The organism is Chitinophaga jiangningensis (assembly GCF_900142605.1).
Lineage (GTDB): Bacteria > Bacteroidota > Bacteroidia > Chitinophagales > Chitinophagaceae > Chitinophaga > Chitinophaga jiangningensis.
In genome coordinates this window covers 1-57,671 of sequence record NZ_FRBL01000015.1, presented here as the reverse complement: position 1 = coordinate 57,671, position 57,671 = coordinate 1, and the positions used below count along the sequence as shown (strand labels likewise).

Below are 57,671 nucleotides of genomic sequence, written 5' to 3'. Positions count from 1 at the left end.
AACTACCTGTAAAGGTGTCGAAAAAATGAACAATTACAACGGTGGAAAACCATTAAAATATCAATCAATGGCAATCGAAAGAAAGATCCTGCTGCACTCAAAGGGCAAAGATTATCCTGTGGAAACTTCTCTTATCCATGACGATCTAAAAAACTATATCTGGCGCCATGCGCGCGTATACGTTGACCGGGACGAGCACGGCTGGGTAATGGAGCAGAAACTGGATATTTTCGGGATTTGCATCAGCAAGGACATGCATTGCCTGCCAGCCGGAAGTATTTTAAAATTAGAAAGTTACCTCCCGATACTGGCCGTCAACCAATCCACCCATTACCTGGTGGAAACAGCGGAAGGCCATACTGTAGCGGTGGGCGATTCCAGCTCCAGCTCTGTAGGCCTTTACAGGGTCACCAAAGGCGTTAATACAGCTATTGTGGAGGGTGGCGTTGCCGAAATATTTTATATCACTATCTGGCCTAAATATATCGACCGGCTGTGTAAGATGTTCCCGGAAATGAGGCGCTTCAAGCGCTGGATGGACTTCAACACTACCAGCAGGGTACACGACCGCAACATCAGCATGAACCACATCCGGGAAACGGCCAAGCGGCGCATGCTGGATTGCCAGGATCTGCGCCCGTTCGGCATTAAATATATTCACCGCAACGCCATTAACTTCATGTGCAATTTCATGAATGAGCTGGTGGAAGGCAGCGGCGAAGAGATATCGCAACTGGAAAGAGACTATGCACAGGAAATTGCGGAAGCAATCAATTCGAACCTCGGCGTATTTGATATAGAAAGCTATCTGGCAGCACGCTTCAACAAAAACTTCCAGGACCTCAACGACCACTTCCAGGCAGTTATGCACTGCACCATTCATCATTATCTGAAAATGGAGCGGATGGACTGGGCTTATATGCAATTACTCACCACTATTGAGGAGGAAGAAACCATTGCCAGCATGTGCGGGTACCTTCCCTGTATCAACCCGGACGGCTCTGTGAGCACAGCAGACACTAGTTTTGAGCGTTTCAAAAAAGATTTCAGGGAATATTACCGCCTCTCGGTAATGGATGTACGCACTGAACATAATTAATAATTCACGTTACCTTTCGTTGGCGGTCAGTTTCAGGAGCTCTTCCATGAAGCGGACCGCCGACTTTTTTGGATGGGTATTCTTTTGGGTAATGATATAGGACCTTCGCTCCCACTCCTTTCCTTTTACCGGTATAGCCACTATATTCTTCCAGCCCGCTACCGCACGCTCATTTAACAGGGTGGCCCAATGGCCTTTTTCTACCAGCGACAATAATGAATGCACGTCGTTCATTTCAATGCCTACACTTAACCCGATATTATGCTTATAGAGAATTTCATCTAAAAAATCGCGGGAACTGTACCCACGGGTAGCCAGGATCATATCTACTCCTTTCAGTGCTTCTATGGGCAGGCTTTTAGCCGAGGCGAGCCGGTGGTTTTTACTAACGGCCATCACTATACGGGATTTAAGCAGGGGTACCATGTTGAGCGCATCATCCTGGCCGGAAGTATGGAAAGTTAAAACGATGTCCAGGTCGGCTGCCAGCAGCTTTGGCATCAGTTCATCCGGTGATGCATACACGATACGCAATCTTATGCCCGGGTATTTTTTAGGGAAGCTGGTGAGCAGCGGCAGCAGCAGAGAAGTAAACGCATAGGTGACGCCGATGCGGAGTTCACCTGTGAGCAGGCCTTGCAGGTCTTCTATTGCCTGCCGCGTTTTATCCACTTCTGCCAATACAAACCGGGCATGTTCCAGCATCACCTGTCCGCTTTCCGTGAGCCGTACTTTGCGGCCTATTCTGTCGAACAGGTGTGTATTCAACTCCGCTTCCAGTTGCATGATTTGCTGGGACAGCGTGGACTGGGTGATAAATAACTCCTCTGCGGCAGCCGTAAAATTACCCTTTTCAGCCGCATGTACGAAGTATTTCAACTGGCGTAGCTCCATCGATTAATCGGTTTTACTAATGGAAATGATTAAAACAATCTATTTAACTTATTAAGGTAAATATAGGAATTTTGTGCACGAATTGAATGGCAGCAGTCGCCTACTGCTAAGTGATAATCTGGAAAAACCTTTATATGGATGTATTTCGCTCTTTAAGATCCCGCAACTTCCGGTTGTTCTTTTCGGGGCAATCGGTGTCAATGATAGGCACGTGGATGCAGAAAACAGCCGTTTGCTGGCTGGTATACCGCCTGACCGGCTCCGCGCTGCTGCTGGGTGTTGTAAGTTTTGCAGGCCTGATCCCTTCTCTTATTTTAGCCCCTTATGCCGGAAGTTATATTGATCGTCACAATCGTTACAAAGTGCTGGTGCGCACGCAGGTGATCTCCATGTTACAGGCCCTCGCTTTGGCCCTGCTGGTATATTTCAAATATTATAATATCACGGGAATCATTCTGCTCACGCTGCTGCTGGGCATCATCAATGCTTTTGATGTTACCTGTCGCCAAAGCCTGATGGTAGACATGGTGACCCAACGGGAGGACCTCCCCAATGCTATTGCGCTCAACTCCACCATGATGAACTTTGCGCGCATCGCCGGGCCTGCCCTGGCAGGGATCATCCTCAGCAACTGGGGAGAGAACGTATGTTTTGCGCTGAACTTTTTCAGCTACATTCCCATTATGATCTCCCTGTTTATGATGAAACTGGATGTGCCGGTGCTGAGCAAATCAGAGGTAAGTATATGGACAGAACTGCGTGCCGGATTCCATTACATCTCCCATGACAAAGACCTCAGCAGCCTCTTACTCATGCTAACCGCCAGCAGCCTGCTGGTAATGCCTTTTAATACCCTGATGCCCATGTTTGCCAAAGATATTTTCAATGGAGATGCCAAAACATTCAGCTGGTTTGAAAGCGCTGCAGGCGTGGGTTCTATAATATCCGCCATATACATGGCGCGACTCAAACCCGGTAAAGACATGATTAAGATACTCATCACTGCCAGCTGTATTTTTTCCCTGAGCTTACTACTGCTTTCTTACGCCGGCTGGCTGCCTATGGCGCTGGTGTTTATGACCTGCTCCGGTATTGGCATGATGGCGCAGACATCAGCCATCAATACCTATATACAAACCCATGCTCAGCCGCAGATGCGTGCAAGGGCTATCAGCTACTACATCATGGCCTACCAGGGCATGATACCAGTAGGTAGTTTACTCGCGGGTGCACTGGCTAATATGGCAGGACCTAAGTTCACCGTGCTGCTGCAAGGCATTGCCGGCGCGGTGGCGGTGGCAGTATTCGTATCCTACCGGCGTAAACATTCCCGGGAATGGGATAACAGCGATACCGGCGGTGTACAACCAGCCTGAGCTAAGTTTTTGCCGGCCGCAAAAGAATGCTTAAATTCCTGTGGTAATTAAAAGCCGCAGGTTATGAGTTTTCAGCAAAAAACAGTTTTTATTACCGGCGCCAGCAGAGGCATTGGTAAAGCCATTGCACTAAAGCTGGCCGCCGATGGGGCCAATATCGTTATCGCCGCTAAAAGCGTGGAAGAAGATCCAAGATTGGGCGGCACCATCCACAGCGCGGCCGCAGAAGTAGAAGCCGCCGGTGGCAAGGCGCTCGCCGTGCAGGTGGATATTCGCGATGAAGGCCAGATTGCCGCAGCCGTCGCAAAGGCAGTGGAACACTTTGGCGGGATTGATATCCTCATCAACAACGCTTCCGCCATTCAGCTGACCAACACTGAACAAACCAATGCCAAAAAGTTTGACCTTATGCACGACATCAATGTGCGAGGCACCTTCCTGATGGCGCAACATTGCATACCACATCTGAAAAAAGGAAACAATCCACATATTCTGACACTCTCCCCTCCCATCAACCTGGCGCCGCAATGGCTGGGCCCACACGTTGCCTATACCATCAGCAAATACAACATGAGCATGCTGGCACTGGGATGGGCAGCGGAACTGGAACAATACCGTATTGCCTCCAACGCATTATGGCCGGCCACTACCATCGCTACCGCTGCGGTGAAAAACCTGCTGGGCGGCGAGGCACTCGTGAATATGAGCCGTACGCCTGATATTGTGGCAGATGCGGTGCATTATATCCTGTCGCAACCCTCATCAAGCTATACCGGTTTTACACTGATTGATGAAGAAGTGCTGCAATCCGCCGGGGTGCAGGATTTTGATAAGTATGCCGTGAACCCGGGCGGGAAGTTGCGGAAGGATTTGTTTTTGGAGTAGGGTTATCCTGTTTCATAACGAAGTAGAGACGCCTCGCAGGCGTCTATCAAAACACAATCTTCGCAAAAATCTATATAACGCCAAGGGGCCTACGAAGTTTATTATGTTAGAGATTGTTGTGAAGATTTACCCGGATAGACGCCTGCGAGGCGTCTCTACTTCGTTGATTATCAATGTATCAAAAAGGAATACTGCCTAGTAACGTAACTTCCCTTCCACCACCGTTACCGCCTGACCTGCAATTTCCACCCTGTCGCCTTTCAGCGCTACGCGCAGTTCTCCTCCTCTTGGCGAAACCTGTAATGCATTGAAACTGGTTTTACCCAACTTTTTAGCATAGAAAGGTACCAGTGCACTATGGGCTGATCCGGTCACGGAATCTTCCGGTACACCGCTCACCGGCGAAAAAAACCTGGATACGAAGTCGTATGGCTTGCCTGCATCCGCTTTTGCGGTGATAATAATTTTATAGTTATTAATGAGATGGAAATCGGGCTGGTAATTCTTCACGGCTGCTTCATCCGGCAACTCCACCAGGTAACGCCCACCATCTGTACGATGTAGTGCGGTGAGTTCCGGGAAAATCCTTGTAAACACTGTAGTATCCGTATCAGGTATGACATTAAACGCCGGAAAATCGAGTGTAATCCAGCCATCAGCACTGTTGGAGGCAGTGAGTATACCCGCTACCGTATGAAAGCGTATAGGCGTCTCCGTTGGCACAGCCCCGGTTTCCCAAAGGATGTGCGCGCTCGCCAGCGTAGCGTGGCCACAGAGCTGTGATTCAGTACCAGCCGGAGAAAACCAGCGCAATTGATAATCCTTATCCTGCTTCAGCAGGAAAGCTGCCATGGGTAACTGTAATTCTTTACCGATGTTGGAGAGTATGTCATCAGCCGGCATCTCATCCAGGAGGCAAACGCCTGCAGGATTGCCTTTGAATGGGGTGGCAGTAAAGGCATCTGCCTGGAAATATCTGAACTGCATATATGGGTATGGTTTAACTGCTGCAAAGGTGAGGTAAAATGCAACAGTAAAACAGATGCAGTTTTTATAATTTGCAGGATATCAGATTATCCCGGGATCAAAAAGGGCTTGCAGCCCTTTTTGATCCCGGGGAGCCGCGCCGGCGCGGCGCAGTATTGGGGGCTCCTCCGTTTCAGTACCGGTACATGGAAGGTTTCTTACTTACCTCCCTGGCTGCCCAGCCAAAGCAGGCTTTTCAAAATTAAGTCCGATTCATTGCGGTTATCGAAGGTAAATGACAACTCCTTTTTGTTATGGTTTTCATAATCGATGTCGTTATGCCCCATATTCATATATACCATTTTATATTTCTTGTTTGTCCACACTACCGGATAATAGCCGCTATGCCATATTTCACTGGGTTTAGGACCGGTTCCAAGCGGGAAGCTGGCACTATCGATCGATAATAATACTGTGATGTCCGGATTTTTACGGAGGTCGTTACTCCAGCGGTACCATTCATTGGGGGCAGATGTAAATACCGCCGGCAGGCCATTGGTAACGGGATGCTCCGGGTGTTCCGCACGGAGGTAGGCAATGGAAGGCCGCCAGGTATTACTTACAAACTGGCCTGACCCGAGGAAGGTGTTGTGATACCAATCCCAGTTAGCCGGTATGGCAGATGGTGTGAGCGCAAACGCGGCAAAGTGGAAACCCATCCACGCGCCTCCCTTTTCCATATACTGCTGGAAAGCCGCGCGCTGCGCCGGTTTTTCCGGGCGGGTATCGAGGAATAATACTACCTGATAGTTTTTGAGGGTATCCTTATTGAGCAGGTCCCAGTTATTGGTAGTGCGGAAAGTAAAGTTGTTTTTGGCTGCCTGGTCAGCAAACCATTTGTTAGCTTCGGCTACAAAACTGATATGTGCCTGGTCGCTGATACCTGTATAAAATGCGATGACGTGGAAGCGTTGCTGTGCCTGAACAAGAGAAGATAGCAACAGCATACATGCGAGAATCAATTTTTTCATAGACCCTAAAGATAGCTGCAATTTGCATGGTTCCTAAGGATTTACGTGGCTGACGTAGTGATGAAGTAGTACAAAAACCAGGGAGAATGCCACCGGCCCTCCATTTACAGAAGTAGAATTATCCAACTGCGGCAAGCATGGCAATGGAACCTCGTCAATTTCCGGTCGATGGAAATTCCCTGGTTAGAACTTTGGTCTTGTTTAGCTACAAACTAATAGCGTCATGGGCAAATGCTTTACATTATTGCCATGACGCTATCAGCGCGATGAATGCCAAACCTTTCTCATGCCAGCGGGCTTCAGTTTAATGCCCACCCTTGCGTTTAGGGTTATGGCTTTTCTCTGTTATACCGTGTTTCATCTGGTCAACAGGTTTTTCTTCGTGCATATCCTTTGCAGGATTATTTTTGCCTGCCATCCTTTTGGTTTCCCTTTCGGATGACCTTTCCCGATGTTGATCCTGATGTTTACCGGTATTGTTACCTCGATGCATCATGACACTAAAATTTTTAGTGATTAAAAGTCTTCGTCATCTAATTTATTCACCTGATAAAAAAGCAAATTCCTGCCCACCTGCCGGCAAAACATTGTTAAATTACTGTAATATCGCAAGGCGGGCCACCCTGCGCTAACCTGCCGGCTGTAGCTGCTTTTAGCGGAAATGGCTGTAGCTGCCAGCCCCTGTTTTCAGTGTAGTTCTTCCGCTACAAGCTGAGTGCCCCTATCCACATTTGGTGATCCGGCTTCCTTAATCGCTATATGCCCGGATACCGGAAGGATGCAGAAAAGCGCCCTGGGCGCTGCCATACGGCTCAAAAAGGCATTATTATTGGCACTGCTCTTTAAAACAATATCCTATGGGCAAAATACCCGACATGAAGCAGGGCATCATCCCTGAGCAGACGGAAGGAGGCCAGTCCAACACCAGCAGCAGCATCCGTGCCTCTTCGGACCAGGAAGCAAGGGCTATGTACAATGTAGCCAGGGAGCGACTCCTGGATGTCAACAACTGGCATAACATCAGCGGCGACCTCACCGCTACCTTTGAACTCATCAGCCCCAACGGCGAGAAAGTATACCGCCACGCCAAGGAAGGGGATCATATCCGGATCAATATTCCCGGACCGGGAACCAGCACCGGCGCAGGTTACGATTGGGTACGCGTGGAAAAAATTGAAGAACAAACGGACCATAACGGGGTACTGAGTTACCTCGGGATGCGGGTAAGGCCATTTAAACCACCAAAAGATATAGACCCGGACGTTGCACATTTTTTTCAACGGGATGCCACCTCGTCTTTTATACTCACCCAATATGGTGCTGTGCTGGAGGCCAGCGTACTGGGAAGAAATGAAAAACCGAATACCGATACATCCTCCTTCTGGGACCGGGTCCGCAATTTTTTTGTGGGCTTAGGCGCCATGGCAGGCTTGTCGAAAGCCCAGTGGAAAGCGTTGGTAAAAGGGATCATCCGCGTTCCGGGACATTCACAAATGGTGTAGATAATAATTACCTTTACAGCAATTATTACTACCTCTTATGGAATTCCTTCACCAGTTGCCGTGCCCGCAGTTGCAGCCATATGTGTCCAACTACCTGCTTATCAGAAGTGGTGAAGGACGGGTGAACACCGTGCTGCCAGGGCCGGGTATTACCCTGTCGTTCCGCATTACCGGCAATATTCAGCATACCCGTCACGACCAGGTGCAAACCCTGGGTAATTATGGCATTTCCGGCATCCGCAAGGAAGCCCAGCACATGAACTACCACCCGGATACCACCTGGTTTCTCATTACCTTCAAACCCGGGCGCGCTGCCGCATTTATTCAGGCACCGTTGCATGAAGTAAACAGTCAGGTAGTATCACTGGATAACTTTTTCCCGGATGCCATGCTAAGGGATTTATCCGACCGGCTGCAGGCGGCGCCTACCCCAGCCGCGATGGTGGCCATTACTGACCAGTGGCTGCTTCGCTTACAGCCGTCCGCCTTGGACCCGCTGGTGCAGGCTGCCATTGAAAAAATACAGCAACGCCGCGGACAACTCCGCATGACGGAGTTAGCATCTGCCTTATATACCAGTAAAGACCCGCTGGAAAAGCGCTTCCGCGCTATCGTGGGGGCTACCCCAAAGCAATATGCCACGATAGTGAAACTAAATCATATCATTCACCAGCAGCCCACCCAATCCCTTACCAGCCTGGCTTACGATGCCGGCTACTTTGACCAGTCTCATTTCATCAAGGACTTCCGCCGGTTTACCGGCACCACTCCCCACGATTTTTTCTCCCGTAAGCAGGAATGGTAAAAAATGCTTTTTTACAATTTCAGGCCCGCGCATGCCGGTAATTTTACCCTATAAAATAATTGAACCATGAACGAATATGTGTTTATTACCCGTGTAAACCCTGCCCCACTCACGCAGGAGGATATTGCTACCGTACGCAAAGGCTGGGACGAGCTGGTTGAAAAATGGAAGGCCGCTAATCATTACCAGTCCGGTACCCCGGTTGTAAAGCCCGGATTTGTAGTGACAGCTAATCAGGCCGGCGCCGGCACCATCGAAGAAGATGGTCAGCGGGTGGTCAGCTTTATGTACATCAACGCCAAGGACGATGAGCAGGCAATGGAACTGGCTGCCATGGTACCTGTGCTGCCTTTTGGCGGATCTGTGGAAATCCGCCACCGCTAAACAACAGAACAGAGAACTTTTGTATCTTAGTCGCAAACTCTTTATCGCTATGCTGCAAAAGATGATCTTTCTGCTCGTAACTGTGTGCCTCGCCACCGGCGTATACGCGCAGCCTCCCAAAGGTCCGGCCAAACCCAACAGTACCTATGGCGCCGGCACTACTGCTGCCGGCGCAGTGGATGCCTCCCGGATCCCTGCTATGCTGAAAAACGATACCGGTAAACTAGCGTTGAAAATCAAAGCGAAAGTGCTGGATGTTTGCCCTAAAAAAGGCTGCTGGATGAAACTCCAGGTAAACGACAGCACCACTGCTTTTGTGAAAATGAAAGACTACGCCTTTTTTGTACCGCTGGATATAAAAGGTAAAACCATAGTGCTGGACGGATTGGCGTACCAGACCATAACTTCGGTGTCGGAACTGCGCCACTATGCGCAGGATGCGAAGAAACCGCAGGCAGAAATTGATGCCATCACCACACCACAGCAGGAATACCGCTATACAGCCAGCGGCATCCTGGTACTGGAATAATTTTTAGCGCCTGACCATTTGCCGAAGGCTAACGGTCAGGCGCTAATTTTAAAAGATGCCGTTGGCATCTCCTACAATAACACGACAGAACAAATGCCCTCCCGGCATTGTTGAATATTAAAAACCGGACATGAAAAGTATAGGCACCGCGCGGATAGTTTTGATAACCCTTTTCACCCTCACCACCACTACCAATTTTTCCCAGGACAGAAGGGATTATATACGCATCATGACTGACACCATGAAGGCCCGACTCCTGCTTAACCATGAGCAGTATGGTAAAGTATATGACATCAATAAAACATTTTCCGAAAAGATGGCTGCACTGCGGAAAGACAACGTGATGCCCCGCATGGAGAAAGGAAAACAGATGAAACAACTGGGCGCCACACGCGACAGCTCACTGAAAAAAGTATTGAGCACAGATCAGTTTGACCGCTATGAAGCACATAAATCAGAACGCCGCCAGCAGGCAAAAGAACGCTATGAGCGCAAGCAGGAAGAAAATTTATGACGCCAACGTAAAAGGGTAAACGAACCTGGCATACAATTCGCATATACCACGATCTCCTGAAACAAAAAGAAAAATTCATCAGGAATTTTTACATTGCAACATGCACATATTATCTCTGCCATGAAATATCAACCAGGGCTACACCTGTTGACCACCCTGTATACCAACAATATTGAACTACTGCAGCAAAGTGACAACTGGAAAACTTTTATCACCCATCAGATTCAATACCATCAGCTTACAGAGGTAGGTAACGCCGTACATGACTTTCCCAACGGAGGTTTCACCGCGGTTCATTGTCTTACAGAATCACATATCTCCATTCATACCTGGCCGGAATACGGCCTGTGTACCTGTGATGTGTTCCTTTCCAACTTCCGGAAAAACAATGATGCCATCACTACCGCCATCATGAGCGCCATTCATGATTTTTTCCAGACCACCAAACATGAATCTCAACAGATAAGAAGATAAAATGCCACATTTTACTTGTCCTGCCTGTAAGGTGGGCATCGACCTGCAACACCCGGACACCCGCCTCTATGGCTGTCCTAAATGCGGAGCCCTGCTGGATTTTTCTTCAGGCTTCCCCAATAAGGTAGATAAACTGGACAAAGCCAGGATTTCGCAGCTGATACCACTCGGAACAGTAGGTGTACTGCGGGGGCTGGAATACACCGTTATTGCATATACCAAGCGCATAGTGGACCATTCCAGCGCTTACTGGGCGGAGTATGTACTGATGAACAATGCCGACCGCAGTATCAGGTTCCTCTCGGCATCTGACGGTCATTGGCTCCTGGTTGAAAACATACCGATGGAGGATTTTCCTGAGGTAACTACATCCAGTTTTGAGACAAAGACGGAAGTAAAATACGAGGCGAAAACCTTCGAATTGTTCAGCAGATTTAGCGGGCATTATACATGCATTATCGGAGAAATTCCGTGGGAGCTGAATTACAAGCAGAGCACCCGATGCCTGGAGTTTATCAATCCCCCGCAGATGATTTCTTTTGAAATGGATCAACGCCAGGGACGCCACGAAATCAATGCTTTCCGTGGTATTTATATCTATCCAAAGGAAGTAAAAAAAGCATTCCTCAAAGATAAGGCGTTGCCCCCAAGAATTGGCATAGCACCTGCCCAGCCATTTCTTCGTGGCTTACGTCCGAACCAGTTTGGAATCGCTGCTTTTGTTTTCTGCCTGGTTGCCTTGTTCAGTTTCCTGTATAATAACAGCCACCGGCAGAATAAGCTGATCATGCAGGATAGCTTTTACATCAACGATTCTACTGTCAACAAACCATTGCTGAGTCCTTCCTTCAGGTTTGATGATAAGGTCACCAATATAGAAGTGCAAGTTAATACGGACCTGACCAACAACTGGTGTGCGCTAGACCTTACGCTGGTAAACGAAGTAACGGGCGAAGAAAGAACGATTCCTTTGGAAACGGCCTATTACCGTGGAGTGGAAGATGGAGAAAGCTGGTCGGAAGGCGATTATAAACAAACCGCTTTTGTGTGCAGCGTTACCCCTGGTCAGTATCATTTTGTGGCTACAACAGCCACGGAGAAGGCCGGACCTACCGTTCGTGCAGACGTGACCGTATTCTGGGATGTGCCTACCGTATGGAATGAAGTTATCCTGTGCCTGCTGTTTGGCGGTGCGGCACTGGTGTTCATGAAATGGCAGCAGATCCGGGAGGACGAGCGTTGGGAAAACAGTGATATCACCTATAGAAAATAATAAAATGGACAAAATAAAATCACTTTTCTCCTGGTTTCCATTTACGTGGAGAGATGATAAAATCACCATTTGCATATTGGCAGGGCTGTTGACCATCCTGCTGGTTAGCAATACTTACGGTTACCGGGTGTGTAACTGTACCAGCACAGATACCTGGAAGCCTGGCAACGATCGCACTGCCAGGTCGCACAGCGGCGTTCACTATTTCTATCACAAATAAATCACTATGGAAGCATTACAATTCAAGTACATTCTCGCATCTGCCGTGTATTCATTATTAGGGGTGGTTATCCTCATAATTGCCTTCTGGCTGGTGGACCGGCTTACACCGGAAAACACCTGGAAGGAACTGGTGCAGAATAAAAATATTGCGCTGGCCATTGTGGTAGGTGCTTTTATAATCGCCATTGGACTGATCATCAGTTCAGCCATTCATAGTTAAACGTAGTACGTTGGAAATTCTGTTATTATTATCGGTGTTTGTAATTGCTACCTGCGGCCTCATTTATGAGCTGGTAGCAGGTACGCTGGCAAGTTACCTGTTGGGAGATTCTGTAACACAGTTTTCGACCATCATTGGCGCCTACCTGTTTTCGATGGGTATTGGCGCCTATTTTTCCCGTTTCTTCAAAAAGGATTTACTCAGCTGGTTTATCCAGCTGGAAATCCTCGTGGGGCTTATCGGCGGCATTAGTTCAGCGGCGCTTTTCCTGCTGTTTGAACATGCAGCGTCGTTCCGGCTGGTGCTGTATTTACTGGTGGGGCTTACCGGTACGCTGGTAGGGTTGGAACTGCCGTTGCTGATGAACATCCTCAAGGACAGGTACGAATTCAAAGACCTTGTATCCCGGGTATTTACCTTTGACTACATTGGGGCGCTGGCGGCTTCCATCGTGTTCCCGTTGCTGTTAGTGCCATACCTCGGTTTGATCCGCACTTCCTGCTTTTTCGGGATCCTGAATGTGGCAGTGGCCATCGTTGTTTTAGTTAAGTTTAAGAGAGAGATAAAATGGGCCCGTTATCTGAAATCCAAAGCGGTGGCCTGTATCATCGTGTTGGTGGGCCTCTTCATCTGGGCAGACAAGATTATGACCTTTGCAGAGAGCCAGGCATTCAGAGACCCTGTGATCTACTCCCACTCTTCCTCCTATCAACGCATTGTGCTTACGCACAGCCGGCTGGACCTCCGGCTGTACCTAAATGGCAACCTACAGTTCAGTTCCGCGGATGAATACCGCTATCATGAGGCGCTGATTCACCCGGCCATGCTCTACAGCCCCAAACGCAGTCAGGTCCTGATTTTGGGCGGTGGCGACGGTATGGCAGCGCGGGAACTGCTGAAGTACCCGGAGGTAGAGCAGGTAACACTGGTGGACCTGGACCCCGCCATGACCAAGCTTTTCAGGCAAAACAGCATGCTGGCATCGTTAAATGACAGTTCCCTGTTATCACCACGGGTTCACGTGATTAACGCCGATGCTTTTCAGTGGCTCAAAGAAAACGAAAAGCATTTTGATGTGGTGATCGTTGACTTCCCGGACCCAGGCAATTACGCCGTGGGAAAGCTCTATACCACCGCGTTTTACCGGAAGTTGCGCCATGCACTTACCGACAGCAGCGTGGTGGTGATACAGTCCACCTCTCCCTATGTGGCACCAAAGGCCTTCTGGTGCGTGAATGCCACGCTACAGGAGTGTAACTACCAGACGATTCCCTATCATACCTATGTACCTTCTTTCGGGGAGTGGGGATATGTGATGGCATCGCCGGGGCCGCTGGCAAAACACCACGACAGCTTGCCGGCAGGCCTGCGTTACTTTGCCACAGGCACTTTCAGCCAGATGTGTGATTTTACTGCCGATATGCAACAGCGTAAGGTGCTGGCCAATCATTTAAACAACCAGATACTGGTGCAATATTTTGAAGATGAGTGGGGAAAATACCAGGAGTAATACTATCAGCAGAAAAGAGTTTCTCCGTTACATGGCCATCATTGCCGGCGGTACCATTACCGTTTCACAATATGTAGCCTGTATGGAAAAGAAAGATAAGTACGCCCATATCAGCAGCCGCATCAGCGGGGCTTCTGCCAAGGCGGGTCATATGATGCGGGATCAGCAATTTGGTACGCCTGACATCACCGAATATACTGATGCGGTGATCGTGGGTGGCGGTGCTGCCGGACTCACAGCTGCCAGGCACCTGCACCACAGCGGCTTTACTAACTTCCGGCTGCTGGAACTGGAACCACATACCGGCGGTAATGCCAGCTCAGGTAGTAATCAATACAGCGCTTACCCTTTAGGAGCTCATTATTTACCTATTCCGAATACGGACAACCAGCCCCTGCTGGACCTGCTGGCGGAGGCCGGGATACTAACCGGCTATGATCCAAACGGCCTTCCCATCTACAATGAAACAGATCTTTGTTATGATCCGGAAGAAAGATTGTATATCCGTAACCGTTGGCAGGAAGGACTGGTACCACAGCTGGGTATCAGCCATCAAACGCAGGATGAGATCAGGCGTTTCCTGGAGTTGATGGAACAGCTGCGCAAAGCCAAAGGCAGCGATAACCGCTATGCATTCGATATTCCCGTGGCTAACAGCTCCAACGATGCACTGTACCGGGAGCTGGATCAGCTCACCATGGAGGAATGGCTGACGCAGCAGCACTACCATTCCGAAGAGCTGCGCTGGTACCTGGATTATTGTTGCCGCGATGACTACGGGGCCGGCATCAGTACTATCAGCGCCTGGGCAGGGATACACTATTTTGCATCCCGGAAAGGAAAGGCGGCTAATGCCGACTCCTCACAACTCCTCACCTGGCCACAGGGCAACGGCCGACTGGTGCAGCACCTGCAGCAGTTTAGCCGTGATAAAACGCAGACCGGTTGCGTGGTGTACAAGATCACCCCGGAAACAAAACAGGTGCTGGTGGATTACTATGACATCAATACACATCAGATAAAACGGCTGGTGGCAAAAGCCTGTATCATGGCTACGCCGCAGTTTATTACACAGCGACTCATCCCGGGCGGCCAATACGATCATGCCTTCGTGTATTCGCCTTGGTTAGTGGCTAATATTACGCTGGACCAGATTCCTGAATCATCCGGCTACCAGCTTTGCTGGGACAATGTCATTTACCAGGGGAAATCGCTCGGTTATGTAAACGCGCAGCAGCAGCGACTAACGCAGCAGTTGCCGGCAAAGCAGGTGATTACGTATTACCTGCCACTGGACCACCTGGACCCGGTGGCGTCCCGGAAATATGCCATTGCCTTATCACCACAACATTGGGTGAAGCTCATTGCGGACGACCTTGAAGCGGTGCATCCTGGCATCACTGAGCTGATGCACGATATCGACATCACCGTGTGGGGGCATGGTATGATCCGCCCGCATAAAGGATTTATTACGGGAGATGTCAGAGCTGCGGCACAAAAATCTCCCTTTGCCAATGTATTTTATGCCCATTCTGATTTAAGTGGCATATCTATATTTGAAGAAGCTTTTTACCATGGAAATAAAGCAGCCGGTGCCCTCACCGATTATTGCGGCTGACACTACAAAGCAGCCCTGGATTTATAGTCGCACCCTGGATGGATTTTTCATTCTCCTCCCTCCTTTTGCCGCGTTGCTGGTGATATGGCTGTTTCCAACAGCATTTCAGCCGCAGCAGGGCGTGAGTGTGGCGTGGTGGGTGATACTGGTATTGTTTATTGATGTGTCGCATGTTTACGCCACCGTGTACCGGACCTATTTTGACGGAGGTACGTTTCGCAGGCAAAGCCGTTTATTCATATGGGTGCCCGTTCTGGCCTGGGTGGCCGGGGTGGTGGCTTATGCAGCGGGGCCGCTGGTGTTCTGGCGTCTGCTGGCTTATATGGCGGTGTATCACTTCGTTAGGCAGCAGTATGGATTCCTGCGTATTTACAGCCGCAAGGAAAATACCGGTAAGCTCTCCCGGCGCATGGATACGGTCACCATTTACGCAGCTACCGTGTACCCTTTACTGTACTGGCACCTGAAAGGGCCGATGGCTTTCAACTGGTTCATTGCGGATGACTTTTTCTACGTACCTGCCAGCGGTAAAATCCTCGATATACTGTGGGGAGCTTACCTCGCGATTATGACCATCTACCTGGCAAAAGAAATTGGGTATAGTATAAAACAACAGGCGGTAAACCTGCCTAAACAGTTGCACGTATTGGGCACGGTGCTGTCCTGGTATTTTGGCATCATATATTTTAAGGGAGACCTTACGTTCACGTTGCTGAATGTGATTAGTCACGGTATACCGTACATGGCTCTGGTGTGGGCCCATGGCCGGAAGCAATATCATGTGGCGGCGGGAGGAAACAGATTTCTGCAAACTGTTTTCAGTAATAAGGGCATCCTGCTTTTCCTGGGGGTGATTGCTTTGTTTGCCTTTGTGGAAGAAGGCCTGTGGGATGGCTTTGTGTGGCGAGAGCATACCCGCTTTTTCTCCTTGTTCCAGGGATTACCGGAGGTAGAAAGTAGTGTAACGCTGATGCTGCTGGTGCCGCTGCTGGCGGTGCCGCAGGTGACGCATTATGTGCTGGATGGGTTTATCTGGAAGATGAAGGAGGATAAATACAACTGGCGGGAACAAACGATGGATTAGCGCAGGCGCAAGCACCTGCGCTTTTGTGAAAATTATTGAGAAACGTCAAACTTCATATTATACGGTATCCACTCCGGGTATACTTTCATTTCCTTTTCCAGCTTGTTTCCCAGCGGAAAACCCCAGGCTTTGAAAAACGGCACCAGGTTACGTCCTGTGACTTCTGAGAAGGTTTGCACAAACCGATCCCGTTTTGCATCCTCATTTTTTGCGAAGCTGGCATTAGGGTCTGTTGCCAGGTTTTGCTGGTAGCGACGAATAAACGCTTTAAATGCCTCCCATCCAAAGGCTTCCTGTATTTGCCAGAACATAGTGAGAGCCAGGAAAGGGTCCTGTTTCCATTTACTGTAATCCGGTCCGACTGCAAAGTATTGCCGGATGCGCGCTTTGCGCTTCTCAGCGGTCATCTCGCCGTGTGCGCCGTGGCGGTCGCCGATAAGGCGATCGAAGCAATAGAGCGCAAAGAAGTTGCAGCTGACCTCACCGGTGCCGGCGATGATCCAGTCAGGATTTTGCAGGTTATGTCCTATTTCATGGAAGTAGCCCCAGTTGGAACCGCCGCTGGAAGGCTCGAGGAGGCGGTCGGGGTTAGCGATGGTATTCAATGTACCTTCATCGCAATGTGCCATGATGGGATAGCCGTTGTGCATAAAGCCACCGCTGATCTGCACATCTACTGCCAGGCGCATGGGGCGGTATACCGGCTGCGGATATTGGCCCAGGTCCATTTCAGCGCCGATGATAGCATCCCAGAGGTCCATCACTTTTTTAGGATTGCTGAGTTTTTGCAGGATAGAATCAGGCACAGAAAGGATGATGCGATCGGTAGCGATTTCCCCCCAGGGGGCACCGCTGGATTTGAGTTGGGCCTGCCACTGTTCATCCGTGGTAACCCCGCGGATATAGAGCGGGGAACTAACGGCGCCGCTGATACGAATATCGGCGGACCAGTCCTTTACCGTTGGGCGGCACTTAATATAGATCAGGCCTCCAAAGGGACTGCTGACGCGTACGAGGGTTTTATCCAATGCGGCGTATTTCACGATATCCGGCATGCGTACCCAGTTGGAGCGGCCGGCGGACCATTGTCCGAGGTTATCCGTATGGCAGCCGATTTGAACAAACAGTTCGCCCATATCAGCGAGGTATTGCGGCAGCTGAATTTCGATTACCTGGCCTGCCGGGGCATACAAGCCCGTACTGTATTGCGTATAGGTATCAGGGTAGCCGTTCAAACGGCGCAAAATGCGCCAGGTACTATCAGCAGGCCGCCGGTGGTGGATTGGCACTACCTTTTCTATCGTGGGTGTACCAGGTTTCACTTCACCGGGGAAATACCGGGAAGAAGGGTGTGCCTGGATGGATTTGTAATCCGTGCTTTCGAGCGTGGTACGGCTCCAGCTGAGCACTGCTTTCCGCAGGGCTGTATCCTGTTTGCCGAGCGGTTGGTCTTTGCGGATTTCTACCTGCGAAGGATCGCTGCGGGTGGTATCCGATGGCGGCACAGTTGCCAGTAATGCTACGGGTAACAGCATTGCTACAGTAAGCGCATAGTAATTTTTCATGTTCCTGTTATATGGACCTTAATTTACTACAGGGTATGCAGTGATTTAATAAAATTTAATACTAGATAACCTTTGTCTGGCCGGGAGGTTAACAAACCCACACCACCACTTAAACAAAAGGTCCTTTTTTTAACCGAAACAATTTTTAGTTTTATGCCCAATTATGGGGAGGGATGAACTATTGAATGCAAATGACCAGGACCTTTTAGCGGAGATCAGCAGAAGGAACGGCCTTGCTTTTGACGTTTTATATAACCGGTACTGGAAGGAGGTGTTTAATATCGCCTATAAGCGGGTACATAATATGGATATGGCCCAGGATATTGCCCAGGATGTATTTGTACAGTTATGGAGCCGGGAAAAGGACACCCCTATTGAAAATCTCCCCGGCTATTTACGTATAGCCACACGCAATGGTGTTTTCAGGCAGATGGAGAAGGAAAGCAGGTATGGGGATTTGCCGGAGGACAGCGATGATTTGCGTAGTTACGGCCTTGCCGATGGCCATGTGCTTTACAAGGAATTCTATGCCGCCTTTGAGGCACTCACCAATACTTTACCTGCCCAGCAAAAACAAATTTTTAATCTGCGCTTCCAGGAAGGGCGCAGCAGTCAGGAAATTGCCGAGCAGCTGAATATTTCTGTTAAGACGGTCAGGAACCAGATGGGGCGGGCGTTGTCGACACTGCGGGAGTCCCTGATTGTGTTGCAGATTGCGATTATGCTTACCATGAAGTAGCCCTGTTTTGTTTCATTCGAAGGAAGTGGAGACCTGCGGTCCCCACTTCCTTCGAATGGTTTTCCCGCCTTCGGCACGAGAAACCATTCAAACATATATAATTTAAAAATATTTAAAACTTTTATGGGCGCTTTTGATTTTCTCTGCTCATATATATAGAAACAGTCGAAGATGGACCATCAGCAAAGGGAACTTTTAAACATAATGCTAAAACGTTTTAGGACAGGCACCGCCACCAGCGAGGAAATTGCCTTCCTGGAATCGTATTTTGACCTGTTCGACTCAGAAGATGACCTCATCACTGCGGAGAATGAAATGGAGTATGAAGGATTGAAAGCAGTGCTGAAGCAGAAAATAGATACCGAAATTGCTGTACAGTCTACACCGGTGAAACGTATGCCGGTGCGCCGCTGGGCAGTAGCCGCCGCAGCCGCCGCCTTAATAGGCAGTGGCGCCCTTTACCTGGTGAAGCAACAGGCCACCCCGGCAAAACCTGCCACCATGGCGTATGCTACAGGAGCCCCCACCCTTCGCCTGGCTGATGGTACCACCATTGCGCTGGACAGCACCGTGGATGGCCAGATTGCCAGTCAGCAAGGGGTGATCATTTCCAAAGAAGAAGACGGAACACTCTTATATAAAACAGCCCCTGCCAACGCAGGTAACAACCAAAACCAGGAGAACATCCTCTCCACCCCCGCCGGCATGAAATATAAAATCATCCTTCCGGACGGGTCCACCGTTTGGCTCAATGCAGCCAGCAGCCTTACCTATCCGGCAGTATTTACCGCCGGCAACAGAACCGTAAAGCTGGAAGGGGAAGCCTTTTTTGATATCGCCGCCGATCCTGCTAAACCATTTTTCGTACAGGCAGGCAATCAATCCGTACAGGTGCTGGGCACCCGCTTTAACGTAAACGCCTACCCGGAAGACGGAGAACACAAAACCACCCTCCTCCAGGGAGCCGTAAAAGTGAGCCTGGCAGGTAACGCAATCGTTATCCAGCCCGGCCAGCAAGCCATCTGCAGCAACAACGCATCCATACGTAAAGTAAATGCCGACACAGAAAAAGAAACGGCATGGATCAACAACCTGTTCTCATTCAAGAATGATGATCTGCCTGCTGTCATGCGCGACATCGCACGCTGGTATAATGTAAAGATCAAATACAACGGCAATATACCTGATGAAAGATTTTTCGGGGAAATATCCCGCAGCAGTAAACTGGAAGATGTTTTGAAAATACTGGAAATCAATGGCCTTGCATTCGATATAAAAGAAGATGTTATTACCGTTGGCTATAAGCATTAATGTATGCCACTCATTTGTAACAGTAACCGATTTAAAATTTTTAAGCTTATGTGTATCATTTTGTAAAAATCAAGTTCCAACTATCTGAATCAACCAAGCATGCGATAACGACCGAATGCCACCAGCAGTAAGACCTGCCAACCGGAGATTATCTGCACATTTTATCGACTAAATCCGACCAACATGAAATTCAAATTTCATTGTCCTCCTTCGTTGCCCGCAACGAAGGCAAGGAAACCTTTGTGCTTATTTATGAAAGCCTGGCTCCTGCTGCCACTCATTTTCCTGCTGTACCTGCCCGTATACGCAGCCGGCCAGTACGTGACCATCAACAGGCAAAATGCAACACTGGAAAGCATTTTTGCAGACATCAAAAAACAAACGGGTTTCACCTTTTTCTATAAAGGAAACGTAAACCCAACTGAACTTAAGACAGATGTAAACATCAAAAATGCTACCCTGGAAGATGCGCTGCAAACCTGCCTGAAAAAATTCAAGCTCAATTTTACAATTGTCAACAAAACAATTGTAGTAACTGCCGCGGCAAATCCAGGTATGTCGGAGCCCGCCATCAACGCAATGTTGCAGGCCGACAGTACCATTCTCGGCAGGATTGTAGACAGTCTCACCAAAGATGTGATGATCGCCGTATCAGTGTATGTTAAGAACTCCACCGAGAGAACACTCAGCAACGACAAAGGGCAGTTTACCATCAAGGCCAACAGCGGCGATGTGCTCGTGCTTTCCAGTGTGGGGTACAACACCAAGGAAATTCCGGTAACAGCCATCCGCAACCGGCCTATCCAGTTATCACCCAAATCCAGCGCGCTGAACGACGTGGTGGTAACAGGTTACCAGGTTATCAAAAAAGACAACTACACCGGTAACGCCATCGTGGTGAAGGGGGAAGACCTCAAAAGGCTCAACCCGCAGAACATGCTCAAAGGCCTGGCCTCCTTCGATCCTTCCTTCCGCATAGGCGATAACAACCTGCTGGGCTCTGATCCTAACGCCATGCCTAAGATCAATATCCGCGGTACTACCGCCATGCCTAATGGCGAAATACTGGACAGGAATAACCTCTCCAGCTCCTATAACCTGCCGGTGTTCATCATGGATGGATTTGAAGTGCCGCTACAGAAAGTAGTAGATATGGATATTAACCGCATCGCATCCGTTACTATTTTGAAAGATGCTGCTGCCACTGCTGTTTATGGTTCCAGGGCGGCCAACGGGGTGATCGTCATCACTACCAAAGCACCGTTGCCGGGGCGCCTGCGTTTGAGCTACAATGCAGAGATGAAAGCTACTGCACCAGACCTTACCGGCTACAGTGTACTAAACGCGTCCGATAAACTGGCGTACGAAAAACTCGCCGGGTTGTATTCCGCTCTCAACAACACAGCTAACTCCCAGGAAGAACTGGACGCACAATACTATTCCAAATATAAAAACGTAGTAAGTGGGATCAATACTTACTGGCTTGCACAACCACTGCGTAATGCCTACTCTCAAAAACATTCCGTGTATGTGGAAGGCGGTGACTCCTCCTTCCGCTATGGTGTGGACCTTCGCTACCAGACTGATCCCGGCGTAATGAAAAATTCAGGCCGCGACCGTTACAGCGGCGGTATGAGTTTTACATATAACCCTAACCGCAGGCTGGTGCTTAAAAACGACCTGACGGTTACACAGGTAAACGCCCGCAACTCCAACTATGGCAGCTTTACTGACTATGTGAAAATGAATCCCTACTATCCGATTTATGGAGCAGATGGAAAACTCATTCGTGAAATCGCTAACTGGAGAGTAGATACCCACCAAAACGAAACGGACCAATATAAAAATGTACCGGTACTGAACCCACTGTTCGAAGCCTCCCTGGGCAATTTTGACAAATCCGCCTATACGGAACTGATTGATGCTTTCTCTGCTGACTGGCGCATTACACCGTCCCTGCGTGTGATTGGTTTAATGAGTATGAACAGTACGCGGACTACCGGCGACAAATTCGTGTCACCATTCAGCAACCAGTTCTACCTCGACCCTCCGGAAGAAGCCATGAACAAAGGTAGTTACGATTACTCCGCTACCCGTTCCCTCAACCTGGATGGTAACGTACGTATGGTATACAATAAACTCATCGGCGGAAATCACTCGGTGAACGCCGTACTCGGAGCCAACGTAACATCTTCCACCACTGACTTCAAAGGTTTTCAGGCCCGCGGGTTTTCTAACGACAAATTTTCCAGCATCGCCTTTGCCCGTACGTATACGCCAAACGAAGCCCCTAAAGGCAGCGTGGAAGAAAGACGCCTCATCGGTTCCTTCTTCAGCGGCAGCTATTCTTACAAAAACAGGTACCTGTTTGATGCGGCGGTTCGCCTCGACGGTTCCTCCGCATTTGGCGCCAATAAACGCTTTGCCCCATTCTGGTCCGGTGGTATCGGATGGAATATCCATAACGAAGATTTCTTCAAAACCACTTTTCCGGCACTGTCCAGGCTCAAACTGGCTGCCACTTCCGGTGTAACCGGCTCGGTGGACTTCCCTCCTTTCCTGGCCAGAACAACTTATGCTTACCAAACCTCCAACTGGTATTCTACCGGTATTGGTGCGGTTGTAAATACATATGGCAACGACAACCTGCAATGGCAGAAAACTACTAACTACGAAGCCCGCGCCGAAATAGGCTTCCTGAAAGACAGGATCGTATTGATACCGGTATATTACTATAAGCTTACCAAAGGCCTGCTGACAGATATCAATATCGCACCGAGCACTGGTTTCTCCACCTACAAGGAAAACCTGGGCGATATGGCTAACAAAGGGTATGAGTTATATGTGACCATTAACGCGCTGCGCAAAGAAAACCTGAACATCAACCTCACCGGTAATCTGGCGCACAATACCAATACCATTGTACGCATCTCCAATGCACTGAAGGCTTACAACGAAAACGTAGACAAATACCAGCTGGACCCGGATAATAAAGCTGTGGGCACACCGCTGCTGCGCTTCGTTGAAGGCCAGTCGTACAACACTATTTATGGCGTTAAATCACATGGCATCGATCCGCAAAACGGACGTGAAATCTATGAAAAAAAGAATGGTTCCCTCACATATGATTATGATGTGAACGACACTCAACCGATCGGTGATTACACGCCAAAGGCAGAAGGTTTCTTCGGTAGCAATGTAACCTGGAAACAATGGATGGTGAGCTTCAGCTTCCATTACAAATTTGGTGGTGATATGTACAACCAAACAGTGGTAGACCGCATTGAAAACGCTGATCCGCGCTTCAACGTGGACAGTCGTGCAATGGCTATGCGCTGGCAGAAACCAGGCGACCAGGCACTGTACAAAGACATCACGGACACACGTACCACTTATGCTACCAGCAGATTTATTCAGAAAGAAAACCTGCTCGAACTGCAATCCCTGTACCTGTCGTATGACCTGGCACAAACCATTGCCAGAAGCATCGGGCTGCAGTCGCTCCGCGGCGCCGTAACCATGAACGACATCCTGCGCATCACCAGCGTAAAACAGGAACGTGGTATCGATTATCCGTTTGCCAGGAGTCTGACCTGTTCTATCCTAGCTACCTTCTAAAATGCAACGACCATGAAAAAATTACTATTCATATTCAGCCTTGGCGTATCGCTGGTATCCTGTAAAAAGTTCCTGGATATCAAACCTGAAACACAGGTAGACAGAGATGAGCTCTTTAACTCAGAGCAGGGCTTCAAAGAAGCGCTGAATGGCATCTATACGAAATGTGCAGGTTCTTCCCTGTATGGCGGTCAGCTGACCTACAACCTGCTGGATGTGCTGGCACAGAACTACCAGTTCAATGACATCAACAACCAGCAAATTGCCAATTTCTATTACGACAACGGTACTATCAAAGGTGCCATCAACGAGATCTGGGCAAATGCCTATGGCGCCATTGCCAATTGTAATTACCTGCTGCAGGCGATCGACAGGGACACTACCATCTTCACAAATGATAACTATCACCTGATCAAAGGAGAGGCACTGGCACTGCGTGCTTACCTGCATTTTGATATGCTGCGGCTGTTTGCACCGTCTTACGTAAACGGGGCCACGCTGAGAGGCATACCGTATGTGACCAAAGTGGGTACCACCTCCACTCCTTTCTCCACGGTCACAGCGTCCATGGACAGTGTGCTGAAAGATCTGAAAGCAGCGAAACAGTTGCTGACAAAAGATCCTATACTGTTCTCCTCCTACACCGTGGGGTATGCATCAGATCCGGCAACTACTGAGCTCAAAGACGCAGACCTATTCATGCAGAACAGGAGACACCGCATGAACTATTATGCAGTTTGCGGAGAGCTTGCCCGTGTATATCTCTACAAAAACGATTATGCAAATGCTTTAAGCAATGCGGAGGAAGTAATACTGTCGAATAAATTTCCTGCTACCAAACAGGAAGATTTTTTCCAGACGGATATCCAGAAACGTGACCGTATCTTCTATAAAGAGCTGATCTCCTGTTTTTATACAGAAAACAAATCCATTATAGAAGATCTGCAAAAGCGCTTCACCAAGCAGAATCCGGATTTCAGTGGTACCATGGTACAGGTAAATGATATCTATGAAATTGGTACGGTAGGTGCGGAAGACTGGCGTTTGAAACAGTGGTTCCTCAATACCGCTTCTGCCACCGGAGGTCCTGACCGCGCGGTATTGCAGAAGTATTATCGCAATGCCTCCCCGCTCACCAATATCCATCCACTGGTAGCACCGGCTATCCGGTTAACGGAGCTGGCCTATATCGCAGCGGAAGCCAGCTATGATAAAGATCCAAAGCGTGCACTGGATTATTATAACAGCGCCAGGGCTATGAGAGGAATTGGCAATACCGTGACCACCGTTCCCGCTAAAGCAGATTTCATTGAATTGCTGATCAAAGAAGCGAGAAAAGAATTTTATGGAGAGAGTCAAATGTTCTACATGTACAAGCGCCTCAACCATGCGGTGACTATCAACTCCACCAGTTCCAAACCGGCATCCAACAGCATCTTTGTATTCCCGCTCCCTGATGACGAAAAAGCATACAGAAACAATTAACAGCATACCATGAAAAGATTATTCACCATCGCTATTCTTGCCTGTCTGTTATATAGCTGTACCAAGGAAGAGATAGCTCCTTATGACCTCAGCAGGGATAATATCTACCTGAATTTTAAAAATACAGACAGCCTCGTGTATTCATTCGCGTACCATCCGGACCTCGAACGGGATACCATCTGGCTGCCCATCATTATATCCGGGAAAGCGACGGATCACAACCGGGAGTTTGCGATCAATGTCATAGATACTTTGACTTCCGCTGTAAAAGACCTGCATTATGAGGCGCTGAAGGCTTCCTATACCATGCCGGCGGACTCCGGGACGCTCCGCATTCCTATTGTGTTACTGAACACAGACACCGCTTTGGCTAATAAATCCGTAGACCTGACCATTCAGGTGAGTGGTGGGAAGGATTTTTCCAGTAACCTGCCATATGGTATACGCACGAAGCGTATCCTTTTCTCGTCCAGACTGGAAGAACCAGCCTGGTGGTCGTCCTGGCCACAGATGGGTAAATACACCAGGGTGAAACACCAGTTGTTCCTGATCAGCTCCGGCACAACCGATATGGTGATCCAGGGCTCATATCCGGACTGGTATATGGAAATTCCCCGGAGCCTGTATTACATCGCCAACACCAGCTATTTGCTCAACTATCCGTTTGAATGGGTAAAGGAGCATCCGGAATCCGGCTATGTGCTTGAAAAGAGAAACGACAGTACCGGCGACTACGACTTCTACAGCAAATCGGCTCCTACCAAGCGTTTCTGGCTGAAGTACTTCCCTACTGCCAACAAGTATGTGTTTATTGACGAAAACGGAGGACAGGTCCTCTTCTAAAAATATTACTATGCATTACAGGATAACAGGTTTGCTGTTGATTGGCGCACTCTGGTTTGCTGCCTGCAAAAAAGACCTTGGCAATTACGACTACCATTCACCCAGCGAGCCGCTGGTGGCTGATCTGAATAATAGCACCGTGAGTGCAATAGTAGGCGATTCACTGATCATCCGTCCCTATGTTTACCTGGAAGATGGAGATCCTTCAAAGGACCTCACTTTCGATTGGGAAATAATGGTAGCGGAAGAAGCGAGGGCCGATCTATACTCCGGCTACCCGCTGAAAATCGTTTACAACCTGAAACCGATGGAACGTTCCGCCAAGCTAACGGTTACGGACAAACGCAACGGAATGAAATACTTTTATAAGTTCAAAATCAACGGTGGTACCCGTTTCTCCAAAGGTACAGTGGTCCTGAGTAATGATAAAGGTGTTACCCGCCTGTCGTTTATCCGGCCCGACAGTACCGTGAACGCGGACCTGTACCACGCGCTGCACAACGAAGACCTGCCCGCTAACCCTGTGCAGCTGTTTGCCAAGCCGCTGGCTTACCAGGAAGGAAGTGTGGAAGATTATTGGGTGATCTGTAAAGACCCTGCTAAACCGAGTGTAATCATTGACGGTAGCACCATGCTGCGCAAACGCTACTTCAACGAACAGTTTTTCAATCCGCCATCACCACTGGAAACACAGGCCTTTAGCGGTGCCATCGGCGTTCCTACCGGCATTATCAATGGTAAGCTGTATCTGAGTATTACTTCTACCGCCCCATTTGCACCTGACTTTGGGAAGTTTTCCAGCATGCAGGTGGGCAATTATTACTTAGCGCCATTTTACAGCCGTTATAATTTCTTCTTTGGCTTTGATACTATCCGCCATGGTTTCGTGACATTTGACGGCAGTGGTACTTTCATGGGCAGCGACTACCAGGTGGCAGGCAATGCATTCAATCCCACCAACCTCGGCCCGGGCGAACTGCTGTTTATGAATGCCGTACCCAGTGTTTCCTATGCGTTCTATAAATCCACAGATGGTAACGTTTACGAGTACACGTTTACGGTAGATATGAGCAATTACGACCTCCGCACGATCAAGCCTACACGTAAACGCGTGTTTGCCGGAGCTTCCCTGCTGCGCCCTGATACCCGCTGGCAGCGCACCGCGGTAGATGTGTTCTACTTCACCTCCGACGATAAGATTTACCGCTACAACCCGCTCAATGAAGAAGTGCGCCCACTGGATGCCAACTTCAACGGTAAAAAAGTAACCATGCTGCAACTCAACGCGGAAGGTGATAAACTCACCGCAGGTGTGGATGGCAGCGTAATTACCCTGGATGTAAGTGTAGGTAAAAATGGTGTGATCACCAACCGTATAGACGGTATCCCTGGCGCGCCGGTAGGCATCATTATCAGAAAATAAAATTGCTCCCTATGAACACTACTAAATATATCCACTGCGCGATGGCCGGACTGCTGGGACTGTTCCTGCTGTCGTGCAGTAAATCCGACAAAAACGAAGGCATTGCAAACAAGGGGCCGAAGCCCGACAGCATCTGGCAGGAGCACTGGCTGGAACACAACCAGCGGCTCACCCTTGCCTATTACGATGAACAGGTAGCCGTGTACAAGGACCCTGCTGTATCTCCAACCGTTACCTGGCCTTATGAGCTGATGTCTAAAACCTGGAAGTATGCGAAGGAAGTATATGGGGAGATGGGTCCTGATCCACGCCTGTATGTAGTATTGCATGGTGGCGCCTACGGCAATGTAGGCCAGCCGCAATACTACCCTGATTCCAGCGGCGATAACAAAAACATTGTGGACTTCAGTACCACCGACTGGGACAACTTCGTGTTTCCTGAGCCCGGGCTGATCCATGAAATCTGCCATATCGTAGAAAGCACTACCAATGGCGTGAAAGGCTCACCCGCGTTTACCGTATGGGGAGATAGTAAGTGGCAGGACATTTTTGTGTATGATGTATACCGCAAGCTGGGTATGAAAGCCAAAGCAGATGCATGGCACATGTACTACCTCGATGACCAGGTGGACTATCCCGAAAAAGGTAGTCACTGGTTCCGCGACTGGTGGTTACCGATATACACAAAGTATGGCGAACAAAAAGTGCTGAGCCAGTTCTTCGTATTGGTGTCCAAAAACTTCCCGAAAGCTAACACTGCTGAGTTAGGATTTCCGGAATATACCCGCCGCATGAACCTGGGCGAATACATTCACTTTATGAGCGGCGCAGCCGGTGTAAACCTGAAAAACCAGGCTACTACTGCCTTTGGCTGGACAAGCGAATGTGATGCCCAATTCAAACAGGCACGTATCGATTTTCCGGGGGTGACTTACAAGGACTAACAATTAAAACACAATAATCCTTAATAATGAAGAAGATATTATTAACAGCTGCCATTGTGCTGCCACTGGCAGTTCAGGCACAACAGGGAACATTTACCATTACGGGCAATATCGGGAAGCTGAATAGTCCGGCAATGGCTTATATCGACTATATGTCTGACGGGGTTGGGAAAGAAGACAGTGCCGCGGTGATCAACGGCCTGTTTTCGTTTACCGGTAAGAGTAATGATTACGCCTATGCGCGACTGGCGATCAGTCACGATGGCTCCGGCAAAATGAAAGCCGTTTATGGCGGCGATGTGATTTACTTCTACTACGGTAAGGAGCAGGTGAAGATCACTTCTGCGGATTCACTTGGCAATGCAAAAATCACCGGCTCCAAAATTTACAATGAATTTCAGGCTTACAATAAATTCATTGGCGGCACCATCATGGACCTGAATAAGTGGGCCAATGGCCAGGTGGCGGGTGCTACGCCGGAGCAACGGAAGGATACCGCCTTCATGAACAACCTGAACACCGAATATCGCCGTCGGATGAAAGCACGCGCCGACAAGCAGCTGGAGTTTGCGAAAGCTAACCCTAAAGCCTACTTCGGTATGGTGGCATTGTCAGAAGGTACCGGCTCACCGGTGGATGTAAAAAAGATTGAACCTATTTACAACGCGATGAGTGCCGCACTGCGTAACAGTGATCAGGGCCGTGAAATGGGCCAGCGCATTGCAGCCGCCAAGACTATTAAGGTGGGTGCCCCCGCGCCTAAGTTTGTGCAAAAGGATGTTGACGACAAAACCGTGAAACTGGATGATATAAAGGGGAAATATGTGCTGCTTGAATTCTGGGCCAGCTGGTGCGGGCCTTGCAGAGCGGAGAATCCGAATCTCACCGAACAATACAAAAAATTCAAAGAGAAAGGTTTCGAGATTATTGCTGTTTCCCTCGATGATCATAAAGACAAATGGATAGACGCTATCGCCAAGGATGGGCTGCCATGGATGCATGTATCAGATTTGAAGGGATGGAACAACGAGGTGGGACGCCTCTATGGCATTCGTGCGGTGCCGGCAAACTTCCTGCTGGACGAGAACAGAAACATCATTGCGATGAATCTGCGTGGCGAGGAGCTGAACAAGAAACTTACTGAGATCTTCGGTAACTGATAATACCGTATGATCCCGTAAGCGTTGCATTTTAGTATGAGAATATGATCCCGGCCATGTTGATGGCCGGGTTTTTTGTGCTTTTTTAGGAATCCCGCCGGAAGCAGCCGTATTCCAGCTCGTAGTGGGAAAGGTCGCATTCCAGGTGTTTACGGTCCCACTGAGCGGTATTAGCCGCAGCCTCGTAGGTAGTTTGCAGAAAATCCATGAGTGTTACAAACGGATCGGCGGACTGCTGCACATCCTCGTAATTGAGCAGGAACTCGCCCATTTCTTTACTGAAAAAGGCAGCGGCTGGTTTAACCGGCTGGTCAGCAAAGCCATCGGGCGCGGGGTAGGCATACGCATAGAAGGCTGCGTGCGGGTATTGATCATTGCCTGGCCAAAAGCCACAGGAGCTTACTTCCTTGGAGTAGGCTTCCTGCATTACGGCAGCGGGCATATTCGGAGCCTCGCCCTGATGGAGCGGTGCATCTCTCCCTGAAAACCGGGTAACCGCCAGATCAAATGCGCCCCAAAAGAAATGGACGGGGCTACACTTACCGGTAAACCGGGTACGGAAGCGGGTAAATACATCATAAATTTTTACCATGGCCTGCCAATAGTCGGCCATGCGGGCTTTATCGTAGGATGCATGCACGGTATCTTCCGGGAACGGTATAGCATTGGGTAATTCTGCCGGCATATCATGTATGGAGACGTCAATGTCGAGCTGGGCCAGTTTCCCGAAAAGCTGCTTGTAAAAGTCGGCCACAGTAACCGGCTCCAGGGGAATTTCCTCCCGGGCGCCATTACTGGTGGAGATGCGGAGGCGGTGATGGATAAAATCAAAGTTAATATCGAAGATGCCGTGCTGATAAGGCATACTGCCAGTGCCCAATCCGTCAGGAGAGATGTAAAGGGTCACATGCCAGGAGTGATTCAACCATGGCATTTTACGCAGCCTGATTTTACCCACTATCTGTGTCCAGAGGTGAACTGTGGCCAGTGTATCTTTCCAGTCGGCGTAGCTTAAGGCCGGCCATGTTGTAGTTGCTTTATTCATAGTATGCCTTTTTTAAGACTAACAACCGGGAGCGGAGAAGGGTTTATATCTCCCTAACGCCTATCTTTATGGCATGCAGGTATTACGTGATCATTTTGAGAAAATTATTTCGCTGACGGACACCGAATTTTCCTACATCAGCAGTTTTTTCAGGCACCGGAAAGTGATGAAGAAGCAATTTATTTTACAGGAGGGCGATCCGGTTTCGCATGAGTATTTCGTGGTAAAAGGATGCCTGAAAGCGTATGTGCTCGACAGTGAGGATAAAACGCATATACTCTCTTTTGCACTGGCGGACTGGTGGACGAGCGATTACCAGGCGCTATATACCCATACGCCTTCCAGCATATTCCTGGAGGCGGTGGTGCCTACTGAAATCTATTATATTGCACAGGAAGATAAGGAGCGCCTCTGTGCGGAAATGCACAAAGTGGAACATTTCTGGCGTAAGAAAAATGCGATGGGCTACGTGGGCCTGCAACGGAGAATTTTATCCATGCTTACCCACAATGCCAAAGACCGCTATGAGCAGTTGCTGCAGCAATACCCTGCCCTCTTTCAGGTGGTACCCAAGCAGGACCTGGCGGCGTTTCTGGGCGTGAGTCGCGAAACCCTCAGCCGGCTCTATTCAAAAAAAATGTGATCTATATCACAGCGAATTTGTGACATACCTCCTGTGTGGCTATACAGCTAGTTGGGAACTTTGCGGTATTAAAAAATCAAAGCAAATGAACTTCACGGCTAAGTTACTGTTAAGTACAATGATCATTTTAACCACACTTAAAGGTTTTTCACAAATGAGCAACCATAACACCCAACCCAAAAAAGTATTGTTTGTAGTTACTTCCCATAGTGACCTGGGCAATACCGGTGAGAAAACAGGCATCTGGATCGAGGAGTTTGCCGCACCGTATTATTTCCTGACTGATAAAGGCGTGCAGGTGACCATCGCCTCTCCCAAGGGCGGGCAGGCACCCATTGATCCGAAAAGCACCGATCCGGGCGCTCAAACAGAAGCTACCAAACGATTCTACAACGATAAAGCCACGGAAGATAAACTGGCACATACCGTTAAACTAGCGGATGTAAAACAGGAGGATTTCGATGCTGTGTTTTATCCGGGAGGCCACGGCCCCATGTGGGACCTGGCAGAAGATAAAACCAGTGCGGCTTTGATCGCCAGCTTCGTAGACCACAATAAGCCCGCAGCGCTGGTATGCCATGCTCCTGCGGCTCTAAAACATGTAAAAACCGCTAATGGCGAACCACTGGTGAAAGGTAAAAAAGTAACCGGCTTCAGTAATACCGAGGAAGAAGGTGTGCAACTCACCAAAGTAGTGCCTTTCCTGCTGGAAGATATGCTGAAGGCTAACGGAGGCATTTACGAAAAAACAGAAAACTGGCATCCTTTTTCCGTGCAGGATGGACTGCTGATTACCGGTCAGAATCCCGCTTCTTCCGTAGGAGTGGCCGAAAAGCTGATGGCTGCGATTAGTAAATAAAGTATGCTGAGCATTACTTAAATAACGGCCTGACTCCATCAGGTACCCGAACCATAACAGGGTGTATCAGACTTTTGATACACCCTGTGTTTTTATCAGTTGAAGAAAGTTTTGGATACAAACAAGGTAGTATCCACTTTCACGGCGTGAAACTGTTTATTCAACTCCAATACAGCCTTTCGAAATAAGTGTTCCGGAATTCCTTCACTGACTCTGCCCGTCAGATATACCTTAAACGAAGATCGATGATGTACCTGCGCCAGCATCAGGTGCATCCCCGGAAAAGCCTTTTCTATAGCCTCCCCTATTTTAGTAGTATCATATATGGGAATGGCTGTGGTGACGTCAAAAACCTTATATTTTGTAGTATCCATGGTACTTCCCCTAAAGCTGGGTGCCTTGATGTGCTGGGAAGTGTCATACACGCGCAGGTATAAATAGCGACTCGCACTGTCATCCATATTCAGGATACTCTTCGTCATTTTTTTAAATACCGTATCAGTACCAATTACAAATATCCTTGGCGGAAATGAATCCGGATGCTCAATAAATCTTTGCATCTCCATATTTGCAGCAGTTTGCTGAAAAACCCTGATGCCGGTAGCCTCTTCCACTTCGAGATCCGGCATCTGTTTAAGAATAGCACCGGTATCGTTGGTGTACAAAAAAGCCGGTCCATTGACCACTGCCATTGAATCCATGATTTGCCTGGCCGTTATAATATTTTGGTGATACAACGCTTCCTGTCTCGCTGCTACTTTACCGAAATCGATATTCCTGTTAGGCAGCCAATCCTTGCCACAGGTGCGAATCAAGCCTGTCAATGCTACAACGAAGCCCAGCGGGAGGGTCCAGTAAACACTATTGTTCCGCTTTTTCTCCCCTTGCAGCTGCCCGGCCAGGGACGTTGTTTCCGGGGCTTTTTGTTCCACAAATGGATTTTTATGCTGCACCCGGGCTTCCAGTTTGTCGGCCAGGGCAGTTGTAAAATCATCGAAAGTATGGGCATCAGCGGAGGTATTGAAAATACTACCTCTGTAAGTTAAGTTCCAGCCAATCTTTTTTCCGGATGTCAGCCTGATCGCCATCGTAGGCGGATTACGGCGGTACCAGGGCAATTGCACTATTTCGGCAATATCGTTGAAATCGATTCTACCGTAATAGCTGGAAGTAAAGCCGCGGTTATCGAGCGTGATTTCGTCCCTGGCCTTTCCCTTTTTGTACATCATGTAACCACCGAAAATGATGGGCGTTAGTATAACAATAAAGAAAACAGGTAGATTCAAATTTTCCATCAGCACCAGCAGCGGCACTGTCACCAACGGTGAAAGGATCATTAAAAAGATATAGGGATTCCCTTTGTTACTTTGAAATCCGAATTCGTATTTATTCATGGGCTGTTTTTATTTACGACTGATACCAGTCCATCGATTGTTTCAATATTTCTTTGGCATTGCCACGCAGGTTCTGGTAATCATAAAACCCGTGGAGGTGGTTAAACGGCAGATCCATTATTTGTTCCATCACGGCCCTGGCCTGCGCCACCGGCAAAGGAATGCGGTTGGGATAACTGTACATTACGGCGAGGTGTTGCATGCTTGGCGACAAGTACATGGTATCTCCACATAACAAGGTATCACCGGCAAGCAGTACACAGCTGCCAGGGAAGTGACCACCGGTATTGACTATACGAAGCTCATTCCCTAATGACAGATCAGTGCCGGTCCAGTTGTTGACCCTTGGATGATGATCTGCGATATAGGCCTTATCTTTTTCGTGCAGGTATACCGGGCAATCGAACATTTCGGCCCAGTTGCGCATATTACTGTAATAATGTGGGTGGGAGATGGCAATGCCGCGGAGGCCACCTTTTTCGCGTATAAAAGCCACTGTGGCCGCATCCAGGAGTGGGATACAGTCCCATAAAATATTTCCTTCCGGATGCAGCACCAGCAGGGCACGTTGGCCAATGGCAAATTTGGGCGTGATTTCCAGCTCAAATAATGCCGGTGTAATTTCTTTGATCTGCACGTGGTGCGAGGCAGACAATTCCGCTAGTGTAGTCCACTGCTGGCCGTTTACAGGCAGATATTGCCGGTCATCCTTACAGATAAAACAAATATTATCAGCAGGTGCCGACTGATATTGGGTACCGCAAGTAGCGCAGACGATGCTAGTTTCCATATTGCAAAATTTTAAGGCAAAGGTAGGCTGGCGTGGGCGCTCACCTGTAGGCCAGAAAAAACATGACTGATAGTCCACCGGGTTACAACAAGGTTAACATGTACTACCCGTTTCCGTTGGGCCCAAACATAATAAAAAATACATTAACTTAAAACTATGGAGATAAAAGAAGCGATTGCGCTCATACACGCGGAAGGGCTGCAAGCCGGCACCTGGGCGGACCTTGGCTGTGGTGAAGGCTTATTTTCAGTAGCCCTCGCGCATTTACTGCCGCCGGGCAGTACCATACTGGCCATTGACCAACAGCCCGTAAAACCACTGCCTTACAGCATTCCGGCAGGCATCAGCGTCATGCGGCAACAGGCCGATTTTTCATTAACGAACTTTCAACTACCCGCACTACAAGGCATAGTGATGGCCAATTCCCTGCACTACATTACAGATAAACCCAACCTCATCAAGCGGCTTGCACAAAGTTTGACGGATGATGGCACCTTTATTATAGTAGAATATGAAACTACGCAGGCGAATCCCTGGGTGCCCTATCCTATTACGTTACAAGCCCTCACCGAACTATTCAGGGAGGCGGGTTTTACCAATACTATCAAATTAGGAGAAAGGAATTCAGTGTATAGGTCGGGAAAGATGTATGCTGCGCGGATAAGTAGGTAAAAAAGGCGGATGACTTATTTTTTAAATGAAACTGCTTCTTTTTTGTGGATGGACAGTGCATTTATTCAACTTCCGGGTAGTTAAAAATATTGATTTCCTCCTTTTAAATTCTACCAGATACTTCTGCTAGAATGTGAATACCTGGAAGTTTCCATTCTTCCAGGACAACAGGTAATACTTTCCATCAGCATAACCGATTTTCAATTTAGGATCATCTTCTTCCATATTTCTCAGTGCAATTGTCCGTATGAGCTGATATTTAGCCATGCTGATGTTTCTTACGGGGGGCTTCTTTAGATTGTTTTTATCCAGAAAATACAGTGCATCGCGCTTTGTCAGATCGTATATGATAAAGTATTGCTGATCGGCGAATGCATAATAAGGATCCTGGCAGAAAGTATAAGATTCAGGAATTTCATATTCCTTTTCATTCAGTTGTTGATTGGGGTCCATGGTAAACTCCTTAACTACATCTCCTTCTGATCTGCAAACACCTATATTCTCCGGTATAGTAATATATCCTCCAACCGATGTGAACATGTTTTCATCAACTTTCTGAGAAATGGCACCAGAAACCTTATCTATGGTTATTACTTTGTTATCAAAATTTGCCCAGATCTTTTGTATTGTTGAATGGATGTAATCCACAGGCCCTTCCGTCTTGGTAAAAGAAAGAATCTTTCCATACGTGGAAATCAGGCGAATACCATCCCAACATCCAATATAAAAACCTTCAGGTGCCGCTGACAACGTAAGTGGATACTGTTTTTTTGCAGCTAATCCTGCAAGTGTAGCGTTCACCTTTTCATTTGTCGAGACATTTTTCTGCTTAAAATCAATTAATACAAGCTTATTATGATTGAGTATAAACAGTGTATCATGAATGATAGCAGGTTGAAGTATACTTAAATCCTTCAACAAAGCATTTTCAGCAATACGAATATTTAAAAGTGGCCTTAATGAATCAACATTTGTGGCTTTTACTTTTAAGAGAAGCAGCGAAATAAATAACTGTGTTATTATAAACCTTTTCATACTACAAATTTATCAATCTGGGGGATATTTCATAGCGTATAATAACCCTACCTTTTTCTTTTGCGCAGTTACTATCGTAAGCACGGCACAAACGAAAAAGGCCGCCTCCATTTTTAGGAGACGGCCTTTTGCTTATTACCTGTAATCAGCTTATAACTTAATCAACTTCACAAACGCCATTTTACCTTCCTGATTCACCCAGGCAAAATAAACACCTTTAGGCAAATCACCTCCAAACCGCACCTGCTGGCCGGCTGCAAACTTCAGCTGCTTCACCGGGCGACCGTAGAAGTCCGTTAGTTGTATCAGCACAGATTTATTACCGTCTGTCAGATTCAGCACAAACTCCGTAGCAGCAGGATTAGGGTAAGCGGAAACTATCAGCTGCGGCGCTTTATCACCGGCATTTTCAGCCTGTTCCCCGTAATTACACGGAACAGCTATCGTAGACCAGGTAGCTATCTCCTTAAACTCATCAGATAAGGTAATAGTTACTGACTGTGCTGCGCTTCCAGCGGTATCACGCAATACAAATGGATTTCCCAGGGAAAATACCGGCGAACCTGAGGCCGCAGGTGTATACTTCTCCAGTGTGCTATAGCCGTTACCGTTAGTACCATCTGCATTGTACCATACCTGGATACCATACGTTCCATTACCACCGGCCTTGCGAGCGGAAAGTTTCAGTTGCAGCTGATCTTCCTGCGTGTAGGCGATACTGTCGCTGTTGATCGGGATCACAAACGGCTGTGCACTCGCCAGCGTTTTGCCTTGCAGGTGCTGTTGTAACAAAGTACCTGTACCAACAAGGTTCCCGTTCAGGTACAACTCCGCCTGCAAGTCGGCCATACGGCCAATGGAAGAGTTATTGGTGGTGCCGGCATATACTGTTACGTTACCGATTTTACTTTTGCGAAGCCCTACTTCCACCAGTTGCTGCGCCGTAGCCGTATTACCTGCCTTATCTGTAGCCGTCCATAGCACAATGGTTTTACCCAGCGGGAATGTCGCCGGCGCATCGTTTACAATGGAAGCAATACCGCTTCTGTCGGTAGCCACCGGAGTGCTAAGCTGCACGGCGGCGGTAGTCACACCGGTATCATTGAGTACATAAATGCTGTCGGGCGTTGCGATAACCGGTGCGGTGGTGTCCGGATACACCAGCAATACGGGGCGCAGGTGCGCATCCGTTACTTCGCGGGCACTAAAGGTACCATCGTTGGTTTGGCCGGAAACGGAGGACTGTATAGCCAGTGTAAGCACTTTATCGCCTGCCAGTTCCTGCAGCAGCGCATCACTCAGGTCCCACTCCGCATATCCGGTTCTTTTTCCGGGAATGCTCGCCAGCAGCGTATCTGCTGTAGGGCGGTTGTTCCAGGTAATGCCGGATTCGGTCCAGCTATCGTTCCCTACTTTCCATACCTGCCATTGGGTACCAGTGGCTGCGGTACCTGCACCTACAATGTTTAAACGCAATTTACCGGTACTTACATTCGTCAGCTGACTGAGATCAAATTTTACGAAGCTTATCCGGCTGAAGCTGGCATTTCCATCTTTCTTTACCACCAGCGTAGTGGCGTTACCGTAGTTGTTGCCGGCATAGCTGCCATCCCGCACATAGGCATCGGCTACTGCAAAAGTACCGCCGGTAATCGTGGCTACGGGTGCCGATACTGCGGTATCATTATTTTGGTATACCAGTTTTGCATACACATTGTGTGTGCCTGCGGCGGGCTGCCAGGTAAACGAATAGGGTGCGGTAGTTACCTCTCCTACTTTAACGCTGTCAGCATAATACTCCACGCGCTGGATACCGGTGGTACCGGCAATGTTCACTGTAACAGGTACGGTAGTGCCGGCGGAAAATGCGGCACCATCGGCAGGACTGGTAATACTAATCGCTTTCATACTGATGGCCACCGGTTCGGAAACGACTGTAGCGGTGGCAGTGGAAGCTTTGACCGTGAGGGTGTAGTTGCCGGGAGGAACGTTTGCCCACGTGAAGGTGTACGGAGCGGCGCTGTCTTCTCCCAATTTATTATTACCGGCATAAAACTCCACTTTGGTAACCTTAGCAGGCCCGTTGGCGGCAGCGTTTATGAAAATGGTATCCCCTGCGCCATATACTGCGTTGGCAGCCGGCGTGGTAATGGAGGTCACCAGGTCATCGCGGAGGGTGGCAGGGTCCACTGGTGGCAGCGGCAGACCAAGAGCGTCCAGCTCATCGTAAATCGACTGGCTCACGTTGAGTCCCCAGTTTTTGAAGAAGTTGCCGAGGTTATAACCACTGATCTGGCATGCGTAGGTCATAAACAAACGCATTTCGGCTTCATCACCGCTCGGAGCAGGCGCTTCATCGCGATTGCGTTTATGGAGGGTGTGGTAAAAGCTGTCGCCATACGCCAGCCACAATTGATGGAACATTCCCAGGCGTACAAACAGGGCTGTGCTGCTGGCATTAAAATTCTTTGCGGCCTGCGGCTGTGCGAGGTAGGCAAATATGTTGTTCCAGTCGCTCGCACCTATTCCCGGTTGATCGGGATGGATAGCCCTCTTGGCGGCCAGGCTGTAAATGTTTACGCATACTTCGATACAGGTGGACCATGTCCAGCTGGAATGCTGGTGGTGGTGACCTATTTCATGGAATACGCCCCATCCCCCACTGTTAAGGATATACGAAGGCGTAAGCAGCCAGTTGATACTGCCGGTAGGTATACGCACACGGCCCAGGGAAGTGGCATCCGGGTTGCCACTGGCTTTTTCAAGCAGCATCAGCTTATTCCGAAGGAAAGGCGCATGTGTGGGCGTGCTGTTGTCGAGACCGGAGATGTCACCCTCCGCCTGCATCACCTGGTCCATCAGCTTCAGCAGGGTATCCTGGTTTTCGTTTTTGTATTCTACCGCTTTGATGCGACTAACGACAATGAATACACGATTGGCCGACAGCGTCACGTTGGGCGACACTGTATCAGCAGCCAGCATATTCAGCCAGTCGTTATGGGTGGTATTGCCCAAAATATAAAATGGCATTTGCTCATAGCCGCTTTGAAAGGTGACCCTTACCTGGTTGTTTACCGACGGTGTATCGGAGGAATATTGCAGGTAAAGATCACGGCCATTAGCCGTGGTAATGGTGTTGAGGCCGGCGGTAAGGGAAATGGTGGTCACGGTTTGGCGGTCGTACGTACCCATAATCAGCTTGGGCAGGTCCGTACCGCTGAGTTGTTCCACATTGATCAGCAGGGGCCCGGAGGCCGCCGCCCGCAGACCAACGGGTTGGAAGTCGGCTACCTGTAAAGAGGTTTTGATACGCCTGGTTTCCCGGGCGATGCTGGGTACCTGGGTAATTTCCCAGATATTGCGGGCTACCATACGGAAGGTGCTGTCGCTGCCAAGCGGCACAATAGTTCCGGCAGCGGTTGTCCTGCCCACTATAACAAATAGCAGGGCAACCAGGAGAGTAAAAGTTTTTTTCATAACAATAGCGTTGATTTTGGTTCACTGTTACTTTAAAAGTACCATGGGAGCGATTAACAGAGGCAGGTCAAAATCATCATTTACACAGGAAAAATGTTTCATGGGGTGAAATCTTAAATAATTTTCAGATATTTGTGGCCGAGAATGATGGACCCCGATATAGTCATGTTTGTTAATCCATACTACAACTAACAGTTATTCAACCCGTTCTCCCTTTATTTAAAATTTGATACCTATGAACAGAACAATTATCGTAGGCGACATCCACGGATGTTACGATGAGCTCATGCTACTACTTGACCAGGTTAACCTCACCCCGGAAGATTTATTGATTGCGGTTGGCGACATTGTTGACCGCGGCAACAAATCACTGGAAGTTTACCGTTACCTGCGGCATCGCCCCAATACCGTTGTACTGATGGGCAACCATGAAAGAAAGCACCTGAATGGCATCCTGAGCTATTCCCAGGAAATTGTGCGACTGCAGTTCGGCCCGGAGTACCCGGAATTTATCCAGTGGCTGAAGACATTGCCTTATTACTATGTTTTGCCGGAGGCCATTATTGTACATGCGGCGCTGGAAAATGGTAAACCCATGGAAGAGCAACGGGAAGAAGTACTTTGCGGTACTATTTCCGGGGAGAAACACCTGGAACGCCTATACGAAGATGCGGCCGCATGGCCTGCGCATTATACCGGCGACCGCGCCGTGCTATTCGGTCATCGTGTAGTGGAAAAACCGCTGCGGATCAACAACACCTGGGCGCTGGATACCGGTTGCTGCCATGGGCAACAGCTTACGGCTATTACCCTTCCGGATATGCAGCTGCACCAGGTGCAGGCGCTCAGCAACCACTGGCAAAGTGAAATAAAACGCTGGCAATTGCCGGTGCTGGAGTCGCGCAAGTGGCGACAAATGGAAATGAAAGCCATCCGCCACCAGTTGAAAAAGCTGGATTTTGTGAATGAGCCGGAAGTAAAAGTGATAGTGGAGGCCCTGGCTCATTGGGCAGGCGATTATCCGCGTATGCTGGAACGGCTGAAGGAGCGACTGGATACTTTTACGGCCGACCTGAAGGTGGCGCATCCGGACGACTTTGTAAATGCCGTGCAGGAACATGCTTTTAAGAACTTCCTGTTCAAAAGCGCCGCCGGTCAGCTGAAATTGAGTGACCTGGAAAATTCACTGAATACGCCGGTGAAGGTGCTGGAACTTGCCCTACTGCTTGAGATGGAGGTAACTCCCTTTCCGCTCTGAGTAGATTGCTTTAACTTAGTGCTATGGTTCAGATCAGCCGCATTGCCGACATAACAGACCACCATCAGCCCCGCCGTATCATGCGATATGTATTAATATATTGCAGCAGCGGGCTGATTGATTTATATGTAGATGGTAATGCGTTGGCTTTACACCCCGGCGAAGTGATCACCATCACCTCCGGTCAGATCCATCATTATGCAGCAACGGCGGACGCGGAAGGCTATGTGCTGGAGTTTTCCCTGGACTTTTTTTGTAAAGATGACAAGGATATAGAATTGATATTTCATAACGGGCTGTTTTGCCACTTCGACCAGAACGAGGTTATTGCGGTGGACACAGCCCTTGTGAGCGCACAACTGGCGCTTATCCAGCAGGAGCTGGCCACACAGCCTTACCAGTACCTAATTTCGGTACATAGTCGCATTACGCTGATCCTGGTGGCCATCAACCGCAGTAAGGTGCAGCGTGGTGATGAAATCTGGAAGCCGGATGCCTTGTTCCTGAAGTTCCTGGAAGCCGTGCGGCATAACTTCGCCCGAAACTACCCTATTGCCACGTTTGCTGAAATGCTGGGCACTACTGAGATCAAACTCAATGAACTGGCGAAACTGCATGCCGGCAAAACTGCGCAGAATGTTGTATATGGCCTGATTACCTCCGAAGCCAAGCGCCTGCTCATTTATACGGATATGAGCATTAAAGAGGCAGCCTATGCGCTGGGCTTTAATGATCCTTATTATTTTTCCAACTTTTTCAAGAAACAAACGCAGCTGAGCCCTAAATTATTCAAGGAGCAGCACGGACGCTAAATCTTACATCTTTTTCTAAGGATTCTCTATTTTCAACCCTGCCTGTATACCCCAACTTTGTGTCATCAAAAATTACTTTTTTTATGAACACCAACATGCAGGATTACATTACCCACAGCAACACCCGGGAATGGGCCCCACTTATTGAAAAGGGGGTTCATTATGCCGGTATTTTTGTGAAGTCGCTCCGCTACGATGCCGCCAGTGGCCGGTCAAAAACCATTCTTCTGCGGTTTGAGCCGGGGGCTAAATATCCCTATCACAATCATCCCGCCGGGGAGGAAATATTTGTGCTGGAAGGGGAAGCCACACTGGAAGGCGCCACACTACGGGCCGGCGATTATCTGTATACCCCGCCAGGCTTTAAACACAGCGTCTTCAGTAAAACGGGCTGTACCCTGTTTTTTGTAATTCCTGAGGAAGTGGAGTTGCTGGATGAACCGCTGAACAAAGCAGATTGACCCTTGGAACAAACCATCGAGGGGTGATAAGTAGTGACCTTTGTATCGTAACAAAAAAACAAACAGTCATGAAAATCATCGATAAAATTTACATCAACGGAGCATTCGTAACGCCACACGGTAAGGCAACCTTTGACCTGATCAGCCCTGTAAACCAGGAATTACTGGGCAAGGTCACACTTGGTGATGAAACAGATACCAAGCAGGCGATTGCTGCCGCCAAAGCCGCTTTTAAAACCTTTTCCCAAACTACCCGGGAAGAACGTATCGGCTACCTCGAAAAAATGTATGCCGCCATTGAAAAAAGAAAAGATGAAATGATTGCCATGATGGTAAAGGAATATGGCGGTACCCTGCAATTTGCGAATGGTAGCTTTTCCTATACGTTGTCGAGCATTTCCTCCAATATTGCAGTGCTGAAAGATTTCAATTTTGAACAACGGTTGGGTAGTGCAACTGTATTGCTGGAACCAGTAGGTGTAGTAGGTATTATCACCCCCTGGAATGCCAGCAACAGCTTCATCGCAAACAAACTTTCCACTGCCATTGCCGCCGGATGCACGGCTGTAATCAAGCCCAGTGAAATGAGTGCCATGCAAACGCAGCTGATGATGGAAGCCCTGCACGAAGCAGGATTGCCGGCAGGCGTGTTCAATATTGTAAATGGCCTGGGAGCCGTAGTAGGTGCGGAACTCACCCGCAACCAGGACATTGCTAAAATTTCCTTTACCGGCTCTACTGCGGTGGGTAAATCCATTGCAAGAGATGGTGCGGATACTGTAAAACGCATCACCCTGGAACTGGGAGGTAAATCACCTAACATCATCATGGAAGATGCCAACCTGCAGGAAGCTATTCCACTTTCCGTAGCAGCGGCGTTTATGAATAACGGTCAGGCCTGTATTGCAGCCACCAGGCTGCTGGTGCCGGCGGCTAAAATGGAGGAAGTGAAGACCCTCCTGCGCACCGCTGTAGCAAATGTGAAAGTGGGTGATCCGGCAGATCCTGCCACACAGGTAGGGCCTATGATCAGTAAAAAACAATTTGAGCGTGTACAGGGTTATATCCAATTAGGGATCGCTGAAGGTGCTACCCTGCTCGTTGGCGGCCCCGGACAACCGGCAGGCCTGGAAGAAGGCAACTTTGTACAGCCAACGGTATTTGTGGATGTAAACAACAACATGCGTATTGCCAGGGAAGAAATCTTTGGACCAGTGTTATCGGTGATTCCTTACAATACGCTGGAAGAAGCGATTGAAATTGCGAATGATACCACTTACGGACTGGCGGCATATGTTCAGGGTACTGATATGGCAAAAGCTAAGAAAGTAGCAGCCAGACTGGAAGCAGGCCGGGTAGCCATCAATGGCTTCAAACATGATCCGATGGCACCTTTCGGCGGGTTCAAACAATCTGGATTGGGTCGTGAGTTTGGCGTGTACGGCCTGGAAGCGTACCTGGAATCTAAAACGATTTTGAGTTAACTTTAATGGATGCTCGCTAGGAGCTGAAGAATTTTTTAGACTCGCGAAGATTTATCAGGATAAGGCGCCTTCGGCGCCAGCGAGCGATTTTTCTTGCTCGCAGAGCAGCAAAGCAGGTAAGCAGCAAAGGCTTGCTTTTTGTTCCATAATTGGAGTTGGCGGGCCTTCGGCCCGCTAGCTCCGGTTCTACCGCCGCCTGCGGCGGCGGTAGATGGAGATGAGTTATTTAAATGTAAGCGTATTACAATGGCAGATAAATCAGAAAATAAAGGAAAGATCCTCTATAACTGTTACTTCAACAGGAGTACGGAAGGAGAGCAATTTATATCCGAACATGTGTTCAGTATGCAGATGACCGGCACGCTGACGATCAACGACGGTAAAAAAACTTTTGTGATGAAGGAGGGCGACTTCCGGTTGAGTCGCAGAAACAAGCTGGCCAAGTTTGTAAAAGATATGGGGACGGAAGGAGATTTTCGCAGTATCTCCGTGTATATCGACCAGGAATTATTGCGTAAAATCAGCCAGGAGAAAGGATTTACGAATATCACACCTTCGCCTGTTACTGATGCGGTGTTAGTATTGAAAAACAGTGCTTTGTACAAAAGCTACATGGATTCACTGCTGGTGTATTTACAAATGCCGCCGCAGGAGCAACAGGCCATTATGGACCTGAAAGTACGTGAAGCCGTGTTGTTGTTGTTACAGGTAAACCCGGAATTAAAAAATATCCTGTTTGACTTTTCCGAGCCCGGAAAAATCGACCTCGAAAATTTTATGATAAAGAACTTTCGCTTCAATGTTAGTTTGAGCCGGTTTGCTTATCTAACCGGGCGTAGCCTCAGTACCTTTAAGCGGGATTTTGAAAAAGTGTTTCATACCACTCCCAGCAAATGGCTGCTGGATAAGCGATTGGAGGAGGCACATTTCCAGATTGCCAATAAAGGCCGCACCCCGTCAGATGTTTACCTGGAGGTGGGCTTTGAGGACCTCTCTCACTTTTCTTTTGCGTTTAAGAATAAGTATGCGGTGAATCCTTCGGCGTTACGTTAGGTTATTTTAGGCGGGTAGCCATACTGCCTATTCCAATAGCCAGCGTATCTTCTGCCAGGGCTACCATGCGATCGTTTACTTTTCCTTTTTTCACGGCGGCTTGTCGCAGGTGGAAAAAAGCGTAGGTAGCTGCAATGGCCGCTGCGGCTCCAATGGCAGCCCCTTTCCAGCTTTGCTTACCCTGGCATTCGTACAAGGTGGCTCCCGCCAGTGCACCTGCCAGTCCACGCCCGATCACGCCGGCGGCGGCGGTACGGTTACCAATTCCCGGCAGTTTATCTGCAATCAGCTCCCCTACTGCCATGGCACCCAGCACTTTGCCGGTATTACTTTTACCCATGAAGTTGAGTCTTGACAATTTGCTTTTGGAGCGCTTACCGGCATATAAGCAACTGAATGCAGGGCCCAGCGAACTGCGCATACCGGAAATAACGCCCAGGGCTAAGGTTTGAAAGAGGGTTTGATTTTTCATAGTCCGTATTTTATAATCCAGCTACCACAAGCACTATGCCTTATGTAGCAGTGCTGCCGCGGCGCTTTTGCGCTGCGATACCGCCACTATCGCCAATGCAATCAAACTCCAGATCAGCATCTGCCAGGTGGCCATGTTCCACCCGCCCAATCTCCAGCTGAGTAGTCCGAAACCGGTGCCTATGGCGGCGCCGATGAAATAGGTAGTCATGTATACGGTATTGAGCCGGCTGTGTGCATGTTCATTCAATGCGTAAATGCGGGTGAAATTCGTGATTTGCGTGGCCTGTACACCTATGTCGAGGAAGAAGATGCCGGCGATGAGGATGGTCGTCGAATAGGGAAACATTTTCAACAGTAGTATACTCGCTGCCATCATGCCCACGGAAAGGTACAGTCCTCTAAACACACTGCCTTTATCCGCCGCTTTTCCAAATGCTGGCGCCACGAGTGCTCCGCCGATCGCAATGATGCCGAAAAGCCCTATCTGTGCCGTGCTGTAATGAAAAGGTGCGCCGCTAAGGTGAAAGGTAACGGTGGTCCAGAAGGAACAAAATGCACCGAAGGTAAAAGCGCCCAGCAGTGCAGACTGTCGCAGTACCGGATATTCTTTTATAAGGGAGAGGGTTGATTTCAGCAATCCGCCATAGGAGCCTTTAAATTTCGGTGGTATTTCCGGAAGAAATAGTACCAGCAGTACAATAGCCACACATACCAGGATAGCTGAAAACAGGAATACATATTCCCAGCCCAGCCAGGTGGTGATGAGTCCACTCAATACCCTTGATCCCAGCATACCACAGAGGATACCGCTGTAGACCTGCCCTACCGTCTTCCCACGATTTTCCCTGCCCAAAGCAGCGGCCATAGGCAAAATAATTTGTGCCGGTGTGGAAAATAAACCGGTAAAAAAGCTAAGCAATAAAATGGTGGAAGCACGATGGGAGGCTGCTGTTAACAACAATGTTGTACAGAGCAGCAAACAGATGGTTACAATCAGTTTTTTCCGATGCAGCATATCTCCCAAAGGCACCAGTAGCAACATTCCCAGGCCATAGCCCATTTGCGCCGTCATGGACATTCGGCCGATGCTGCTATCCGGCACCTGTAATGATTCCGCAATATTATGCAGGATAGGCTGATTATAATAGAGGTTCGCCACGATGATTCCTCCCGACATAGCCATAACCGGGATACCCCATGCCTGCCGGGTATGTTGACACAGCTTCATCTTTTTTATTTGCAAAGCTAGTAGCGGACGAATGATTAAATTTGTACTTTCAGATTGTAAATTTGTAAAAATCGATTATGAAACGTTTTGTACAATTTGAGCCGATTTTTATCCGTCATTTCACTACCACGCAATGGCCTTTTCCGCAGCATAACCATAATTATTACGAACTGATATTTTTTCATTCGGGCAGCGGTACGCATATTCTCAACAATGTGCGCACAAAGTATGAGCGCAAAGCCCTATTCCTGCTTGATCCGCAGGACCATCATAAAATCAGCATCCGGGAAAAAACGGAGTTCAGCGTAATTCGTTTTTTACCTGTTTACCTCAGCGGAACCGACACCAGGGAAAAGAAAAACTGGAACCTGCTGATGGATGAACTAATTGTAAACCGGGAACAGCTGAGTAATATTATTTACCACAAACGCGATCTTAAGAAAACAGAACAGCTGATACGCATGATGGTGAAGGAATGGGAAGATGCCGGGGAACAACCGAATGAACTCATGGTGCACCTGTTGCGTACCATACTCGTATTACTGAAGCGCCATATTTTTCAGGACACGCCCGCAAACGTGCTACAGCAGGAAAGTGTAGCCATGCAGGTGATGCAGCATATTCATGCTAATATTCAGCAACCGGCGTTACTTACTATTGATTATCTGGCAGGTGCGTTCCATTTGTCTGCCAGCTACCTGAGCATGTTGTTCCGGAAAGAAGTTGGCATATCCGTGAAGGATTATATCTCTAAATATAAATACCAGTTAATAGCGGCGCGACTCAAACACAGCCAGGACCTCCTCAAGGAAATCAGCGCTGACTTTGGGTTTACCGATGTGAGTCATTTTAATAAGTTCGTGAAGGGGCAGTCGGGACTAAATCCAAAGGATATCAGGCAGCGCGAAAAAAAATAGTGCATTAAATAGGGCCTGTGGCCCTATTTAATGCACTGATGCGGCACGTGCCGCAGGCACGGCCTATCCGTAATCGATCAGGGTCGCAGGCCCTGATCGATTACGGAATAAATACTATAATTTCTGAATCTTCTCCGCTACAGTCCTCCCATTGCTATTCAACTGAATGATATAACTACCCGGTGTCAGCTGTCCGGTTTTCACGGGAATATTATGCACCCCTGCCGGCATGGTAGTATTGATAAACGTACTTACCGGTTTACCATTCATATCATACAGCAGCAAAGCAACCCTGCCCGGGTGCTTTAGTTCCAGCCGCACGTTCAGCGTAGCGCCAACAGGGTTAGGGCTCACCGTCATTTTATCGTCCGTAGCCATAGTAGTTTTTGGGGAGATGGCCAGGGTTTGCTGGCTCAGCGATTGCAACGTGGTGGCGGTGTTTATTTTCACCTCAGTATAACTGTTCCACGCGTTCGCGCTGTTGCCATGCCCGATGATGCGTACATATTTTGCCGGCGCGGCTGTGATGTTGAAGGTTTGCAGCGCAGTGCTGGTGCCGCTGCTTTGAAGACCGGTGGCGGCGTTGGTCCAGCTGTTACCGTCCTGCGACAATGCAATATCAAAATAGGACGTGCGTACGTTGCCGTTATAAAACGCGATTTGTACGCCGGTAACAGTTTTTACGGAACCGAGGCAGAATTGTATCCACTGGCCATCGCCAGAGGCTGACCAGCGTGTATTGAGGTCGTTGTCCTGCGTGTTGGCGGGTACGTTGCCATCGTCGCCGGAGGCGGTTACCGGTGTGCAGGCGGGTGTGGTAACAGGTTGTTGTACGATTTGTACTTCGGTGTAGCTGTTCCAGGCGTTTACGCTGTTGCCATGGCCTACGATTCGTACATACTTCGCCGTTACTGCCGGGAAGGAAAATGTTTCCAGGGCAGTGCTGGTGCCGCTGCTGGTTTTGTTGGTGGCGGCGCTGGTCCAGCTGGTGCCGTTGAGTGATACCAGCACATCGAAGGAAGAGGTACGGGTGTTACCACTGTAGAAGGCTATCTTAACGCCGCTTACGCTGGCGGTATCATTGAGGCAGAACTGAAGGTATTGCCCGTCGCCAGAGGCGGACCAGCGGGTGTTCAGATCATTGTCGAGCACGTTGGCGGCAACGTTGCCATCGTCCGCGCTGGCGGTTACCGGTGTACAGGTAGGTGTGGTAGTACCTCCGGGGAAGTCATCAGCCGGTGATAGCATGCGCTGGCGGATCCAGGTACCTGCTGGTTTGAGGCGGGCGGTGGTCCATGGGCCTGCGGAGCAGGTGCCGGTGGTCCACACGGCGCCGCTGCGGAAATCGTCCGAGAAGTTCCAGTTACACCAGCTGATCTTTTTGCGGGCCATCAGGTCGATGTACTGCTGGGTCATAGTGAAATTGTTAGGTCCGTCTCCGCTGGCTTCCTGGGAGCCGAATTCGGTTACAAATACCGGTAGCCGGTCGGATGCCCAGTCCAGCTCATTCAGGTATTCGGTGCCATGGTCCGCCGCGTAGAAGTGAAAAGTATACATGATGTTGGAGAACGTGAGCGGGTTGCTGACGATATCCTGAGCAGAGCGGCCGTCGGAGATGCCCATGGAGCCCCAGGCGTGGGTACCTACAAGTATCACGGCATCATTATCAATAGCGCGGATTACCGGGATGATCTGGTTTGCATATGTTTTGATAGTAGCCCAGGTAACACCGTTGGGCTCATTACATACATCATAGATGATGTTGTTTTTGTTTTTATGCTGGTTGGCGATGGCGGTAAAAAATGTTTTAGCCAACGAGAGGTTGGCGTTGGGATCACCGGGCGTAAGCTGGTGCCAGTCCACCAGGGCGTACATGCCCCTTTCAGTGGCTTCTTCAATCAGGCGGTTTACCTGGCTGGTAAAGCCGGCGGGATCAGTGGCATATCCCCCCTCCTGTACGTACATGGATATACGTAGTACGTCAGCGCCCCAGTCGTACGCCAGTGCATCGAGCGAGGCTTCTGTGAGGCAGCTTCCCCAGCCGTACCATTGAATACCGTGGGTACTCATGCCGCGCAGCTGAATGGGATTACCGTATTGATTACAAAGTTTAAGGCCTATTACGCTTAGCTGCCCGTTTTTCGCAACAGGTGTTTGGGCAGAAAGGTGAAGGGCAGCAAGTAACAGGATGGCCATGGTGAGCCACCGATACATGTGGAATTGTTTCATAGTGCGTTTTTTAGTGGGTTACAGCAAGGCTGTTTGGTTGAAATAAGGCTACATAAATTAATACAGGATTTTCGCTACATACCGGGAATCACAAAACAGTTTCCCCTTCCGGAGAGGGGTAGGTTTTAACAAATTGCAATCGTTTGCATGAAGATAATTAAAAAGCCGAAAACAAAAAACGGGCGCGTAAAATTTTCTTGTACCCACTGAGGTGGTGTTGCAGTGGATCGTGTAAGACCTCTATGGATGCGGGTTTGTTTCGTGCAGGCGTTCCAGTAACTCCTCTTCCTTAGTTTGAGTATAATTTAACAGCAGACTCACCATACCGGCTATACGCTCAACCGGTGAACCTTCTACGGGATTACGCTGCACCACAATTTCCAGCTGCTGCCCATTAGGCCTGCCTATCTCGTAGCGGGTACCGGTAGTACGTTTAAGACCAGTCGCAGGAACTATCGCCTCCGTTATCGCCTGCTGCAATTGCTGATAACAGACCTCTCCCATCTGTGCGCCAATAGTGGCCGTAAAAGTGTTATCCAGCAGCCTCATATATCTCCCTGACAACCTGTAATTATTTTTTTCCGGGGAGATGGTAAGCATCACCGGATCAGCGGTTTCAGGGCGAATCATACAGTACACCTGGCCATGCGCCAACGCTGAGATGCCGAAATACTGGTGATGAAATGGAACACTTCCTTTGAGGAGATAATCGCTACCCACCCGATGAAAATGTCCAGCAGCCTGGATTTCCATCTCCCTATGTAAAACAAATTGCTGGTAGCCCCCTTGTAAGTCATCTCCTTCCTGGTAGAGGTTAGCAAACTTTTCCCTGAAAATAGCAAAGGTGGGTATGTGATTCCATTCCATGAAACGAAGGTAGGGAAAAGCATGAAACGGAGATTTCCGGTGTTACAACTCCTCTTCCGTCACCAAAAATTTTCTTGTTAACAATAAGGTAAAATCAATTCTAAGTACCTATTTTTATCTTGCGTGCCATATCTTATTTTATTACTCCATGAAGTATAAATATCTTACCGACAATGAACTGTTTCAACGTGTTGCAAACGATGATGCAGCGGCCTATGAGATATTGTACAACCGTTACTGGGAGCCACTGTTCTTATACGCCTACAAATGCCTGCGCCTTAACGCACCTGCCAAGGATACGGTGCAGGACGTATTTATAGGCTTGTGGAAAAGACGTGGCAGTCTGGAGCTGAGCGGTTCACTCCGTTCGTATTTATTTGCTGCAGTGAGATATGAAGTGCTCAAAAGTATTGCCGGCCCGGAACTCACACCATTACACGATACCCAGGCCACCATGCACCTCTCCGCACCTGCTGATACAGACGACCGCCTCCACGAAAAAGAACTCAAACACCTGCTGGCCGCCGCTGTTGAACGCCTGCCCTATAAAATGAGACAGGTATACACGCTGAGCCGCCATCAACATAAAACCATATCCGAAATAGCCAGGGACTTATCTTTATCTGAACAAACCGTAAAAAACCAGTTATCCAAAGCACTGGCCCGCCTGCGTACAGAGCTGCGCGAAGCCACCCTGATACCGGCACTCGTTCCGGGCATCATTTTCTTCTTTAACAATTAGTTAACATATCGACATGGTACTACCATTCATTTTTTGACGCTACTAAGTAGCAGATCTAAAATGATGAACAACCAGCAATTGAAAAATATAGCCGCCAGATACCTGAAAGGGGAAGCTACACCGGAAGAACTACAGCAGCTCGAGGCATGGTTTGCAGCAGCAGAACAAACGCCTGCCAACCTCTCAGCGCAGGACCTGCAGGACATTAAAGCAGATATGCTGGGTCATATCCGCCAGGAAGCCGGCTACTGCCCACCGGAGCTGGAAGAAAAGTCACTGGGTTTCTGGCGCACCATCCGGCGTATTGCCGCGATAGTGATCATCGCCGTGAGCGCTGGTACGCTTGCCTGGTTGCTGCGGCCCACAAATACCGGCACTACAAGGAAAAGTGAGGAAGTTGCAGTTGTTTATCGTACCTACATCACCGTTAGCAACGATAAAGGCGTTACCAGGAGAAGATTACCCGATAGTTCAATCGTGGTAATGAACAGCGGCGCCAGTTTCAAATACGAGCATAATTTTAACAACCATACAAGAGAGCTTATACTGGAGAATGGGGAAATATTTATTGATGTAAAAAAGCAAACTGAAAAACCTTTTAAAGTGGTAGCCGGCAACACTGTCACAACTGTACTGGGCACCTCTTTTAATCTGAAAATGGACAACGATAAAAACACAGTGAGCATAGTAGTAAAATCCGGAAAGGTAAAAGTAGCCGCCGATTCAACCAGAAGCGACGCTGTTACCCTGCTAACACCCGATGAAGGGCTTTTCATTAACACCCTCACCAATGCACAGCAGTATTTCCGGCAGCCTGCATCTGTTTCCACGGCATGGTGCGCACAGGAACTGGTGTTTCGCCAAACCACCATGGAAAATGTAGCCGCCACGCTTGAAAACCGCTATAATATCCAGATTCGCCTTATGACAACAAAAGCACAACAGTACAAGGTTTCCGGAGATTTTAACAGTCATCACGATGCGGAAAGCATCCTCCAGGCCATCTGCCTGGTGCATCAGTTAAATTATAAAAAAAGTAAAAACACCTATTTCGTCTATTAACACTAAAAAATAAAAAACCGGTCAAGCGCCAACTTAACCGGTTCTGTTGATGCTGACACATCCATCCGTAATACGACTTACCGGATATGGCAGCCTGTTTTTAATATTTCATAAAAACCCTTCAAATGTATGAAAAATGTAGTACGTAATTCTACAATCCGTTACCTTATGCGTCTTAGTTTCCTGACATCATGCATGGCAGCTCTCAGCCTGTCCGTCTGGGCCAAAAATCTGGAAGGACAATCGCTGCGAAAAACGGTTGCTTTTAAGACGGGCAACTCCACCCTGACAGCCGTACTTAAACAGGTAGCCCGCCAAACTCACTACCGACTGGTGTTTGACGAATCGGCCACTAACAGGTACCAATACACGTCACTGGAATCCTATGGCACGGCGGAGTCGCTTTTGGACTCCCTCCTTTCCAACACTACCCTTGGATACCGCGAAAAAGATGATTTGCTGATCGTATATAAAAAAGATGAACAGGAATTTGGACTCAAAGGAAAGGTAATTGACGGGGAGACGAAAGAGCCGCTGCTCGGCGTTACCATCGCCCTCAAAGGCACCCGCAAGGGAGTAGTCACCGGTACAGATGGCAGCTTTTCCATAGCATCTGTTAAGCCCGGCGATGTCCTCATCGTATCCTACGTAGGCTACGAAAACAAGGAGGTAGTCATTTCCGGCAGTAGCTTTCTCACCATCTCCCTCGGGAGCAGCCGCTCAAAAATTAAAGATGTGGTGGTGGTTGGTTATGGGGTGCAGAAGAAAGTCAATCTCACCGGTGCCGTTGCGCAGGTGGACGCGAGTGTTATTGAGAGTCGCCCCGTAGCCAACGTAGGCCAGGCGCTCCAGGGTGCCGTGCCTAACCTGAACGTCAACTTCGGTGACGGCCGCCCGGGAAGCACCGCCACCCTGAATATCCGCGGATTCACTTCCATCTCCGGCGGTGGCCCGCTCATCCTCATCGACGGTATTCCCGGTGATATCAACACCGTTAACCCCCGCGATATTGAATCCATCACCGTGCTGAAGGATGCCGCCTCCGCCGCCATCTACGGCGCACGTGGCGCTTTTGGTGTAGTACTGCTCACCACCAAAAAAGGGAAGGCAGGAAAAATGCAGATCAACTACGGTACCAACTATAGCTGGAGCAAACAAACCACCCGCACCGACTTCATCACCAGTGGTTACGACGCGGCCATGCTGAATGATGAGGCCTTTAAAATCTCCCTTGGAAAAACCTATACCGGGTATACCGATGAAGATTATGAAGAGCTCCTGAAAAGAAAAACAGACCCTTCCCTCCCATCAGTAGTCATCCAAAACCGCAAAGGCAAGGATATGTACGTATACTACGGCAATACCGACTGGTGGCATACCATGTTCCGCGATGTGATGCCTTCCATGGAACACAGCCTCAACATCAGCGGCGGCAACGATAAAATCAACTACATGGTTTCAGGCCGCGCCTACCAGAAAAAGGGAATGATGCGCATCCAGCAGGATGTGTACAACTCCTATAACTTCCGCGCCAAAGTGGAAGCAGAAGTCAAACCCTGGCTGGTACTGAGCAGCAACACACAATTAAATGCATACAACTATACCTATCCCGGCCTCGGTGTAAACGATAACTTCGTATCTGTAAGTGTGCACGCCCTTCCGTCGTACGTGCCAGTAAACCCTGACGGGACCGCCACTTACCGCACAGAGCTGAACAACTATACCATCGGCGATGGTATTTATGCCGACCTCCTCCACGGAAAAAGTAAAGGCGGTATGAAACAATTGGAACTGGTAAACTCCGTGGCCGCTACTTTTAAAATCACACCGGATATTAACATCATAGGTAACTATACCCTTACAGTGGCCAATGGCAGCAGCTTTCACCGGCAAACGGCCGCACCATGGTCTATTTACCCGGGTGTAATCAGCTACGTGTATAATGATAACCTCTGGCAACAAAACAACAATAAAACTACCAACGTGGTAAACGTGTATGGTAACTACAACAAACGTATAGGCAAACACAGCATCTCCCTAACTGCCGGTGTAAACCAGGAGCTGCAGCAAATGAAAATGCTGTATTCACAACGCAATGATATTTTGTCCGAAGACCTGAACGAAGTAGCCCTTGGCTCCGGCGACGCTACCGTGAACAGTAACAATGAAGAGCTGGCGCTGCTGGGTGCTTTTGGCCGTGCCGCCTATAGCTACGCCGATAAATACTTGGTGGAATTCAATGGCCGCTACGATGGTTCTTCCAGATTCCCTACCAGCAGCCGCTTCGGGTTCTTCCCTTCTGTATCCGCCGGCTGGCGTATGTCGGAAGAAGCCTTCTTTGCACCGGTTAAAAATGTAATTACCGATATCAAATGGCGTGCTTCCTATGGTGCCCTCGGTAACCAGGATGTGAAGAACAACTACTACCCATATATTCCGCTGATGAGCATTGGTACCAATTCTTACATCACCAGCGGCAAGCGTACCCAGTACGTAAGCTTACCCACCCCTATCACCGCGGACCTTACCTGGGAAAAGGTTAACTCTACCAACTTTGGCGTGGATATGGCTTTCCTGCGTAATAAACTGAATGTAACGTATGACTGGTATATCCGTAATACCAAAGACATGCTCACCAAAGGCATGACCCTGCCCGCGGTGTATGGTGCTACCGAGCCTAAAATGAATGCAGCCGACTTACGCTCCACCGGCTGGGAAATAAATATCGACTGGAGAAACAGCGTTACCGTAGGCAGAAAAACACTAAACTATAACGTAGGTTTCAACATGGGCGATTTCAAAGCAGAAATTACCAAATTTGATAACCCCAATCAGATACTCAGCGACTACTATGTAGGTAAGCAGCTGGGAGAAATCTGGGGCTACAGCATCCTCGGATTCTTTGCCGATGATAAGGAAGCCGCTGACTGGAAAGTGGACCAAACGCAGGTGGGTAACAATATCTTTTCTGCACCGGGCGAATGGGGCAAACTCCGCGCCGGTGACCTGAAATTTGCAGATCTGGACAACAACGGCGCCATCAACAAAGGACAAAACACCGTAGGCAATCCGGGTGACCAGCGCGTGATTGGTAACTCGCTGCCACGATATACGTTTGGTATCCGCGGCGGTGCGGACTGGAATGGATTTGACTTCAGCGTATTTTTCCAGGGTATAGGCCGCCAGCACTGGTATCCGGGCAATAACGCCGATAAGTTCTGGGGACCTTTCTCCCGCCCTTACATGTCGTTTATTCCAAAGGACTTCCCGGAAAAACTCTGGAGTGAGGACAACCCGAATTCCTATTTCCCCCGACTGAGAGGTTACATCGCGCTGAATGACAATGGATCCCTGAAAGAAAACAATGATCGTTACCTGCAGAACCTGGCCTACATCCGCCTGAAAAGCCTGATCCTGGGCTATTCCCTGCCGGCTACGCTGTTGCAGCACCTGAAACTGACCCGTTGCCGGATTTACTTCAGCGGCGAAAACCTGCTGACGTTGACCAAACTGAAAAGCAAATACCTGGATCCGGAGCAGCTTTCCAGCGATCCAAACCTGGTAAGGACAGATGCTAACGGTCGCGTATATCCGTTCAGTAAATCGTATGCAGTAGGCGTTGATATTTCTTTCTAATCAGACAAAGCACAGACAATGAAAACATTCAATATAGTGATGCTCGCGCTGCTGGCCTTATCGCTGGGTGCATGCAAAAAATTCATGGACCGGGACCCACTCGCGAAAATATCTCCCGATAATTATTTTAAAACGGAGAAGGACCTGCAACTCTACATAAACTCTATGTACACAATGGTACCTGATGCAGAAGGTGTGTATAATGAAGACATGGACAACGTAGTAAAATCAAGTACGTCGGAGTTTCTGACAGGTCGCCGGCAGGTGCCTGTAACCGGCGGTGGCTGGACCTGGACAGAGCTGCGCAAGATCAATTATTTCATGGTGAATTATAATCGCGTACTGCCTTATAATGTAACCCGTAAATATGTAGGTGCAGCAAGGTTTTTCCGTGCCTGGTTTTATTATGAGATGGTGAAAAAATTCGGTGATGTACCCTGGTATAGCAAGGCGATGGAAACCAATGACCCTGAATTGCTGAAGCCACGTGATCCGCGGGCACTGATCATGGATTCCATCATTGCCGATATTGATTCGGCCATCGCTAACCTGGATGGTAATAAAAATCCGGAGCAGGTTAATAAATGGACGGCATTAGCCTTGAAATCCCGCCTCTGCCTGTTTGAAGGCACTTTCAGAAAATACCATCCTGAATTCAATTTGCCGGACGCCAACAGATTTTTGCAGATGGCCGCCGATGCAGCCGACACCTTGATTACCCGCGGCCCTTACCGCGTGTATACCAGCACCCCTGCAAACGCGTACCGGGAGCTGTTTACCTCCAAAGATGCGAACACAGATGAGATTATCTTAACGAGAAGATTCAGCAGCATTTTGCAACTCTACCATAACGCGAACTACTATACGATCACGGCGTCCTATGGTCAGCCGGGGCTGGAAAAAAGCTTTGTAAACAGCTACCTCATGAAGGATGGCAGTCGCTTTACCGATCAGCCGAATTACGATAAACTGCAGTTTTTCCAGGAGTGCCAGAACCGTGATCCCCGTTTAGCGCAAACCATCCGTACACCAGGTTATACCAGGATTGGCAATACCAACAAACTGGTGCCTGATTTTGGGGCCTCCGTTACCGGTTACCAGCTGATCAAATATGTAACGGATGAAACGCACGACTCCTATACCAAAAACGATAACGACATGCCTGTATTCCGCTATGCGGAAGTGCTGCTAAACTATGCTGAAGCTAAAGCGGAGCTGGGGCTGATTACCCAGGGGGATATTGATAAGTCCATCAAGCTGTTGCGGGATCGGGTAGGCATGCCTAACCTGAACGTAGCTGCTGCCAATGCCAATCCGGATGCATACGAAGCGGCGCGTTATACCAGTAAAAATTTAAGTGGTATTATCCTGGAGGTACGCCGTGAGAGAAGGATTGAGCTGGTGATGGAAAATTTCCGCTGGCATGATCTTACCCGCTGGAAAGAAGGGGCATTGCTCGCTAAACAGTTTAAGGGCATGTATTTTCCGGGGGCGGGTCAATACGACCTGGACAATGATGGAACCATTGATGTGGTGATTTACGAAGGCACCAAGCCCAGTGGTCCCAAAGGACCCGCTTACCTGAAGCTGGGTACGGAGATCAGCCTGGAAAAAGGCAGTGCCGGCGGACCTATCGTGGTGAATCCGAATATCACCAAGCAGTTTGATGAAACACGTGATTATCTCTATCCTATTCCAACGCAGGAGCGCAATCTAAATAAGAACCTTACACAAAACCCTAACTGGAAAGACGGGTTGTAAGAAACGCAATGCGCCCATATCTACGCAAGGATATGGGCGCATTGCTGCTTTTGGCAAACTTTGTTGTTTCGCGGCGTAGAGACGCCTCGCAGGCGTCTATCCGAGGTGATCTACGCTATAATCTTCGCAATTATCCAATCAGTGTTTAATGATAATTACCCAAATAGACTTAAGCGAAGATTGTGTTTTAATAGACGCCTGCGAGGCGTTTTCTATGGTTTTACCAAATTATTTATATTGTATTGATGGTCTTCGTTGTAAGGAACTCCGTTTCTTACAACGGCGGCTATGGTTAAAA

50 protein-coding genes are annotated in these 57,671 nt (G+C 48.7%); 36 read left to right on the top strand and 14 right to left on the bottom strand.

Annotation, left to right across the window (positions count from 1 at the left end):
* The first annotated feature begins 67 nt into the window (after positions 1-67).
* Complete coding sequence (locus BUB18_RS28290; protein WP_073087657.1) at positions 68-1,099, top strand: helix-turn-helix transcriptional regulator; 1,032 nt, start codon at positions 68-70, stop codon at positions 1,097-1,099.
* Positions 1,100-1,108: 9 nt separating this feature from the next.
* Here BUB18_RS28290 and BUB18_RS28285 read toward each other — a convergent pair whose 3' ends face one another.
* Complete coding sequence (locus BUB18_RS28285; RefSeq protein WP_073087655.1) at positions 1,109-1,993, bottom strand: LysR family transcriptional regulator; 885 nt, start codon at positions 1,991-1,993, stop codon at positions 1,109-1,111.
* A 134-nt stretch (positions 1,994-2,127) separates the two neighbouring features.
* Between BUB18_RS28285 and BUB18_RS28280 the strand changes: the two genes are divergently transcribed.
* The gene (locus BUB18_RS28280) at positions 2,128-3,369 is read left to right on the top strand and encodes an MFS transporter (protein ID WP_073087653.1); all 1,242 of its coding nucleotides are present in this window, start codon (positions 2,128-2,130) and stop codon (positions 3,367-3,369) included.
* Between the two features lie 63 nt (positions 3,370-3,432).
* Positions 3,433-4,254 carry an SDR family oxidoreductase gene (locus BUB18_RS28275; RefSeq protein WP_073087651.1) on the top strand — a complete coding sequence of 274 codons (822 nt, stop codon included), beginning with the start codon at positions 3,433-3,435 and terminating at the stop codon, positions 4,252-4,254.
* Positions 4,255-4,449: 195 nt separating this feature from the next.
* Here the strand turns inward: BUB18_RS28275 and BUB18_RS28270 are convergent, their stop codons facing one another.
* The 3 genes from BUB18_RS28270 to BUB18_RS28260 form a co-directional block, all read right to left on the bottom strand.
* Positions 4,450-5,241 (bottom strand): PhzF family phenazine biosynthesis protein, encoded by a 792-nt coding sequence (locus tag BUB18_RS28270; RefSeq protein WP_073087649.1) that lies wholly within the window; start codon positions 5,239-5,241, stop codon positions 4,450-4,452.
* Positions 5,242-5,438: 197 nt separating this feature from the next.
* Positions 5,439-6,251, bottom strand: a complete 813-nt coding sequence (locus BUB18_RS28265; protein WP_073087647.1) for a ThuA domain-containing protein — start codon at positions 6,249-6,251, stop codon at positions 5,439-5,441.
* 304 nt (positions 6,252-6,555) lie between these two features.
* Positions 6,556-6,747 carry a hypothetical protein gene (locus tag BUB18_RS28260; RefSeq protein ID WP_073087646.1) on the bottom strand — a complete coding sequence of 64 codons (192 nt, stop codon included), beginning with the start codon at positions 6,745-6,747 and terminating at the stop codon, positions 6,556-6,558.
* 361 nt (positions 6,748-7,108) lie between these two features.
* Here BUB18_RS28260 and BUB18_RS28255 point away from each other — a divergent pair, with 361 nt between their 5' ends.
* The 12 genes from BUB18_RS28255 (at position 7,109) to BUB18_RS28200 (ending at position 16,386) form a co-directional block, all read left to right on the top strand.
* A complete protein-coding gene (locus BUB18_RS28255) occupies positions 7,109-7,753 on the top strand; it encodes a hypothetical protein (protein WP_073087644.1) in 645 nt (214 codons plus the stop codon).
* A 37-nt stretch (positions 7,754-7,790) separates the two neighbouring features.
* Positions 7,791-8,558, top strand: coding sequence for a helix-turn-helix domain-containing protein (locus BUB18_RS28250; RefSeq protein ID WP_073087642.1), 768 nt, complete (start codon positions 7,791-7,793; stop codon positions 8,556-8,558).
* Between the two features lie 66 nt (positions 8,559-8,624).
* A complete protein-coding gene (locus BUB18_RS28245) occupies positions 8,625-8,942 on the top strand; it encodes a YciI family protein (RefSeq protein WP_073087640.1) in 318 nt (105 codons plus the stop codon).
* A 49-nt stretch (positions 8,943-8,991) separates the two neighbouring features.
* Positions 8,992-9,471 carry a DUF4920 domain-containing protein gene (locus BUB18_RS28240; protein ID WP_245805753.1) on the top strand — a complete coding sequence of 160 codons (480 nt, stop codon included), beginning with the start codon at positions 8,992-8,994 and terminating at the stop codon, positions 9,469-9,471.
* A gap of 130 nt (positions 9,472-9,601) precedes the next feature.
* Entirely contained in the window at positions 9,602-9,985 is a 384-nt protein-coding gene (locus tag BUB18_RS28235; RefSeq protein WP_073087638.1) for a hypothetical protein, read from the top strand.
* A gap of 120 nt (positions 9,986-10,105) precedes the next feature.
* A complete protein-coding gene (locus tag BUB18_RS28230) occupies positions 10,106-10,459 on the top strand; it encodes an S-adenosylmethionine decarboxylase family protein (RefSeq protein WP_073087722.1) in 354 nt (117 codons plus the stop codon).
* A 1-nt stretch (position 10,460) separates the two neighbouring features.
* Positions 10,461-11,732, top strand: coding sequence for a DUF4178 domain-containing protein (locus BUB18_RS28225; protein ID WP_073087636.1), 1,272 nt, complete (start codon positions 10,461-10,463; stop codon positions 11,730-11,732).
* A gap of 4 nt (positions 11,733-11,736) precedes the next feature.
* Positions 11,737-11,952, top strand: a complete 216-nt coding sequence (locus BUB18_RS28220) for a hypothetical protein (RefSeq protein ID WP_073087634.1) — start codon at positions 11,737-11,739, stop codon at positions 11,950-11,952.
* Between the two features lie 6 nt (positions 11,953-11,958).
* Positions 11,959-12,174, top strand: a complete 216-nt coding sequence (locus tag BUB18_RS28215; protein WP_073087632.1) for a DUF350 domain-containing protein — start codon at positions 11,959-11,961, stop codon at positions 12,172-12,174.
* A gap of 10 nt (positions 12,175-12,184) precedes the next feature.
* Complete coding sequence (locus BUB18_RS28210; protein WP_245805752.1) at positions 12,185-13,684, top strand: polyamine aminopropyltransferase; 1,500 nt, start codon at positions 12,185-12,187, stop codon at positions 13,682-13,684.
* Complete coding sequence (locus tag BUB18_RS28205) at positions 13,659-15,302, top strand: FAD-dependent oxidoreductase (protein ID WP_073087628.1); 1,644 nt, start codon at positions 13,659-13,661, stop codon at positions 15,300-15,302. Before BUB18_RS28210 ends, BUB18_RS28205 begins: the two co-directional genes overlap by 26 nt.
* On the top strand, positions 15,259-16,386 hold the full coding sequence (locus BUB18_RS28200; RefSeq protein ID WP_073087626.1) for a hypothetical protein: 1,128 nt from the start codon (positions 15,259-15,261) through the stop codon (positions 16,384-16,386). The genes BUB18_RS28205 and BUB18_RS28200 overlap by 44 nt, the downstream gene beginning before the upstream one ends.
* A gap of 32 nt (positions 16,387-16,418) precedes the next feature.
* Here BUB18_RS28200 and BUB18_RS28195 read toward each other — a convergent pair whose 3' ends face one another.
* Positions 16,419-17,951, bottom strand: a complete 1,533-nt coding sequence (locus BUB18_RS28195; protein WP_073087624.1) for a M60 family metallopeptidase — start codon at positions 17,949-17,951, stop codon at positions 16,419-16,421.
* A 163-nt stretch (positions 17,952-18,114) separates the two neighbouring features.
* Here BUB18_RS28195 and BUB18_RS28190 point away from each other — a divergent pair, with 163 nt between their 5' ends.
* The 8 genes from BUB18_RS28190 (at position 18,115) to BUB18_RS28155 (ending at position 29,474) form a co-directional block, all read left to right on the top strand.
* Positions 18,115-18,690 (top strand): RNA polymerase sigma factor, encoded by a 576-nt coding sequence (locus BUB18_RS28190; RefSeq protein ID WP_073087622.1) that lies wholly within the window; start codon positions 18,115-18,117, stop codon positions 18,688-18,690.
* A 204-nt stretch (positions 18,691-18,894) separates the two neighbouring features.
* Positions 18,895-20,001, top strand: a complete 1,107-nt coding sequence (locus tag BUB18_RS28185; RefSeq protein WP_178372226.1) for a FecR family protein — start codon at positions 18,895-18,897, stop codon at positions 19,999-20,001.
* A gap of 252 nt (positions 20,002-20,253) precedes the next feature.
* Positions 20,254-23,619: a SusC/RagA family TonB-linked outer membrane protein gene (locus tag BUB18_RS28180; RefSeq protein WP_073087618.1), complete on the top strand. Its 3,366-nt coding sequence runs from the start codon at positions 20,254-20,256 to the stop codon at positions 23,617-23,619.
* Between the two features lie 12 nt (positions 23,620-23,631).
* Complete coding sequence (locus BUB18_RS28175) at positions 23,632-25,104, top strand: RagB/SusD family nutrient uptake outer membrane protein (protein ID WP_073087616.1); 1,473 nt, start codon at positions 23,632-23,634, stop codon at positions 25,102-25,104.
* 9 nt (positions 25,105-25,113) lie between these two features.
* Positions 25,114-25,947 carry a DUF4843 domain-containing protein gene (locus tag BUB18_RS28170; protein ID WP_073087614.1) on the top strand — a complete coding sequence of 278 codons (834 nt, stop codon included), beginning with the start codon at positions 25,114-25,116 and terminating at the stop codon, positions 25,945-25,947.
* A gap of 10 nt (positions 25,948-25,957) precedes the next feature.
* Positions 25,958-27,370, top strand: a complete 1,413-nt coding sequence (locus tag BUB18_RS28165) for a PKD-like family lipoprotein (protein ID WP_073087612.1) — start codon at positions 25,958-25,960, stop codon at positions 27,368-27,370.
* A gap of 11 nt (positions 27,371-27,381) precedes the next feature.
* Positions 27,382-28,314, top strand: a complete 933-nt coding sequence (locus BUB18_RS28160; RefSeq protein WP_073087610.1) for a hypothetical protein — start codon at positions 27,382-27,384, stop codon at positions 28,312-28,314.
* Positions 28,315-28,340: 26 nt separating this feature from the next.
* Positions 28,341-29,474, top strand: coding sequence for a TlpA disulfide reductase family protein (locus BUB18_RS28155; RefSeq protein ID WP_073087608.1), 1,134 nt, complete (start codon positions 28,341-28,343; stop codon positions 29,472-29,474).
* Between the two features lie 85 nt (positions 29,475-29,559).
* Here the strand turns inward: BUB18_RS28155 and BUB18_RS28150 are convergent, their stop codons facing one another.
* Positions 29,560-30,519, bottom strand: coding sequence for a DUF5996 family protein (locus BUB18_RS28150; protein ID WP_073087606.1), 960 nt, complete (start codon positions 30,517-30,519; stop codon positions 29,560-29,562).
* Between the two features lie 73 nt (positions 30,520-30,592).
* Between BUB18_RS28150 and BUB18_RS28145 the strand changes: the two genes are divergently transcribed.
* The gene (locus BUB18_RS28145; protein WP_073087604.1) at positions 30,593-31,162 is read left to right on the top strand and encodes a Crp/Fnr family transcriptional regulator; all 570 of its coding nucleotides are present in this window, start codon (positions 30,593-30,595) and stop codon (positions 31,160-31,162) included.
* A gap of 85 nt (positions 31,163-31,247) precedes the next feature.
* The gene (locus tag BUB18_RS28140; protein WP_083550955.1) at positions 31,248-32,021 is read left to right on the top strand and encodes a type 1 glutamine amidotransferase domain-containing protein; all 774 of its coding nucleotides are present in this window, start codon (positions 31,248-31,250) and stop codon (positions 32,019-32,021) included.
* A gap of 95 nt (positions 32,022-32,116) precedes the next feature.
* Here BUB18_RS28140 and BUB18_RS28135 read toward each other — a convergent pair whose 3' ends face one another.
* Positions 32,117-33,415: a hypothetical protein gene (locus BUB18_RS28135; protein WP_073087602.1), complete on the bottom strand. Its 1,299-nt coding sequence runs from the start codon at positions 33,413-33,415 to the stop codon at positions 32,117-32,119.
* Positions 33,416-33,428: 13 nt separating this feature from the next.
* Positions 33,429-34,205, bottom strand: a complete 777-nt coding sequence (locus BUB18_RS28130) for an MBL fold metallo-hydrolase (protein ID WP_073087600.1) — start codon at positions 34,203-34,205, stop codon at positions 33,429-33,431.
* Positions 34,206-34,361: 156 nt separating this feature from the next.
* Between BUB18_RS28130 and BUB18_RS28125 the strand changes: the two genes are divergently transcribed.
* Complete coding sequence (locus BUB18_RS28125) at positions 34,362-34,877, top strand: class I SAM-dependent methyltransferase (protein ID WP_073087598.1); 516 nt, start codon at positions 34,362-34,364, stop codon at positions 34,875-34,877.
* A gap of 126 nt (positions 34,878-35,003) precedes the next feature.
* Here the strand turns inward: BUB18_RS28125 and BUB18_RS28120 are convergent, their stop codons facing one another.
* Together BUB18_RS28120 and BUB18_RS28115 are read right to left on the bottom strand one after the other, a co-directional pair.
* Positions 35,004-35,912, bottom strand: coding sequence for a hypothetical protein (locus tag BUB18_RS28120; RefSeq protein WP_073087596.1), 909 nt, complete (start codon positions 35,910-35,912; stop codon positions 35,004-35,006).
* A gap of 150 nt (positions 35,913-36,062) precedes the next feature.
* Positions 36,063-39,389 carry a M60 family metallopeptidase gene (locus BUB18_RS28115; protein WP_073087594.1) on the bottom strand — a complete coding sequence of 1,109 codons (3,327 nt, stop codon included), beginning with the start codon at positions 39,387-39,389 and terminating at the stop codon, positions 36,063-36,065.
* A 235-nt stretch (positions 39,390-39,624) separates the two neighbouring features.
* On the opposite strand from BUB18_RS28115, the gene BUB18_RS28110 reads away from it, so the two are divergent.
* The 5 genes from BUB18_RS28110 (at position 39,625) to BUB18_RS28090 (ending at position 44,457) form a co-directional block, all read left to right on the top strand.
* On the top strand, positions 39,625-40,647 hold the full coding sequence (locus BUB18_RS28110; protein ID WP_073087592.1) for a metallophosphoesterase: 1,023 nt from the start codon (positions 39,625-39,627) through the stop codon (positions 40,645-40,647).
* A 23-nt stretch (positions 40,648-40,670) separates the two neighbouring features.
* Positions 40,671-41,459, top strand: coding sequence for an AraC family transcriptional regulator (locus BUB18_RS28105; RefSeq protein ID WP_073087590.1), 789 nt, complete (start codon positions 40,671-40,673; stop codon positions 41,457-41,459).
* A gap of 83 nt (positions 41,460-41,542) precedes the next feature.
* Positions 41,543-41,920 carry a cupin domain-containing protein gene (locus BUB18_RS28100; RefSeq protein WP_073087588.1) on the top strand — a complete coding sequence of 126 codons (378 nt, stop codon included), beginning with the start codon at positions 41,543-41,545 and terminating at the stop codon, positions 41,918-41,920.
* A gap of 68 nt (positions 41,921-41,988) precedes the next feature.
* The gene (locus BUB18_RS28095; RefSeq protein ID WP_073087586.1) at positions 41,989-43,404 is read left to right on the top strand and encodes an aldehyde dehydrogenase family protein; all 1,416 of its coding nucleotides are present in this window, start codon (positions 41,989-41,991) and stop codon (positions 43,402-43,404) included.
* Positions 43,405-43,650: 246 nt separating this feature from the next.
* On the top strand, positions 43,651-44,457 hold the full coding sequence (locus BUB18_RS28090) for a helix-turn-helix domain-containing protein (protein WP_073087584.1): 807 nt from the start codon (positions 43,651-43,653) through the stop codon (positions 44,455-44,457).
* A 1-nt stretch (position 44,458) separates the two neighbouring features.
* On the opposite strand, the gene BUB18_RS28085 is transcribed toward BUB18_RS28090, so the two are convergent.
* The gene (locus BUB18_RS28085; RefSeq protein ID WP_073087582.1) at positions 44,459-44,929 is read right to left on the bottom strand and encodes a DUF4126 family protein; all 471 of its coding nucleotides are present in this window, start codon (positions 44,927-44,929) and stop codon (positions 44,459-44,461) included.
* Positions 44,930-44,962: 33 nt separating this feature from the next.
* Positions 44,963-46,159, bottom strand: coding sequence for an MFS transporter (locus BUB18_RS28080; protein WP_073087580.1), 1,197 nt, complete (start codon positions 46,157-46,159; stop codon positions 44,963-44,965).
* Between the two features lie 77 nt (positions 46,160-46,236).
* On the opposite strand from BUB18_RS28080, the gene BUB18_RS28075 reads away from it, so the two are divergent.
* Positions 46,237-47,076 carry a helix-turn-helix domain-containing protein gene (locus BUB18_RS28075; protein ID WP_073087578.1) on the top strand — a complete coding sequence of 280 codons (840 nt, stop codon included), beginning with the start codon at positions 46,237-46,239 and terminating at the stop codon, positions 47,074-47,076.
* 114 nt (positions 47,077-47,190) lie between these two features.
* Here the strand turns inward: BUB18_RS28075 and BUB18_RS28060 are convergent, their stop codons facing one another.
* Both BUB18_RS28060 and BUB18_RS28055 read right to left on the bottom strand, forming a co-directional pair.
* A complete protein-coding gene (locus BUB18_RS28060) occupies positions 47,191-49,305 on the bottom strand; it encodes a cellulase family glycosylhydrolase (RefSeq protein WP_143160129.1) in 2,115 nt (704 codons plus the stop codon).
* A 240-nt stretch (positions 49,306-49,545) separates the two neighbouring features.
* Entirely contained in the window at positions 49,546-50,172 is a 627-nt protein-coding gene (locus BUB18_RS28055) for a hypothetical protein (protein WP_073087577.1), read from the bottom strand.
* A gap of 148 nt (positions 50,173-50,320) precedes the next feature.
* Here BUB18_RS28055 and BUB18_RS28050 point away from each other — a divergent pair, with 148 nt between their 5' ends.
* The 4 genes from BUB18_RS28050 to BUB18_RS28035 all read left to right on the top strand — a co-directional run bounded on the left by BUB18_RS28050 (position 50,321) and on the right by BUB18_RS28035 (position 57,373).
* Complete coding sequence (locus BUB18_RS28050) at positions 50,321-50,914, top strand: RNA polymerase sigma factor (RefSeq protein ID WP_073087575.1); 594 nt, start codon at positions 50,321-50,323, stop codon at positions 50,912-50,914.
* A gap of 60 nt (positions 50,915-50,974) precedes the next feature.
* On the top strand, positions 50,975-51,976 hold the full coding sequence (locus tag BUB18_RS28045; RefSeq protein ID WP_083550951.1) for a FecR family protein: 1,002 nt from the start codon (positions 50,975-50,977) through the stop codon (positions 51,974-51,976).
* Positions 51,977-52,105: 129 nt separating this feature from the next.
* Positions 52,106-55,612: a SusC/RagA family TonB-linked outer membrane protein gene (locus BUB18_RS28040; protein WP_073087571.1), complete on the top strand. Its 3,507-nt coding sequence runs from the start codon at positions 52,106-52,108 to the stop codon at positions 55,610-55,612.
* Between the two features lie 18 nt (positions 55,613-55,630).
* Positions 55,631-57,373: a RagB/SusD family nutrient uptake outer membrane protein gene (locus tag BUB18_RS28035; RefSeq protein ID WP_073087569.1), complete on the top strand. Its 1,743-nt coding sequence runs from the start codon at positions 55,631-55,633 to the stop codon at positions 57,371-57,373.
* The last annotated feature ends 298 nt before the right edge of the window (positions 57,374-57,671 follow it).

Coding starts and splice junctions, on each gene's coding strand:
- BUB18_RS28100 (WP_073087588.1), top strand. CDS start 41,543: ATGAACACCAACATGCAGGATTACATTACCCACAGCAACACCCGGGAA.
- BUB18_RS28145 (WP_073087604.1), top strand. CDS start 30,593: ATGCAGGTATTACGTGATCATTTTGAGAAAATTATTTCGCTGACGGAC.
- BUB18_RS28220 (WP_073087634.1), top strand. CDS start 11,737: ATGGACAAAATAAAATCACTTTTCTCCTGGTTTCCATTTACGTGGAGA.
- BUB18_RS28230 (WP_073087722.1), top strand. CDS start 10,106: ATGAAATATCAACCAGGGCTACACCTGTTGACCACCCTGTATACCAAC.
- BUB18_RS28160 (WP_073087610.1), top strand. CDS start 27,382: ATGAACACTACTAAATATATCCACTGCGCGATGGCCGGACTGCTGGGA.
- BUB18_RS28285 (WP_073087655.1), bottom strand. CDS start 1,993: ATGGAGCTACGCCAGTTGAAATACTTCGTACATGCGGCTGAAAAGGGT.
- BUB18_RS28190 (WP_073087622.1), top strand. CDS start 18,115: ATGGGGAGGGATGAACTATTGAATGCAAATGACCAGGACCTTTTAGCG.
- BUB18_RS28175 (WP_073087616.1), top strand. CDS start 23,632: ATGAAAAAATTACTATTCATATTCAGCCTTGGCGTATCGCTGGTATCC.
- BUB18_RS28200 (WP_073087626.1), top strand. CDS start 15,259: ATGGAAATAAAGCAGCCGGTGCCCTCACCGATTATTGCGGCTGACACT.
- BUB18_RS28180 (WP_073087618.1), top strand. CDS start 20,254: ATGAAAGCCTGGCTCCTGCTGCCACTCATTTTCCTGCTGTACCTGCCC.
- BUB18_RS28280 (WP_073087653.1), top strand. CDS start 2,128: ATGGATGTATTTCGCTCTTTAAGATCCCGCAACTTCCGGTTGTTCTTT.
- BUB18_RS28045 (WP_083550951.1), top strand. CDS start 50,975: ATGATGAACAACCAGCAATTGAAAAATATAGCCGCCAGATACCTGAAA.
- BUB18_RS28150 (WP_073087606.1), bottom strand. CDS start 30,519: ATGAATAAAGCAACTACAACATGGCCGGCCTTAAGCTACGCCGACTGG.
- BUB18_RS28265 (WP_073087647.1), bottom strand. CDS start 6,251: ATGAAAAAATTGATTCTCGCATGTATGCTGTTGCTATCTTCTCTTGTT.
- BUB18_RS28165 (WP_073087612.1), top strand. CDS start 25,958: ATGCATTACAGGATAACAGGTTTGCTGTTGATTGGCGCACTCTGGTTT.
- BUB18_RS28040 (WP_073087571.1), top strand. CDS start 52,106: ATGAAAAATGTAGTACGTAATTCTACAATCCGTTACCTTATGCGTCTT.
- BUB18_RS28260 (WP_073087646.1), bottom strand. CDS start 6,747: ATGATGCATCGAGGTAACAATACCGGTAAACATCAGGATCAACATCGG.
- BUB18_RS28125 (WP_073087598.1), top strand. CDS start 34,362: ATGGAGATAAAAGAAGCGATTGCGCTCATACACGCGGAAGGGCTGCAA.
- BUB18_RS28235 (WP_073087638.1), top strand. CDS start 9,602: ATGAAAAGTATAGGCACCGCGCGGATAGTTTTGATAACCCTTTTCACC.
- BUB18_RS28225 (WP_073087636.1), top strand. CDS start 10,461: ATGCCACATTTTACTTGTCCTGCCTGTAAGGTGGGCATCGACCTGCAA.
- BUB18_RS28215 (WP_073087632.1), top strand. CDS start 11,959: ATGGAAGCATTACAATTCAAGTACATTCTCGCATCTGCCGTGTATTCA.
- BUB18_RS28085 (WP_073087582.1), bottom strand. CDS start 44,929: ATGAAAAATCAAACCCTCTTTCAAACCTTAGCCCTGGGCGTTATTTCC.
- BUB18_RS28090 (WP_073087584.1), top strand. CDS start 43,651: ATGGCAGATAAATCAGAAAATAAAGGAAAGATCCTCTATAACTGTTAC.
- BUB18_RS28255 (WP_073087644.1), top strand. CDS start 7,109: ATGGGCAAAATACCCGACATGAAGCAGGGCATCATCCCTGAGCAGACG.
- BUB18_RS28110 (WP_073087592.1), top strand. CDS start 39,625: ATGAACAGAACAATTATCGTAGGCGACATCCACGGATGTTACGATGAG.
- BUB18_RS28060 (WP_143160129.1), bottom strand. CDS start 49,305: ATGAAACAATTCCACATGTATCGGTGGCTCACCATGGCCATCCTGTTA.
- BUB18_RS28170 (WP_073087614.1), top strand. CDS start 25,114: ATGAAAAGATTATTCACCATCGCTATTCTTGCCTGTCTGTTATATAGC.
- BUB18_RS28080 (WP_073087580.1), bottom strand. CDS start 46,159: ATGAAGCTGTGTCAACATACCCGGCAGGCATGGGGTATCCCGGTTATG.
- BUB18_RS28185 (WP_178372226.1), top strand. CDS start 18,895: ATGCTAAAACGTTTTAGGACAGGCACCGCCACCAGCGAGGAAATTGCC.
- BUB18_RS28075 (WP_073087578.1), top strand. CDS start 46,237: ATGAAACGTTTTGTACAATTTGAGCCGATTTTTATCCGTCATTTCACT.
- BUB18_RS28270 (WP_073087649.1), bottom strand. CDS start 5,241: ATGCAGTTCAGATATTTCCAGGCAGATGCCTTTACTGCCACCCCATTC.
- BUB18_RS28115 (WP_073087594.1), bottom strand. CDS start 39,389: ATGAAAAAAACTTTTACTCTCCTGGTTGCCCTGCTATTTGTTATAGTG.
- BUB18_RS28140 (WP_083550955.1), top strand. CDS start 31,248: ATGAACTTCACGGCTAAGTTACTGTTAAGTACAATGATCATTTTAACC.
- BUB18_RS28240 (WP_245805753.1), top strand. CDS start 8,992: ATGCTGCAAAAGATGATCTTTCTGCTCGTAACTGTGTGCCTCGCCACC.
- BUB18_RS28250 (WP_073087642.1), top strand. CDS start 7,791: ATGGAATTCCTTCACCAGTTGCCGTGCCCGCAGTTGCAGCCATATGTG.
- BUB18_RS28050 (WP_073087575.1), top strand. CDS start 50,321: ATGAAGTATAAATATCTTACCGACAATGAACTGTTTCAACGTGTTGCA.
- BUB18_RS28130 (WP_073087600.1), bottom strand. CDS start 34,205: ATGGAAACTAGCATCGTCTGCGCTACTTGCGGTACCCAATATCAGTCG.
- BUB18_RS28120 (WP_073087596.1), bottom strand. CDS start 35,912: ATGAAAAGGTTTATAATAACACAGTTATTTATTTCGCTGCTTCTCTTA.
- BUB18_RS28105 (WP_073087590.1), top strand. CDS start 40,671: ATGGTTCAGATCAGCCGCATTGCCGACATAACAGACCACCATCAGCCC.
- BUB18_RS28205 (WP_073087628.1), top strand. CDS start 13,659: ATGAGTGGGGAAAATACCAGGAGTAATACTATCAGCAGAAAAGAGTTT.
- BUB18_RS28095 (WP_073087586.1), top strand. CDS start 41,989: ATGAAAATCATCGATAAAATTTACATCAACGGAGCATTCGTAACGCCA.
- BUB18_RS28055 (WP_073087577.1), bottom strand. CDS start 50,172: ATGGAATGGAATCACATACCCACCTTTGCTATTTTCAGGGAAAAGTTT.
- BUB18_RS28195 (WP_073087624.1), bottom strand. CDS start 17,951: ATGAAAAATTACTATGCGCTTACTGTAGCAATGCTGTTACCCGTAGCA.
- BUB18_RS28155 (WP_073087608.1), top strand. CDS start 28,341: ATGAAGAAGATATTATTAACAGCTGCCATTGTGCTGCCACTGGCAGTT.
- BUB18_RS28245 (WP_073087640.1), top strand. CDS start 8,625: ATGAACGAATATGTGTTTATTACCCGTGTAAACCCTGCCCCACTCACG.
- BUB18_RS28290 (WP_073087657.1), top strand. CDS start 68: ATGGCAATCGAAAGAAAGATCCTGCTGCACTCAAAGGGCAAAGATTAT.
- BUB18_RS28275 (WP_073087651.1), top strand. CDS start 3,433: ATGAGTTTTCAGCAAAAAACAGTTTTTATTACCGGCGCCAGCAGAGGC.
- BUB18_RS28035 (WP_073087569.1), top strand. CDS start 55,631: ATGAAAACATTCAATATAGTGATGCTCGCGCTGCTGGCCTTATCGCTG.
- BUB18_RS28135 (WP_073087602.1), bottom strand. CDS start 33,415: ATGAATAAATACGAATTCGGATTTCAAAGTAACAAAGGGAATCCCTAT.